Raw genomic sequence first — 57,671 nt, 5'->3', positions numbered from 1 at the left:
GAGATTCGAACCGTTCGCGTCTGCCTGGAAGGACCAGTATTTCCCTTACAGAAAGTGATGATGCAACCATGAGTACACTTGAGCAAAAATCAGCCAATCAGGGCTGCCATTTACGAGTAAACATCGGGGGATTGGAACTCAAAAATCCCATTATGCCAGCTTCAGGTGCTTTTGGGGAAAGTATGGAAAAAGTGTTGGATTTCAACCACCTGGGAGCAGTGTTACCTAAAAGTATTACCAAATATCCGCGCAAAGGAAATGATACTCCCCGGGTTTGTGAAGTACCGGCGGGGATGATTAATTCCATCGGTATCCAAAGTAAGGGGCTACAGTATTACTTGAAAAATATTGTACCTTATTATCAACAATACGATACACCATTAATTGCCAGCATTTCAGCAGACTCTGTAGAGGAATTTGTGGAAATGGCTGATATTTTGGGGAACAATCCAGGGGTGGATGCCTTGGAACTAAACATTTCCTGCCCTAATTTAAAAGGGGATGGCCTGGCCTTTGGCATGGATGCTGATGTGACGTATGAATTAACGAAAAAAGTGAGAGGGATTACGGATGTTCCCCTATTCAACAAACTAACACCGAATGTGACACGTATTCAGGATATTGCTCTCGCTTCCGAAGAAGGAGGAGCCGATGCTCTTACCGTTGTCAATACGTTTTTGGCCATGTCTATCAATGTGCATACTTGGAAGCCCGAGCTTGGAAATGTTATGGGCGGCATATCAGGTCCTGGCGTAAAACCGATTATCGTGCGCATGATTTATCAAGTTTACCAGGCGTCAAAGTTGCCGATTATCGGTTGTGGCGGAGTGATGAACGGAGAAGACGCCATCGAAATGATGTTAGCTGGAGCTAGCGCAGTGCAGGTAGGCACAGCAAGTTTTATCAAACCTGCAGCCATGTTAGATGTTCTGGAAGAAATCAAATCTTATATGCAACAATACGGAATTAATGACATTTACGATATAATAGGTAAAGTTCACTTCAATCAATACGAGGAGGGATAATGTGCATTGGGATCATATTATTAAAAATGGCACCATTGTGCAGGAAGAAGAGCTGTTTGAGGGAAACATTTATATTAAAGATGGAAAAATCGCCGCTATTTCTAGTACAGAATTAGCCGGTGAAACGGTTGAAGAAACAGACGCGACCGGCTTGCATGTATTCCCCGGATTTATGGATGTGCATATTCATTCTCGTGACCCGGGTGCCACGCATAAAGAAGACTTTTATCATTCCACCTGGGCCGCGGCAGCCGGAGGGCTGACAACCGTTTTCGAGATGCCGAATACGAATCCTCCTGTCAATCATGTAGAAAACTTTCATAAACAAGTAGAAAACCTACAGCCGAAAGCGCATGTTGACTTTGCATTATGGGCGATCTGTCTGGGTCATCTGAATATAAATGAGATCCAATCTTTACATGAAGCAGGGGCGGTCGCTTTTAAATTTTTCTGGGGTTACGCGGTCCATAAAAAAACCTACCAATTGATGTATAACTATAAGCCGGAAATGGAGGATGTCATCCCTCCATTTCAAGATGGAGAGGTATACGATATGTTCCAGGAAGTGGCCAAAACCGGCAAGCCTTTTGCTATTCATGCCGAAAACAATGAATTGATTCAACATTTGACGCAGAAAGTAGAAGAAAGCGGCAGAAGGGACTATGGGGCGTTACTGCAAGGAAGACCTAATTTGGCGGAAGCAACGACGATTCAAACCGGTATTTCTTTCGCCAAAGACGCTGGTACAAGGCTACATGTGCTTCATGTTAGTACCGAAGAAGGTGTGGAGCTAATACGTCAGGCCCAACAAGAAGGCTATCCAATCACATCGGAAACTTGTCCCCACTTTTTATATTTGAGCAATAAAGATTTTGAAAAAATCGGACCTCATATGAAAGTTTATCCACCAGTGAAATATGAGAAGGATCAGAATGGGTTGTGGAAAGGGATTGCAGATGGCGTCGTTTCAGTCGCCTGTTCGGATCATGCTCCCCATACTGAAGAAGAAAAAGACGGGGATTTATGGTCCATTCCTGCCGGGATGTGCGGGGTAGAGACATTAGCTCCTTTGATGATTCATGCTGTCAGTGAAGGAAGAATTACTCCATATGAACTTGGTAAACTTCTCTCCAGCCAACCGGCCAGGTTGTTTGGCATCTATCCACAGAAAGGTTCATTGCAAATAGGAACAGACGCTGATTTGACCCTTGTAGATTTTAAACGCCAGAAGACCATTCATAAGCATGAATTGCATAGTAAGAGTAAAGTGACCCCATACGACGGATTTCAATTGCAGGGGGCCCCTGTGGCTACTATTGTCAGAGGAACGACCATGATGAAAGACGGGGCTGTCACCGAAGAACCTGCAGGGCGAGTAGTAAAGCCTTAGGTAAGATTTAGTCAGGAGGAGTGACATTGACAGACATGAGCAAAAAGAGTGTCACAGAAACCATTCAAGAACATCGCTCCATACGAAAATTTACTTCAACACCCATTGAGGATGATATTTTGCAAGATTTGTTTACATCCGCCCAATGGGCCCCTTCTTCCCATAATGTGCAAGCTTACAGTATCATCGTTGTCAAAAGGCCAACCTCTAAACAAAAGTTGGCTGAATGTTGCGGAGGGCAGAGATGGGTCAAAGAGTGTCCTGTATTTCTTGTTTTTTGTGCGGATTTTTATCGCCTGGAAATGACGACGGAAATGCATGGCACATCTTTTGAAATCGATGAAGCAGAAAACCTGGTTGTTGGTACCGTGGATACTGCTCTCGCTGCTCAGAATGTGTTTTTGACAGCGAAATCTTACGGTCTTGGGGGAGTCATGATCGGGGGGGTTCGCAATCATCCTGGACAAGTCGCTGATTTGTTGAATCTTCCGGAGTTAACCATCCCAATTATGGGCATGTGTCTTGGTTATCCGGATCAACATCCATGGCAAAAACCACGTTTACCTCAGGAAACGGTTGTTCATTATGAGTCTTATCATACAGGCCGATTGAAGAAGCATCTCCAAGATTATGAACAGATTTCAGCTGACTATTATACGCGCAGGACACAAGGCCGGAAAACGATTGGCTGGACAAAACAAATGGCGGAATATTTAAGTGAGCCGAGAAGAGAAGAACTGTCCTATTTTATAAAAAATCAGGGGATTCAAATCAAATAAAACGGTATCAGAGTGTAAATAGGAGGGGAATCCAATTAGTGAGAATATGACATTTATTGCTACGGGTGATAGCTTTATTAGCCGGCCATTACCAGCGAAAGGGAATGTTGGATTCAATGAGCTAACTGCTTTATTTGGACAATCAGAAGTGAAATTTACAAACTTGGAAACGACGATACATGAGAAAGAAGGATATCCCTCCGCCGTTAGTGGCGGAACATGGGCTATGGCTTCTCCACAAGTTTTGAACGACTTAAAAACATATGGATTCAATATGATGAATTGGGCTACAAACCATACATTAGATTATTCTCATGGTGGACTTATGGCAACAAAAAAGTATTTGGAAAAGCAAGAGCTTGTTCATGCAGGAGCAGGCCTTAATATGGCAGAGGCATGTGCTCCAAAATATTTAGAAACATCACAGGGTAGAGTAGCGCTTATTGCCGCTACTTCCACTTTTCACACATCTTGGGTGGCTGGAGATCAAAGACCAGATATGCCAGGACGGCCCGGGATTAACCCTTTACATTATAAAAGTAAATATATTGTTACTCAAGAGAAAATGGATCAATTAAGATCAATTGCAGAAGTAACGGAAATAAATTCGGAACGTGAACTTGCTATTAAAGAAGGTTTTGAAATAGAAAGTGAAGAAAAAAACACATTCAAATTTGGGGACTATTTGTTCAAAGTAGGGCAGGAAGAGGGGAAAGAAACCGTACCACAGGAAATGGATATGCAACGTATTAGAAAATCTGTTTTAGAAGCCAAACGTCAGGCAGACTATGTACTGATTAGTATTCATTCTCATGAAATGAAAGGGATGGACAAGAGTCAGCCTGCAGATTTTTTGATAAATTTTTCCCGTAAGTGCATTGACTGGGGAGCTCACGCGGTAATCGGTCATGGCCCTCACATTTTAAGAGGAATTGAAATATATAAGAATCGCCCTATTTTTTATAGCTTAGGGAACTTTATTTTTCAGAATGAAACGATATCTCATCTTCCTGCAGATTTTTACGAAAAGTACGATTTAGATGATACTCATAATGTAGCTGATGCTTTGGATAAACGAAGCAAAGAAGGCACTATTGGCCTGGGAACAAATCCAAATATATGGGAATCCGTGATTCCTATTTGGAAAATGAAGGGCGGTAAATTGGTAGAGCTTAAGTTATACCCAATTGAATTGGGATATGGGCTTCCTAGGTACAAAAAAGGGTGGCCATCATTAAGTCATAATGAAAGAATTTTAGAAAAGCTGAATGATTTAAGCTATCCATTCGGGACGACTATACACATTGAAAACGGAATGGGAAGGATATATTGATTAGAGGTTATGTACCCCTTGTACAGCAAATTAGAAGCTATTTTAATTGTTTTAATAGAGGCTTGTTGGCGTTTCACTTCCTTTACCCGGTAAAATTCAGCTCTTTTAATGAGTACGGTGGACGGTTTTTACCACTAGCGCGGTCTTTTCTACCACCATTTGCAGAGGAATGTACCACTCATTGCGTATTCCTTTACCACATTTGAAAAGATGGATTGAACACCAAGGGTTAAAGACAACTGTGCCATTTATAGAGCTACTAATGACATAAAAGAAATCTACCTATGACATAGCTGAGCCACTCTAAAATCTGAAATAAGTGCCTTATGTTTTCTCTAAATAGGGGTCGCTGAACAACCTAGCGTTCAATCAAGCAATCTCGGGCTGCCTTTTGAATATTGAACGCCTCGATCCAAATACATGAAAAAAATAAAAAAAGAATGCTCCCGAAGGGCTTTCGAGAGATTCATGACGAGCACTTGAAGGGAAATCACCGTTTCACTGGTGTTTCGAAGGCATGCTCGAATAAGACCGAGGCCATAGGTGCGCTTGCCTTCACCGAATTTTCCTTCGATGGCATTTCGTTCTGCGGCATCCTGCTTCTCGATCTGCTTTTGCTCTTTGGATTTTTGTTTGGAAGGGCGTCCCAGCTTCGGACCCGTAAGGCGTATCCCGCGTTCCTTGCAGCACTTTCGATTTTCTCGTGTGAGATAAATCTTGTCCGCCAAAACAGCATCGGGGTAGACACCCTTGCGTTGCACATAGGCTTCTACCGCACCTGGAAGATCAGTGGCTTCGTGATACGCATCCCACTGCAAGTTGTCGAGAAACGCCCATCCGTCTACCAGACTCATGGACAACTTGGCGCCGAACTCCACGTTCATATGGGCTTTTCCACGAACAATTGGCCGAACATGGGGTTGATGAATGCTAACGCCCCGGTCTTCAATGCGATTGGTCTTCGTTTCAAACATCTGTCTTTGTTGGCGGTACAATTCCTGAATGACAAGAAGTTCACGGTACTGTTTGCGGCTTAGGCGTTCGATCCCGGATTGACGGGACAGCTCTTCCAGGTGGTTGAGGTCTCTTTTCACGTAACCCAGCTGCTTGCGAATCGCTTTCCGTACCTTTTTGCGTTTCGGGCTTTTCTGCTTAGCAATGGACAGGTATGACTGTCGGGCTTGATTCCGATAGGTTCGTGGCTTCTTCTGTGTTCCGCGAAACGGTTCGTGCAACGCGTCAATCATCGCTTCCAACTTTTCACGGGCTTCATTCAAAAGTTTCAAGTCCGTTGGGTATGTGATATCTGCAGGCGCGCACGTCGCATCGATTAAGAGCTTACCTTGATGTGTCTCTGAGACGTCTTTCTTCTCCTCTTTTTCTTCAGAGGGCGCAGGAGACGAAGGCGTTTCGTGATGATCATCATCGTCATCGCCACTATCTTTTTGAGATTGCTGGTTTTCCACGATCCACGCATTGACTTGATCGATCATCTCACGGGAAATACGTTTGCGAAAGTGCGTCATGGAAGAACCGTCGAAGGGCGCTGTTTCCGTGAATTCAGGCAGACCTAGGAAGTATTGAAGATACGGATTCTCGGTGATCTGTTCGACGGTTTCGCGATCACTCGTGTCTAGTTTTTCCTTGATAATCAAAGCACCCAGAGCCATTCGGACCGAATACGCTTGGTTCCCTTGGGTCAGGTCTTTCAGGGTTTCCATATAGGCTTCTTCTACTTTCCACCAAGGGATCATGCTTGCCAGTACAACCCAACGGTTATCCGGGTTCAGTTTGCCTCCGAACGGTAGAAAAAAGTCATAGGGTAAAAGCATTTGCTGTTCCGAATGGTGATACATGATTTCGTCCTCCAGGTGCAAGGTTTCTTCGTCTCTTTGTAGACTTTCCTGTGTAATTTACTTCGACAAAAATAGCGAAAATCCTTGTTAATAAGGGAAATTTTATTTATTCAGCAGCACCTAAATAAAAGCGCATGCCAAACAAGCCATCACTGGAAGAACATCGGCTTTCTGATACAAATCCGGGTTGTAAGGTTCTTTCTTCTTGAGAATATGGTAAATGGCTGTTAATAACATTCGTGCGATGGCTATAATGGCACGCTTGTGACCGCGACGCTTTTTGAGTCTCAAATAGCGGTTTCGAATTTCTGGATGTTTATCGCTTTTGACCACAGCGGTCGCACATTGCACTAAAAGGGGCTTGATATAGCCCCCTGCTCTCGACACTCTGACTGACTTTTTCTTGCCGGCACTTTCGTTATTTGTCGGGTTAACCCTGACCAGGAACATAAATGCTTAGCTGTCGGGAACACGTCCATATCAATACCTATTTCAGAAACCACGGCAATGGCTAAAAAGATGTTTTTAAAGGACAGAACAGTTAAGATCAAGTTGATTTCTTCTGTGTAGGGCTTGGCAAGGGAACGGACCAGTTCCTCAAGGTCAGATTTTCGTGCGTTAAGGTTTTCATAATGTTTCTTGATAACAGCCAATTTGCCTGATTGTTCTGGTGTAATGAAACTAAAAATGGCAAGTTTCAGTTCTGGAATTTTATGATCCATGGAGCCGTGAATCAGAGGCTCAATGTCAAAATTGGTGTCCGTTGGATCTTCCAACAGCTTGCCAATGATATTCATGGAACTTTTTCCAAAGGTATCAGACACCACATTTCCAAGCTGGATGTTCGAAACCGTAAGGCTGTTTTGAAATCGATTCTTCTCACTTGACGTGAAATTTGTGAGTTTAAACCGATAACGCATCAAGTCACGAAGCTGTCGAATCGCGAGTGGAGGCATGAAACTTCCGGGTACAAGATCGTGTTTGAATAAATCGGCGATCCATTTGGCATCCTTTTTATCCGTTTTCTTGCCTTTGATAGCTCTGACTTATTTCGGATGATCCAAGGTAATGTTGCAGGAATGTTCCAAGACATTGAACACGGGGATCCAGTACTTTCCGGTCGATTCCATGCAGACATCCTTGCAATGGTATTCACAAAGACACTGTGACAGCTCTTTCAACCCTTTGGTATAGGTTGAAAAGCGATGGCGTTTGTAAGTCGTGACGCCTTTGTCAGTAGAAGCAATACAAGCAACAACAAAGGTTTTGTGGTTTGCTTTTCCTCAAGCAACAGAACTTGCTCTCTGAAGAGAGAGAAGTTCCGGCGCCTTACGCTACTCGCTCAACATGCAGTGGACACGCTCGGTGGGGGAAACGGGGTTTTACTAGCGAATCATGGCGTTGTGGCCGTAGGAGTACCCTGGAAGATGCTTACCGACGAGCAAAGGTGATTGAGGCAGTCGCCGAACTGGTTTACGGGACCTTTACTTTAAAAAGTGTTCATCCATAAAGCCATTCAGATTTAGATGATGTATTAGAAAGCTTTAAAACGTACATTAGTGACCAATGATAGATTTATGTAAGCGCCGGTGAAAAATGAGGCACGGAGCATGATACTCCTGGCCTCATTCATGCTGTTTGGTGTATCAATCCTTCCGTCACTCTTAGATTGTTAATCCAAATTCACCCAAACACTCTTAACTTCGGTATAATTATCCAAAGCGTAAGACCCCATTTCGCGGCCGAAACCGGATTGTTTGTACCCACCGAACGGCATGGCAGGATCGGTGTTGTTATAGCAATTGACCCATACCGTGCCTGTTTTTAGACGGTTGGCAATGTAGTGGGCGTTTTTGAGGTTCTCCGTCCAGACACCGGCGGCTAAACCAAACTCACTGTTATTGGCTCGGTTAATCAGTTCATCGATATCATCATAGGGCATGGCAACGACCACAGGTCCAAAGATTTCTTCTCGGGCGATCGTCATTTCATCGCTGACATCGGTGAAGACGGTGGGTTCGACGAAGAATCCGTTCCCATCGTAAGGGGCGCCTGATGTTTTCTTCGCGCCTTCGGATTCACCTGTTTCAATGTAGGATCGAACACGGTCTTGTTGTTGCTTGGAAACGAGAGGCCCCATTTCCGTATCAGCGTTCAAACCGTTTCCAAGCTTGACGTTGCCGGCGTAATCGGACAGATCACTCACGACATTATCGAACGATTGCTTCGGTATGAATACCCGGGATCCGGCGCAACAAACTTCTCCCTGGTTGGCCATGATTCCTCCGAACACCCCGGGGGTTGCTTTTGACAGGTCTGCATCAGGAAGAACGATGTTTGGGGATTTCCCGCCTAATTCAAGGGTCACTCGTTTTAACGTGTCCGTCGCTTGCCTCATAATGTGTTTTCCGACGGGGACGGACCCTGTAAAAGCAATTTTGTCCACGTCCGGATGTTGAACGAGCGCTTCTCCGGCTTTTTTTCCAAAACCGGAAACAATGTTTACGACCCCGTCAGGAACACCTGCTTCCTGGATGAGCTTCCCGAGATAAAGAGCGGAAAGCGGGGTTTGCTCAGCCGGTTTCAAAACGACCGTACACCCGGTGGCCAGCGCGGGTGCGATTTTCCATGCCGCCATCATCAGCGGAAAGTTCCATGGAATGATTTGCCCGACAACGCCAACGGGTTCATGACGCGTATAGGTTAACAAAGAATCGGAAACCGGGATATTTTGCCCGCTGTTTTTCGTAGCCCATCCTGAAAAGTAGCGAAATTGACCGATAGCGTTCGGAATATCGTTTCCACGCATATCCCCAATGGGCTTGCCATTGTCAAGGGTATCAAGTTGGGCTAACACTTCTGTATTTTCTTCGATTAAATTAGCGATCTTGTAAATGATATGGGCACGATCCGCAGCGCTCATCTTCTTCCAAGGGTTGCCATCTTCAAACGCCTTTTTGGCCGCTGTTACCGCGTCGTCAATGTCGGCTTCTCCCGCTTCCCAGAGATGGGCAAGCACTTCACCATTCGCAGGATTTAGCGTTTCAAACGTTTCTCCGGCCCGTGATTTCACCCATCGACCGTCAATGAGCATTTTCCGTGTTTCTTTTAAAAATGATTGAACTTCAGGTAATAATTCAGGGGTTTCCACAGCAGACATGATAACTCCTCCTCGTAAATTAAGCTTTGCCGGCTAAAAACACTTCGTTTGGAGCTACATACGAATACCCTAACTCCTCGGCTACAGCTTTATGGGTGACGTAGCCGCCTGACACATTTAATCCGGATTGCAATGCGTTGTTTTGTTCAATGGCTGATTGAACGCCAAGGTTAGCAACCTGAGTGACATAGGGGAGTGTCACATTCGTTAAGGCGATCGTTGCAGTTCGCGGGACAGCTCCCGGAATATTGGCGACCGCATAGTGGACGACATCGTGTTTGACAAACACAGGGTCTTCATGCGTGGTGATCCGATCACCCGTCTCAAAAATGCCGCCTTGGTCAATGGCTACATCGAGCACGACAGATCCCGGGGTCATCGCTTTGATCATTTCTTCAGTGACCAGCGTAGGAGCTTTTGCGCCGGGAATAAGTACGGCGCCAATAACAAGCGCTGAATCTTTGACTGCTTCTGCAATATTTACGGGATTGGAGATTAGGGTTTGCACCTCGTTGCCGAATAGATCATCCAACTCCCGAAGACGCTCAGGGTTTACATCGATAATCGTCACACTTGCACCAAGACCGATGGCAATTTTAGCAGCATTGACACCGGACGTTCCTCCACCAATGATCGTGACTTTGCTGCGGGTAACACCCGGCACGCCACTTAAGAGAATGCCTTTTCCTCCATATGTTTTCTCTAAAAATTGCGCCCCAAGCTGTGCCGCCATGCGACCGGCGACCTCGCTCATCGGTGTGAGTAAGGGGAGCTTGCCTTCTACTTCCACCGTTTCAAAAGCTAAAGCATTTACACCGTTTTCCACTAAGGCTTTTGTGACTTCGGCCTCCGCAGCCAGGTGGAGATAAGTGAATAAAATGAGGTCTCGGTGAAAATATTGAAATTCCGATACTTGCGGCTCTTTGACTTTCACGACCATCTCGACTTGGGTCCAAACATCTTTTGGATGATCCAAAACGTCTGCCCCGGATTCACCATACTCCGCATCCGTAAAACCGCTTCCTGCACCAGCGTTTGTTTCCACAAAGACCTGATGCCCTTCGTTTACCAAGGATTGAACACCCGCCGGTGTTAAACCAACTCTGTTTTCTCCTGCTTTTATTTCCTTTGGCACACCTATAATCATGTGTCAAACCTCCCTTTAATTTCCCGACCTGTGCGGCTGGGAAATGTCACTTTAAATAATTCAAGCTCAAGCGTTTTCCCATTTTTTATGCACCGCGGTTAAAGCATCGTCCAAGATATCAATCAGTTCCTGAATTTCTTTTTTTGTAATGATGAGCGGTGGTGCAATGGCGACCGTATTCATGCCATCTTCAAAGTCAAACTTACGTAAAATAAGATTCCGTTCCCTGCAAGCTTTCACGAAAGTTTCCGCTGCTTTTACATCATTTTCAAAGAGTTGATCGGCTTCAGGATCTTTCATGAGGTCAAAACCTGCCAAAAGACCGATGGCACGGGATTTTGTCATACACTTATGCTTTTCCTGCAATGTATGAAGCCCTTTTTGCAGTTCTTTTTCCATTTCTGTAACATGATCCACGATTCCTTCACGTTCGATGATTTCCAGATTTTTAAGAGCAACGGCACAACCCGTCGGATGGCCGCTATAAGTGAAACCGTGGGCGAGCATTTGATCATATTGGGCGATCGCTTCTTTCACTTTTGCTCTCATGATGACGCCGCCAAGAGGGAAGTAACCGCTGGTAACCCCTTTGGCAAAGCTGATCATGTCAGGGGTAACATTCCAGTGTTCAACGGCGAAGTTTTTCCCGGTACGTCCAAATCCGCAAATCACTTCATCGGCAATCATTAACACGTTTTGCTCATCGCATAAGTTTCGTACTGCCTGTAGATAGCCATCCGGTGGCAAATGCACGCCTCCTGCTCCTTGGACCGGCTCGAGAATTACAGCGGCCACATTGTCAGCACCTTCTTGCTCAATAAGCCCGCGAATACTCTTTTCAAAATCGGAGGAAGTGCGGTCGCCTTGTTCTGCAGCTGTCAAATGCGCTTTCGCGTTGATTATGTGCGGGTCGCCGGAGCCGGAGAATTCGCGGAAAGCTTCAATGCCTGTGGCGCGTTGCGCGGAGACAGTGACGCCATGATACCCGCGCTTCAATGAGATAATAATCTTTTTTGATTCAAACCCCTGTAATTGCCAATAAAACCGGGAAAGTTTAAAGGCAGTGTCATTGGATTCGGACCCTCCAGAAGTGAAAAATACCCCATCCAAGTCACCCGGTGCATATTCAGTGATTTTGTCAGCAAGACGAATCGCCGGTTCATTGCTGTTCCCATAAAATTGCGAGCCATAGGCGAATTCGTTCATCTGCTCATACGCGGCGGTGGCCAGTTCGCTTTGTCCATGACCGAGGTTGACATTCCATAACATGGAAACCCCGTCAATGTAAGTGCCACCATCCATGTCTGTGACACGTATCCCATCGCCCTTGGAGTAAATCATACTTGGACCTTCATCGGCATTCTGTTTCGGCACCGATTGCGGGTGAATGATTTTTTCACGGTCAATGTCCTTCAATTGTTGATAGCTGAGCTTCTTAGTCATTAAAATCACCTCATTCAAATAGTAGTATCCAATTTTAGCAAAGTCTGCAAAAGCACTCGGGCCCCTTTTTCGATGTCGTCGTCATGCGTAAACTCGTCCTCATTATGGCTAATGCCTCGCTCGCTCGGGAGGAAAATCATACCTGTTTCACCCATCGAATGCATATACTTTGAGTCATGCCCAGCCCCGCTATACAAAGACAAAGAGGGGAGATCAAGTTCATCTGCCGACGTTTTAATGGCATTCCGTATGGTTGGACTGAATTCAATCGTATCACTATTCCAGAGTGAATGAATGATCACTTCTGTTCCATGGATAAATGACGTTGAACTTAACTGCTCTTTCAATCGTTGGAGTGCATGTTGCCTGATTTCGTTGTCCTCATGACGAATATCGATCGAAAAATCCACCCTCCCCGGTACGACGTTTGCGGTGTTTGGCGACACATCAAGTCGACCCACGGTCGTTTTAAGTCCTTTTATTTCTTGCGTGAGTTCTTTGATTTTCCCTATCATTTGTCCCGCACAAACGAGGGCATCAGTGCGGTCGTCCATCGGTGTAGACCCAGCATGGTTGCTCTTTCCTTCAACAGAAACGTTCACCCAAGTCATGCCTTGAATACCTTCGACAACGCCGAGCGATTTTCCTTTGTTGGAAAGAACAGGTCCTTGTTCAATGTGAAGTTCGATATAAGCGCTTATTTCTTCAAGACGATTGGACGTTTCCCCTACGTAATCGATGTCTTTTAAGGCCTCAGAAAAAGTAATTCCGTCTCTATCTTGAATATTGTAGATAAAGTCTTTGGAGAAGTTACCCGTTACCCCGCCGGAACCTAGCATCGGTGGTGAGAACCTGGCACCTTCTTCGTTGGTGAAATTGACGATTTCAACAGGATACTCCGTTTCGATGTGATACTCATTTAATACACGAATCACTTCAAGGGCGGTAAGAACGCCGAGCACACCATCATATCTCCCTCCTTGAGGTTGAGAATCAAGATGTGATCCCATGACGATAGGAGGTGCTTCTTTTAGACGCCCCTCCCGTCTTCCATAGATATTGCCAAAATCATCGATACGGACATCAAGTCCTTCGTTCTCAAGCCATTGTGTGAATAAATGCCTTACTTGTCGATCTTCCTCGGTTAACGCGAGCCGATGTAACCCATGGTTCGCGGTTGACCCAATAGAAGAGCTTTCTGCAATCGTGCTTAAAAGTCGTTTTGTATTAATCTGCAAAGTTGGTGAATGCATGCTCCTACCTCCCTGCCCATTTTAATATGCAAATTGTATGCCAACTTATTTTTGTAAGATCTTTTGACAAAAATCATGTTATAATAATAGATATGAACCAAAATAGACTCGGTTGAATCGAAAACAATTCAATTAGCGAGGGAGGGTGTGCTGTGAATACAACGTTTTATCTGGACCCGCGCTTCCAGCAAATGTTCAACTGCTTAGATGACGGTATATTTATTGCTGATCATAGCGGCAAGGCTTTATGGCTTAATGAAACAAGCACGAAACAAATCGGCGCTTCAGCAGAGCAAATCATCGGAAGGAATGTAACAGAATTAGAGGGTATGAAAATGTTTACCCCTTCTGTGACCAATATCGTTCTCCAGAAGCGGGAAACGGTTAGTCAAATGCAGACATCGAGAAATCGCCAATTATTGGCTACAGGGTATCTGTTGAAGATCGAAGATGAAGATATCGAGTACGTACTTGTTCATGTCAAAGATATCACCGAGACGGTCCGTTCATCATTGAAATTGGAAAAAGCCGAAGCGGTTATTAAACAATATGTTGAGGAATTACGCCAAGCAAAATCACAACGAATAGAAACGAATGAAAAGAGCCAGCAGTTAATAGGAAAAGGAAAAAAACATCAAGAAGTGCTTGATTTGATGGAACGTGTCTCAACCGTGGATGCAACCTTACTCATTTTAGGGGAAACCGGGGTTGGAAAAAGCATTGTAGCAAAGAACATTCACGATAAAAGCGAACGAGCCCGTCACCCGTTCGTGCAGATTAATTGCTCAGCCATCCCCGCCTCTCTCTTAGAGTCCGAGCTCTTCGGATACAAAAAAGGAGCGTTTACAGGTGCCGATCACAAAGGAAAAACAGGTATGGTTCAGGAAGCAAAGGGTGGAACGCTTCTTCTGGATGAAATCGGGGACTTGCCCTTTGATCTACAACCTAAATTGTTGCAACTCCTGCAAGAGAAAACATATACACCAATCGGTGGAACAAAGGCGGAGCAAGCAGACATCCGTATTATTGCTGCCACAAACAGCGATTTGTCGACAATGGTCGCTGATAAACAATTTAGGGAAGATTTGTATTACAGATTGAATGTTCTCTCCATTCAAGTACCTCCACTACGCGAGCGGGAAGAAGATATTCAATCTTTTGTCCATCATTACATGGATCACTACAATACGAAATATAAAAGAAACTGTGTGATGACCAATGAAGTGCTTGATATTCTTCAAGACTATGAATGGCCGGGTAACGTTCGGGAACTTGAGAATATCATGGAGCGACTCGTGATCACGGCTAAATCGGATGTTATTTTAAAAGAGGATCTTCCTGAAAAACTGGTCATGACTCATAAAAAACCAGGCTCTTCGTTTTCGATTCACGGTGCGCAATCGCTTACCGAGCATTTAGAAAATGTGGAAAAAGAAGCCATTACTGAGGCTATTAATGAGTATGGCTCCACAAGAAAAGCCGCCGATGCACTGGGAATCACCCAATCAGCCTTTATGCGGCGAGTGAGAAAGTATGAGATTACGCTGAGCAAATAAATGGGTGCCTGTTTAATGGGAAATTCAGGAGCATTAGGTGAATCATTTTCGAATCGACGAATCAATAACGATTCAAATATGAAAGGGTGACGATTGTCGTTACCCCATTTTTTTGTCTTGGATATTAGACCGTGCAAGGCTTACAAGCTTTTCTATAACTTTGGCACGTATATTGCATCAAATAATACAAATGCAAATGATCTAAAGCGCTTACATTATTTTCAAGGAGGTACACTGAAAATGAATCATTCACCTAGAGAAGATGGTTACAGGATGCCCGGTGAATTTGAACCCCATGATGGCACTTGGCTGCTCTGGCCCATTCGCCCTGACACATGGCATTCGGGTGCAAAGCCGGCACAACGAGTATTCACAAATGTTGCCGAAGCGATTTCAAAATTTGAACCGGTGACTGTTTGTGTGCCGGGTGAGCAGTACGAGCATGCACGAGCTACTTTATCACCTAATATTCGTGTGATTGAAATGTCATCGAACGATGCCTGGATGAGAGATATCGGACCGACATTCTTAACGAATGATGCGGGTCAATTAAGCGGGGTAGATTTCCACTTTAATGCTTGGGGAGGACTTAAAGGAGGTCTGTACTTCCCTTGGGACCAGGATATGCTCGTTAGACAGAAGGTGCTGGAAATCGAGGGCGTGCCACGCTACGAGGCAACGGATCTGACGCTTGAAGGGGGAGCGATTGCAGTCGATGGGGAAGGCACATTAATTACAACGAAAGAGTGTCTCTTAAACCCCAACCGCAACCCTGATTGGGCTCAGGTGCAGGTAGAAGAACGATTAAAAGAGACTTTGAACATTAAAAAAGTGATCTGGTTGGATCAAGGCATGGTAGGCGATGAAACTGATGGTCACATTGATGAAGTCCTTTGCTATATCCGTCCGGGTGAAGTGGCGATGAGCTGGACTGACGATCAAAATCACCCGCAGTATTCGGTATTGAAAAAATGCAAGGAGCAATTGCAACAAGCGACCGATGCTGCCGGAAGAGCGTTGACCATTCATGAAGTATCCATTCCGGAACAGCCCGTTTTACAACCGGAAGAAAGTCAACAACTTGACCAGACAGAGGACAGCTATGAGCGTAAAGCCGGGGAAACGTTCGTTGCCACTTACGTGAATGGCTACTTATGCAACGGTGCCGTTATATTACCCGCATTTGATGACCCGCAAGACCAGGTGGCGGTTAAACAGTTTCAACGCTTGTTCCCGGATAGAGAAATTGTTCCGGTGTGTTCGAGGGAACTATCCCTTGGTGGTGGGAATATCCACTGCATTACGCAACAGCAACCAAAACCTTATTCAGGGTGAAAGGTAGTAATTTTAATGTAAAAGAAGGGAAATAAAATGGCAAAAGTTATTAAAAACAGCACGCCAAAAAAAGATGGTTTTAGAATTCCGGGAGAATTTGAACCGCATAAAGGGTCCATTATTATTTGGCCGGAAAAAGGATTTGCTTTTAGAAATGGCGGGAAACCTGCCCAAGAAGTATGTGTGATTGTTGCTAATACGATTGCTGAGTATGAAGAAATAACAGTTATCTGCTCTGCATCGCAATATGAAAATGCAAGAGCAAGATTATCAGATGACGTTCGTGTTGTTGAAATGTCAACCAATGAAGCATGGGTTCAAGACAAAGGTGCCTTTTACCTTGTTAATGATAAAGGTGAAATGAGAGGAGTTCAGTTTGATTTTAACGCGTATGGAGGATTGGAAGAAGGGCTCTATTTTCCATGGGACCTGGATAAGCAATTTTCACGAAAACTATTTGAACTTGACCATATAGATTCATATGACGCTAGACATTTTATTCTGGAGGGCGGAGCAACGCAAGTAGACGGAGAAGGTACAATTATTTTGACAGAAGAATGTAATCTCAACCCCAATCGAAATGGAGATATGACGAAAGAAGAAGTGGAAAGAAATTGTAAAGAATACCTTGGTCTGGACAAGGTGATATGGATTAAGAGGGGGATGCTATATGATGAGACAGGAGGTCATATAGACGATATTTGTTTCTTTGTTCGACCTGGGGTGATTGCGCTTTCATGGACGGATGATGTTAATCATCCACAGTATCCAGTATTCAAAGAAGCTTATGATATCTTAAACCAAGAGACAGACGCAAAGGGAAGGAAGTTTGAAATTCACAAAATAAATATACCGGAAATTATTTATATAACAGAAGAGGAAAACAAAGGATTTGATATTGTTGGGGACGCAGCCCCTCGTGAAGCCAATCAGCCATTAGCAGTGACATATATTAATGGCATTTTCGTTAATGGTGCATTCCTGGTGCCATTGTTTAATGATACACGAGATCAGGAAGCGATAAAAAAATATCAAGAAATAATGCCAGACAGGAAAGTCATTGGTCTTCCAACAAAAGAATGGTCTTTAAGTGGCGGTAATATTCACTGCATGACATTGGCACAACCAAGACCTTAAACTATAAAGGGGGAAGAAACATGAATTCACAGGGTCAATTACAGAGATCATTAAAATTGTGGCATGTGGTCAGTATTGGAATTGCATATATGGCTCCTTTTGCAGTTTTTGATACATTCGGGATTGTTACTGAGATTACGACTGGGCACGTACCAACAGCCTATATTTTAGTATTTGCAGCCATTTTATTTACTGCCTTCAGCTACAGTAAAATGGTACGGCTCTACCCGATTGCAGGGTCTGTATACACTTATACTCAACGTACAATGAATTCTCATCTAGGCTTTATCGTCGGTTGGTCAACATTTATGGCGTATTTGGCATTACCTATGATCAATGCACTATTAGCTAGGGTATACCTATCTCCGGCATTTCCCGATGTACCTACATGGGTATGGCCTGTATTAACGATAATTGTTATTACTGTGTTCACATCAATTGGTTTAAAAATTTCAGCTTCAATGAACGGGTTACTCGTTGTATACCAATTTTTAATCGGTTTTATGTTTATCATATTAACGATCATCAGCATAACAAATGTCCAGCCAGACCGATTGATGAGTATAGATCCGATTTTGTCATCTAACATCGAAATTTCAGCATTATTTGCCGGAGCGGCGATACTTGCCCTTTCTTTCATCGGATTCGATGCAATTACCATGCTTTCCGAGGAAACGATCGAGCCAAAGAAAACGATTCCGAAAGGCATTTTTCTCGTTGTCTTTATTGGATTCACTTTCTTTTTTACCGTCACGTACTTTATGCAGTCATTGTTTCCCAGTGTTTCACAATTTGACGATATAGAAAGTGCATCACCGCTGATAGCACAATTCATTGGTGGCGATCTATTTTTAACAGTATTTGTATCAGGAGCTCTAGCATCTGTCCTTTCTGCTGGTGTTGCTGCACAAATGAGTGCATCCAGGTTATTGTATGCTATGGGTCGTGATGGGGTATTACCGAAAAAGTTTTTTGGCTATGTACATCCTAAGTTTAAAACCCCAATTTTTAATATTGTTCTAATCGGTGTGATATCTCTATCTTCGCTGTTAATTGACTTGGAAACAGCGGCATCATTAATTAACTTCGGGGCATTCACTGCCTTTACCTTTGTTAATTTATGCGTCATTGTTCACTATCTACGTACAAGAGAAAAAGGATCAAGCAAATCGATCTTTAGCTATATTATATCTCCGCTTATTGGAATGGGGTTTGTTCTCTATCTGTGGGTTAGTCTAGAGTTATTTACTTTATATGTGGGGATCATTTGGGTGCTGATCGGGTTTGGATACTTGTTGTATGTAACGAACATGTTTAATAAACAACCGCCTCACATAGATTTTGATGAATTGGAGGGGTGATGGGATTGTGAGTTTCACTTTACCTATTGACACTATCTGAGGTAACCTTTTATCGGGCTTGCACGTGTAAATGCATGATAAATAATTGATTACAAGGGAAGTGAAAACTCACACGGTCACTTTTTTCCGCTGCCACGAAATATCCGTGTCCTCGGATTGGCTATATAAACAAGCCGAATCAAGTGATGACGATAAAGAAGTCCAAGCCCTTTAAATAGGGACTTGGGCTTTAAAACATAAACGACCTCGGCCACACACCTTCATTTATTACTCTCTCTCAACCGCCCGACTCAAAATCAATCGCTGCCCTTTATCCGGAAATATCTTCCCCGGATTCATGATGTTGTTCGGGTCCCAGCTTTGCTTAATCCGCTTCATCATATCCACGCCAACGGGACCCAACTCTTTTTCCAGAAAAGGGGATTTCATCGTGCCTATGCCATGTTCTCCGGATAGGGTGCCGCCCAGTTCCAACGCAGACTGGAAAATTTCCTCGATCGCCTGTTTAACCCGTTCGATTTCTTCCGGGTCGCGGTCATCACATAAAATGTTTGGATGCAGATTGCCGTCCCCCGCGTGTCCAAAGACGACGAGTAAAAGATCATATTTTTCACGGATCTCTGCCAGTCGAGCCATCATCGCGGGGATTTGACTGCGGGGGACAGTGGCGTCTTCAGATGCTCTGGTCGGTTTGATGTTTGCCGTGGCGGGGGATACCAATCTCCGCGCTTTCCACATGTTTAAAGCATCTTCTTTCGTCTGGGGCTGGGAGATATTGGTTCCGCCAAGCTCTTTCATGATTTTGCTTACGGCCTCTGCTTCCTCTTGGACAGCAGTCGGATGGCCATCTAATTCGACTAAAACAATAGCTTCAACGTTCGTGGGGAGGCCTAAGGGCTCGTATTTTTCAACGGCTTGTGCGCAAGCCTGATCAATAAATTCCATTTTTGCGGGGAGGATGCCGGAGGTGAGTGTTTTTGAAACGGCTTGTCCTGCTACCTCCATCGTTGAAAAGGCAGCCATAACCGTTTGCGCCGCGGCGGGTTTTGGAATCAGTTTTAACGTCGCGCCGGTGATCATCCCGAGAATGCCTTCCGAGCCCACCATAAGTTTGGTGAGATCCAGCCCGGTGACATTTTTAATGGTGTGCCCGCCGGTATGCATGATTTCCCCTTCCGGGGTGACGACTTCAAGCCCGAGCACATAATCCTTGGTGACGCCATACTTCAAGCCGCGCGGACCTCCGGCATTTTCAGCGAGGTTTCCGCCAATGGTAGAGATGTTGGAGCTGCTCGGGTCCGGGGGATACATGAGGCCGTGTTTTTCTGCTTCCGCGTGTATCTCGGAGGTCAGGGTCCCCGGGGAGACACGCGCGACCAAATCGTTGGGGAAAACTTCTACCGAAGCCGGCCACTGCGTCATATCGAGGGTAATCCCGCCGTGGACAGGGAGATCGCCGCCGCTCAAACCCGTCCCCAGGCCTCTCGGGGTTACCGAAACTTTGTATTCGTTGGCGATCTTCAACACTTCACTGACTGCTTCGGTATTCGTGACATAGACGACGGCTTCCGGAAAAAACTCACCAAAAGCAGCATCATAACTATAGGTGTCGAGATCAGAACGCGAGCTTATCATTTTTTCGCCCATTTTTGCCTGTAATGCTTCTATCCACCCGGTTTCCATAAAAAATTCCTCCTATCCGTGTATAAGGGAACGGGGGTTATGCACGACCATCTGTCGGATGTCCGCTTCAGAGATTTTTTCATGCAAAAGCTCCATGATAAACGTCTCCAAAGCTTCAACCACCGGCCTATTGTGCGCCTGCCCATAATCGGTGACCAATGCACAATGGTCAGCGCCAATCGCCTCAATCGAACGAGCCATATCGTTGATGGTGAGATCCTGAAAATCAGGGCCGCAGGCGAGATAACACTTTTCAATGATACACCCTTGCGTGGCCAGTTGTTTTTGCTGTTCGAGGGTAAGCGGAGCGATCCCAAGGTCGGCATGCTGGATTAAGATTCGCTTTACTCCTTGACGCTTCGCCTCTTCAACGAGCATCATCACCTCTTCACCTGCTAGATGTCCGGTGGCTAACACGGCATCTTTACGCGCGATCAATGCCAATACGTTTTTCACTTCATCTTTAATGATCCCGTTTTCGGTTACGGTTAAACCGTCATAAGCATCATCCAGTGCTTCTTCGCTATTGAAAATATTTGTTTTACTGTGTTGAGCAAAATAGCGTTGATGTTGGGCGGCTGAAAGGGTGGGCATCCAAATCACGCTTGCTCCCATGCGTAGGGCCATATCAACAGCATGGCTGGAAATACCTCCTGTAAATAAATTACAGACGAGGCCGCCAGCAAGGGTCAGAGACGGATATTTTTCCTGCAGTAGTGTCGCTCGGTCATGGGTCGCCCCTTCATGGGCTTTCAACACGATGCCGTTCATGCCTGCCTGATAGACATCTTCTACTAACGCCCAGTCTGTTTGCCGTCTGGGAAAAATACTGGGGGAAGAGTGGGCATGCAGTTCGATCGCTCCTTCAAGTAATCGGTGCCAATTTTTTGCCATTATACCGTTTCCTTTCGAATCGGGGAGGCGCTTTTTTCGAAAGCTTCCTGAAAAAAAGCAAATAAATGCGTACAAAGAGCCTTAAATTCAGGGTGGTCGCTATACATAAAGTCGTTATGCTTACCTTTAACGGTGAAAAGACTTTTGGGCGCAGCAGCGCTTTCATAAAGGGCGAGCGCTTCTTCATACGGGTGGAGGAGATTGTCTTCTCCATGTCCGACAAACAACGGTCGCGGTGCCAATTCTTTAACGACCCTTTCCACATTTAAATCGATAATCGATTCTGTAAACTGCAACGTCGTCTGTTGCCCAAAGCCGTAAACGGACGCCAGCTCTTTTTCTACATATTCTTTTGTGGCTGGATCTAACGGGTAATGAATGAAAGGGTCGGCGAGCTGCGACTCCCCTTGAAAGACGCGGTGAACGCGATCGGCCTTTACCGTTTCGAGAATTTGTACCCATTCTTTATAGGAATGAATCGATTTAAGCCACCGTTCGCCGTGGTAAAATCCGTTCAAGGCAGCCGTGGCAGAGATATTTGTATTGTTCGCGGCCGTGAGAATCACGTTTGCCGCGCCCATCCCCCAGCCAATCAACCCGATGCTGTTTTGGTCGACTTCTTCCTGAAATTGCAAAAAGGTGATCGCGTTGTGAATATCCTCGACTTGTTGCTCAATTAACACTTTCCCGTATTCGCCTTCGCTATCGGCAAACCCACGGTAGTCAAATCCCAAACAAATATACCCGACTTCAGTCATTTTTTTCGCAAACATCTTCGGATAAAACTCATTAAATCCCTGGTACCCGGAGTTAGGGATAATCGCGGGTCTGGTTTCATTTGTGCCAATGTCATCGGGATAATAGAGCGTTCCTTGTAACTTGGAACCTTCACTGTAAAAATAAATATTCTTTTCGATCATCATTGCTCTCTCCTGTCATTGTAAATATATTGAGCAAGCTTGAGTTTTTGCATTTTCCAGATGTTTAATCATCGCTTGCCGGGCATTTTCAGGTTCTTTTTTTTCGACCGCCGCGTAAATGTCTTCATGTTCTTGCAGGACTTGCTGTCTTTTTTCTTTCCAGCCTAAGTTTTTAGCTAAAGAAAACTTTACTGCTTTGTCGTATAAATTCGAGATACTCGCCATGGTTTGGATTAAAACCGGATTATGCGAAGCCTCGACAATCACTTTATGAAAATGAATATCTTCCTCGTGCCCGATTTTTTCTTCCGACTGGGTGTCTCGAATGTGAACGAGGGCCTGTTGAATGTTCTCGAGGTCTGCAGGGGCTCTGCGTTTAGCCGCAAAGTACGCAGCCCCGGATTCAATGATCATGCGTGTTTCCAGCAGATCGACGACCTCGAGAGGATCCATGAATTCAAAGCGTGTTTCTTCCATTAAATCGGAAGCGGATATGGGTTGAATGACACTTCCCCCTCCCTGGGTGGATGTGATCAACCCACTGGCTTCCAGGACACTGAGGGCTTCGCGGATCGGTGTCCGGCTCACCCCGAAAAGTTCGGTAAAATAACTTTCAGTCGGGAGTTTATCCCCCGGTTTAAGTTCGTGATCGTCAATCATTTTTTTAATGTGATCAAACACTTGCATCGAAACTTTTTTGCGTTCGATTTTCATCATCATTCCCCTCGTTTTATGAAGATTTTCGCCGTTCTTTCACTGTTGATTCCTGTACGAGCCAACCTGATTTGGTTGCTACTCCTAACAGTATGGCTGCCACGCCGAGGAGGACCAGAACGTAAACGAATCCATAACCTGTCATCAATAACAGCGGGCCGAACGTAATGATGAGCACTTCAAACGGCACCATCCCGACATAACCCAGGGCGTAATCATCAAGGGTCGTGGCCTGATTCTTCGGGTCGACGACTTTAAGAAGCGCAATGCCCATCGCGACCGTTCCTGTGCTCCATCCCCAGCCAAAGATGCCATTTTCGAACCAATGCTGGTGAAAAACACGCGGGGAGATGAAATGAAAAATCAAATACGCCCAAATGACCCCAAAGATAAACAAGGCAATGAGCGGAACGAGATAATCCGCCACAATAGCTAAATTAATAGATGCAATGCCGAAGGCTACCGTTAAATCCGTGGCGGTTCCACTGATTCGATTGATGGTCGGTTTATCAACGTAACTGTTTGCTTTTGCTTTGCTCAAGATCATTTGCATGATGAGTCCGACGATAAAGGCCAGGCTCAGCAATGGGACGCTCACTTGCGGAAAAAGGGCCTGCAAGCTCTCTTGCAAATAATAACTGATCACAACGACAACGCCGATAATCGCTAAATGAAAGAAAAGCGGATCAACCGTATTTGGAGAAACCGTCCCTTTTCCTGTTGATTCCCGGTCTTCCTTTTTCACCAAGCCGGTTCTTAAGTCTTCTGGAAGGTCTTTAAAATCAGAAATAAATGTTGTTTGATTTTTCTTTGCATTCCGCTTGACGATGAAAAGCCCACCGACGATCGCACAAAGCAAACCAATCGTTGCAGACGTATAGCCAAGAGCAGTAGCCTCTTCCCAACCCATATTGGTCAGTGCTTCTCCGATAGCGGCAGCAGTTCCGTGACCTCCCAGAAATCCGGCACCGAGTATAAGGCCAAACCCTTCAGGCACGTCCCAAATATGCATGAGAACCAATAAAGTAATCATCGCTCCGCCGCCCCACATCAGGAACGTCAAAAACATAGAATATAACCACATATTCCGTACACGATGAAATGTTTTTTTCCAATTTACTTGAGCAGCTCCAATGGGAATCGCCCCAAAAATGACCGCGATTAATATCGTCGGATAATCAGCAATGGAATCAGAGAATGGCAACCAATCAAAACCGTTGGGACCAAGTGCTAACCCAATAAAACCGGCAATCATGCTCGCCGGGATAAAGAACTTTTGAATAAACCTGAATCTGGCTCGAAGCATAACACCGATCAGCAGTAAAGCTGAAATCAAACCGAGATCAATGGTTAAATCGAAAATAGACAAGAAAAAGACCTCCCTTCATTTGAAAGCGATATCAAAATTTGTATTACAAGTATACAACATAATAACTCTTCATTGTAAACCCTTTCTTAAACATTTATTGGGAAGGAAATTTTCCCATCAGTTGGAATATGCGAATTTGCTCAACGGGAATAGCCGTGTTAAGTTATAAAATACATCTATGAAAATAAGAAAGTAAGCGGGGAAAAACATGGAGTATATTGCGACGTTTGATATCGGCACATCCAGCATCAAGGGCGTTCTCATTGGCAAGGATGGATCATTGCAGTATCCCGAGACGCGTCCAATTGAGACGGATTATAGGGAAGATGGACGTGTAGAACAAGATCCCGGGCAATGGTGGGAGAAAGTATGTCAAATAACTGTTTCCTGGTGGGAAAGTGGTATAAGCCCGCAACATGTGAAAGCGATTGTGATGAGTGGACAGATGCAGGATTGTATTCCGATCGATGCCGATGGCCAGCCGGTGCGTCCGGCCATCCTTTACGCTGATAACCGTGCGGAAGAACAAGCTGAACATATTGCGTATGACATTCCCGATTTGTCCCTGACAACCGGTAATCATTTTGATGGCTCCATGATTTTTCCAAAGATAAAGTGGCTGCAGGAAATAGAACGTCACGCGTATGAGCGGACGGAGACCATATGTGTGAGTGCCAAAGATTATGTGATTTTTCAGCTGACGCAAGAAACAGTTGCCGACCCTGTCACCGGAGCGACGACGGGAATGATGGATTTGCACCGCAAGGAATGGGTGACTAAATGGGTGGAAGACCAAGGCCTCGATTCGCAAAAACTCCCGCCTCTATTCGATCCTAGCACGAAGGTTGGCGAAGTCGTTGAAAAGAGCGCGAAGAAAAGTGGCTTTGTCCGGGGAACGCCTGTATTATGTGGATCCGGTGATGCCGGGGCCACTACCATGGGCGCCGGGATCATCGACCAAGGGGATAAATATGTCTATCTCGGTTCAACCGGTTGGGTGGCCTATGTGACCGATAGGATTACAGAGCAAGCAGACGGTATTTTTCATTTGAGGGACCTCTCTCAAGAGCAATACATTGCCATAGCGCCAATGCTAAATGTAGGCAATGCACATCTTTGGGCAGTTGACCTCTTTGGTGAGGGTGAGGAAAAGGATTACATAGGCTTCGAACATGCCGTTCAATCTACGGCACCCGGCGCTGCAGATGTCTTATTTTTACCGTATCTTAAAGGTGAGCGCTTTCCGATCCAGGACATGTCTGCTTCGGGATGTTTTATGAACATGAGGGAGACGACAACGAAAGCGCATTTAAGCCGGGCCGTGTTGGAAGGGGTGTCCATGTCGATACGGCAGACGATTGAGACGCTGATCGGCGAGGATGCGGTGGATACGCCACTGATTCTGATTGGCGGAGGGACACAGAGTGAATCATGGTGTCAGATTTTAGCCGATATGTGTCAGAATGTTGTACGTGTGCCTGAACACCCCGAATATTTACCGTCATTAGGGGTGGCTGCCGCAGGTTTTGTTTACTTGCACTGGTCGGCCGATTATCAGGGTTTTCATCAGCATTTCATGCAGCACTTGCCAATGAAAACATACTATCCTTCCCCTGATGTGAAGGCGACTTATGAGCGGTTATATCAAAAATTTAAGAGTTTGTATCCAATCATCAGAGATTGGTCAGAAGGAGAGAGATTTTCGTGACGACAGCAGATGCCGTTGTGATCGGCGGCGGGGTGATAGGAACTTCGATTGCCTATCGTTTAGCCGAAGAAAAGCGAAAAGTCATTTTAATCGAAAAGGGAGAAATAGGCTCGAAAACATCTGGATCTTGCGATAAGGCTATCTTTCTCCAATCCAAAAAGCCGGGATTTCCAAGTGAACTGGCAAAAGCCAGCCGAGACATCTATGAAAATCTTGAAGCTGAGCTGGGCGTCCCCTTTGAATTTAAGCGAGGGGGTGGAATGATTGTCGTTCAATCTGAAAAATATCTGCCCTTCATAAAGGATTTTGTAGAAAAGCAAAAACAAGCCGGCATCGATATTCAGCTTTTAGACCAAAAAGAAGCAACAGATCGCCAACCCAGTTTATCGGAAAACATTATAGGTTCCACATACAGCAAAGAGGACGCGGAAGTCAATCCGTTGTTATTAAGCCAGGCGTTTGCTGATGCTGCGAGACGAAAAGGGGTTGAGATTCGTACGCATACAGAGGTTGTAGACATAGCCATTGAAAATGGAAAAGTAGTAGGGGTCCAAACAGCCAAAGAGTACATTCCTACAGAAATTGTGGTGAACGCTGCTGGTCCCTTTGCTCCTCACATAGATGACATGGCAGGGGTGAATATCCCTATTCAACCACGTCGCGGGGCGATTCTTATTTCGGAAAAAGTAACCCCTGTCGTCAAAGGAAACATTTTATGTTCACAATATATTGCTGCGAAACACCTAACAGAGGAAGCGCCTGCTTTTGGCATCGGACTCTCCCTAGGGCAAACAGATGATGGGAACTTACTCATCGGCGCCAGCAGAGAATTTAAAGGTTTCAATCAGTCCATAGAATCGGAAGTGCTCCCCGCGATTGCCAAACATGCGACGAGCATCGTTCCGAGTCTGGGAAACATTCGGATCATTCGCTCTATGGTAGGTTTTCGTCCATACACGGGTGACGGGTTGCCGATTATCGACGAAGCTCGGGACGCAGAAGGGTTTATCATAGCAGCAGGACACGAAGGGGATGGGATCGCCTTGGCCCCGATCACTGGACTGCTGGTCCGTGATTTGCTAGATCGAAAAGGTGTTTATCAATCTTTTCTGGAAAAATTGAAGCTTAATCGCTTTAAGTAAAAATGAAATGGGGGGTTCAGATGCTCGATATTATCATTCCATTGCTCATCCTGTTCGCGATTATATTAATCCCACAAATTCCTAAAATTGGGGGAGAAGTACGGCTTGCGTTACTCCTTGCCGCGCTTGCTGCCGCGATAATGGGGGGATTAACACCTGTAGAAATCGGAGTTGCCTTGATAGATGGGGTCGATCAGCTCGCTTGGGTGATCATGTTGTCAATTACGGGGAGCATTTATGCCGAGACGCAAGTGAAATTGGGTGCGATGCAAACGACGATGCTTAGCTTGCGTTCGATTTTCGGCAAATCTTCGTTAGGGTTAGTTGCAGCTGTATTGATCGCATTAACATTTGCCGGTTCACTTCTTGGGGATGCTATTGCCGCATCCGCGGTCATAGGCTTTCTCGTCATTCGCTCGTTGGCGGATTTGAATATCAAGCCGGAACAAATCGGGATGATTATTTTGGTGGGGGCTTCCTTAGGTTCGCTCATGCCACCGATTACGCAAGGCGTTATTTTGTCTACTTCCTTGATTGACATAGATCCAACACCGGTGATTGTCACTAGCATTTTCACCGTTACAGGGGGCCTTTTGTTTGCGATACTGGATGCCAGTCGGTTTGTGCGGGGAAAGCGGTTGCCGGAACATCTCTTGCCCAATCAATCCTTTTTTACGATAATCAAAGAAAGATGGAAAACGTTGGTGCCACTTATCGTGTTGGCGTTTATTGTCGTTCTTGATACAGGATTTGATGTTAACATATTCACTGTTTGGGAACCGATGGGACAATGGGTGGCTTATCTTGAAACGTTACCCATACTGAATGGTATTGTATTTCCAATTGTATTGGCGATCATGATAGGGGCAATTGTTAGCTTTTTCTATGCGAGTGTACGAAAAGAAACTGGAACAGTATTCAAACGAGGATTGAAAAACATAAGCAAGACGGTACAAATTCAATTGGCTGCTGGGTTTATGGTTGGAATATTTTCTGCAACTGGCGTGATCGATCGCGTATCAGAACTCATGGAAGGATTACAGGCGACGGCTCTTAAGCTGGGGGGAACCGTGAGCATGTTGTTGGTAGGTATGCTGACGGGTTCGCAAACGACCGCACAGACGATAACGGTTCCTTTTCTTGCTCCCGCCTTGGAGAATCTTAATGTGGATCCCATGAATATCGCTCTTGGTGCCGCTCATATATCCGCAGGCGGGCAGAACCTTCCTCCCGTAGGGTTAACCGCTTTTGTAGTGGCCGGACTTATTGGAGGTATATTAAGCAAAAAGGTAGACCCTGTAAAAGTGATGCTCCTGGCGGTACCGGCATCGTTGTACCTAACGTCTGTAGGAGTGATCGCCTGGCTTATATAATTTAAAGGTGGAAATGATACATGATCGGAATATTAATGCTTGATACAAGTTTTCATAGGCCAAAAGGGGATATCGGAAATCCGGAGACGTTTTCGTTTCCGGTCCTTTATAAGACAGTAAATGGAGCTACCGTTGCTCGTGTGATGGATTCTGGGGACGACGCACTGATTGATCTTTTTGTGAAAGCTGGCAAAGAACTTGAAAACGAGGGTGCCAAAGCCATAACAACAAGCTGTGGTTTTCTGGCTATCTTTCAAAAGGAGCTCCAACGAGCACTAGCGGTTCCTTTCTTTTCATCCAGTTTGTTGCAAATTCCATTTGCAAACCGTGTCACAGGAGGCGCGGTAGGGGTATTGACCGCTAAGAGATTGAGTTTAACAACCCAACATTTTAAAAGCGTCGATGTGCATCATCACCCGGTGGTTATTGAAGGGATGGATGATCAGCCTGCCTTCACCTCCGCGATTGTCAATCAAACGGAAGCCTTGAATGTGAATGCTGTCACGAAGGAAATAAAACAAGTGACTACGCGTCTACTCGAAAACCATCCGGAATTAAGTGCGATTGTTTTGGAATGCACCAACATGCCACCATATAAGAATACAGTACAAGGCATTGCCGATCTTCCCATTTTTGATATAACTACCTTGATGAACTATATGTACGATGCCATGGGGGTGCCGTGAATTCAAGATGTCATGATCTGTCGATGTGAAGAAGTCTATTACCGTGAGATAATGAAGGCCATAGAACAAGGAAGTGCAACGTCCAAAGAAATAAAACTGCAAACACGGGCAGGCATGGGAATTTGCCAGGGAAGAACGTGTCGGCCGCTCATCGAGCAGATGGTGTCCATACACGCAAACGAAGAGATACCGGATTCAAGCCGTCTGACGCATAACAACCCTATCCGCCCGATCACCTTAACCGATTTAGCGAACAACACGAAGAGGGATGAATGATGAGAATAACCGATCACCCGGTATTGGGACCATTAGAGAAAAAAGAAGTAACCATCCAATTTAATGGTGTCGATTACATTGGGCTTGAAAATGAATCGATCGCGGCGACGCTCCTCGCCAACGGCATTCGAACGTTGCGATATTCGGAAAAAGAAAAGGAACCACGAGGCATCTATTGCGGCATCGGCCATTGCTATGAATGCCGGGTAACCGTAAACGGGGAAAGAAGTGTACGTGCCTGTATCACTCCTGTAGAAGAGCAAATGATTGTTGAGTCACAAGGGTTCCAGTCATGAAGTATGATCTTATCATTGTCGGCTCCGGCCCGGCTGGATTGAGTGCTGGCATAGAAGCGGCAAAACATGGCGCGAAAGTGATGATTGTTGATGAGAACCCCTTTGTCGGCGGCAAATTAATCGGCCAATTGCATGAAGAGCCTAAAAACGGTTGGTGGATTGGAAAACAGGTGGCAGAATCTCTCGCTGAAGAAGCAAAAGCGCTCGGTGTTGTATTTTTGCAGGAAAGAGAAGTATGGGGAATTTTCCCGAAGTGGACCGTTAAGTTGAATCAGGGAGAGGAATTACATGCGTCATTTGTATTGATCGCTACCGGAGCTGCTGAAAAGGCCATTCCCATAGCGGGCTGGACTTTGCCGGGCGTGATGGCGATCGGAGCGGCACAAGTCATGAATAACTATCATCGAGTTCAGCCCGGAAAAAAAGTCGCGATTGTAGGAATCGATCCATTAGCTTTAACGGTCGCCCATGAGATGAAAATGGGAGGAGTAGATGTCGTTGGACTCTTTCTCCCGCCAAGTAATGATTTTTCACAGGAGAAATCCAGACCGAAAGAGATGATTTCTGACTTAGCGATGATGTCTCATCTAGCGCCGAATGTTATGTTGAAAATAGCGGGGAGGATGGCTCGAAATAGATTTGTAAGGAACATAGGTGCTCATTTATACCCTGTGCAAGGCGTAAAGGTATGGGATATCCCCTTATCTTTAAGAAAAAATATAAGGGAAATCAATGGAGATCAGCAAGTAGAAAGCATAACGGTAGACCAGATTGATGCTCACGGTGATGTACAAACGAATCGCCGGCAAACGATAGAAGTCGATTGCGTTTGCATTTCGGGAGGGCTGTATCCTGTATCGGAACTCCCTGCTGCGATTGGTTGCGCTTCTGCCTACATCGAAGAATTAGGCGGACATGTCCCTTTACACGGGGAGGATTTGCAGACAACCCAAGACGGGATTTATGTCGCGGGGAACATAACCGGCATTGAAGGTGCCAACATTGCGATGGCTCAAGGTGAATTAGTAGGTTTTTTGGTAAGTAAGAGAGCGGGGTTCATCAAAGATTACGATGAAAAAGAGATGATTCAATACAAGGAAAAAATCAAGGAAGCAAGAGAAACATCCACGATAAAATTTATGCGAAACATTGACCAGGGCCGAGAAAAAGTGGAAAGACGGTGGCGTGATCCGAATACTTAGAGTGAACCGTTATTACCAGCGAAGACGTACATAATCGGTTGATTTTCTTTCAATCCACCTCACCTGCTCCACGTACGGTTTCTATATATCCATTAGGATAATGTCTTACGATGGTTTGTCTCTCCGGATCATAATATACGATGGACGTACCATTCACTTTTGCATCTAACAGTGCACGTTCTCCTGTCATACGAACGACTTTTTCCAAACGATCAATATCCATATCCAGACCTGGCATGTCAGAACGCCTCCCTTTTCGCTCAGCAAGTACGAACTTCTGTTAATTCAGTTTACCATTGTGAGTGGTTACCGACAATTTATCTGTTGAAACATATTACTGGCTTCCTTCACCGCAATCCATCAACTTTCAGCTCCTCATCATGTAGAATGGGGAGAGGGAGGGGTTTTGATGCCAGTAAATAAAGAAACCGGCTATATTCATGGACTTGAGGACAAAGAACGCCATTACGGGAGCTTAGTGCCGCCCATTTATCAATCAAGTACGTTTACATTTCCGGACGCGGAAAGCGGAGCGGCTCGTTTTGCCGGAAATGAAAGCGGATACATGTATAGTCGCTTGGGAAACCCGACGGTCCAGGCATTTGAAGAGCGGATGGCTGAGGCTGAAGGCGGAGAGAAGGCGCTGGCGTTTGCTTCCGGGATGGCCGCTGTCTCCGCCGTTTTAACGTCTCTACTACGAAGCGGGGATCATGTGCTTGTGTCCAAAGGTGTGTATGGCTGTACATTCGGGCTTTTATCGTGGCTGTCCGATCGTTTTCAAGTCAATGCCGACTACATTTCCATGGAAAATAAATCGGACCTCGAAGAACATCTCCAGTCGACGACAAAAGTCATTTATGTGGAAACGCCCATCAATCCAACGATGAAAATGACAGACTTTTCGCTTATTACGCAATTTGCGCAGGAACATAATCTGACGGTTGTCGTGGACAATACCTTCGCGTCCCCTTATCTGCAGCGTCCGCTCGAGCATAACGCTGATGTCGTCGTTCACAGTGCCACAAAATATTTGGGCGGTCATGGCGATGTGATTGCCGGAGTGGCGATTGGGAGCTTCGATTTTATGGAAGCGGTGCGTAAGAATGCGCAAAAAGATATGGGCGGTGTTCTCGGGTCTTTTGAAGCCTGGTTATTGTTAAGGGGGATGAAGACCCTTGCCGTGCGTATGGACCGGCACTGCGCCAATGCGAAAGTGATCGCTGAAAAATTGAAAAAACATCCAGAAATCGAATCTATTTTCTTCCCGGGTGACGCCGACTTTAAACAATACGAATTGGCGGCAAAACAGATGGATCAGCCCGGAGGAATGATCAGCTTTACCCTTAAAGGCGGAAAAGAAGCGGCATTTAACATGATGAACCGACTGAAAATGATCGCAATCGCGGTCAGCCTCGGCGACGCGGAGACATTGATTCAACACCCGACATCGATGACTCACGCCGTGATACCTGAAGCTGAACGTGAATTTATGGAGATCGGCGACAATATGCTTCGTTTATCGATAGGGCTTGAGCATCACGAAGATATTTGGCGTGATTTGGAACAGGCATTGGCAGAGGAGTAAACGTGGAAAAGGCGTTGGCGGCAGCCGGCGTCTTTTTCTGTAGTGATCACACAAAAATCAGAAAATCCTTGCTATAATTGAGTAAACCGCTAGGTGCAACGGTAGATATTGGAGATAAATATCTGGATGAATCTTATGTAGAAAAAATGTTGGGGGTGTTGAAAATGACCCGTATTGTTGAAAGAATTTATAAGGACGGCAGGGAAGAAGGAAAGGAAGAGGGCAAGCAAGAGGATATTCTCACTTATTTGGAAACCCGATTTGGATTGGATTGGATTCGATGGATATTCAAAATAAAGTGAAGGGCATTACGGACATTGATGTGTTAAACAAGTTGATTGCGAAACTGTACAAAGCTGAAACTGAGCAGCAAGCCGTTAAAGTGATTGATGAATTCAGATGATGACCGGCGGGATCCTGTGGAGCGTTCACAGGATTCTTTTTTTGCAGATAAGAAACCATCATGGCGGCTGAGCATACCGCCACCATCTATCATGAAAACAACTGATTTAGCGCAAAAAGTATAAAGTGACATATGTTGGTTATACTGATTGGTTTGCGCTGCTCCAATAATGGTTGTTTTTATACAAAAGTATAACTTTCTTATCATGCATAAGTGCAACTAAGGCTTTCGCCAGGCTTGGCGATAAGCCAAGTTTTCTTTACAACAATAGCGGTCAATACATCAAGGTAAAGTCAAAGTAAAACGATTTTTAAGGGAAATAAAAATCGCCTTTCTAAGACGAGCCTGAGGGAGATCACATCGCTCTCTCGACAACGTGATTCTTGGTCCCTCTCGGAGCGAGATGCCCTGCCTTTGGGGTATAACAACGCGCTTCTTGTCCCTCTCGGAGCGAGATGCCCTGCCTTTGGGGTATAACAACACGCTTCTTGTCCCTCTCGGAGTGAGATACACTGCCTTTGGGGTATAACAACGCGATTCAAGTGTCATAAAGATCGGAGCGATCTCCGTTCCCTCGGATATCCGCGAATATATTTGGACTTTGACGGAACCGCGGTCAATACATACTTTTACTTGACCAGTGACAAACTATGAACCGACAAATAAGGAGGAATGTAGCGTGGAGCAAAACCAAAACTTAGGTAGCATGATGTCCAGTAACGTTATTTTTGTTGACCCGAGCCAGTCTATCCAGGAAGCAGCGGCCATGATGGAGCAACATAATATAGGTTCGTTGCCGGTTGTCCAAAATGGAGAATTGCTGGGTATTCTGACAGATCGAGATATTACCCTGCGTTCAACGGCTCACGGCAAAGATGGGCACACACACTGTTCCGAATGCATGTCACCTGACGCTGTCTCAGGCAGGACCGATATGGACGTCCATGAAGCCGCGACGATTATGGGAGAAAATCAAGTCAGACGGTTGCCGATTGTGGAGAATGGGCAAGTCGTCGGTGTGGTGGCCCTCGGAGATTTTGCATTGAACGAGATCTATGCAAACGAAGCTGAACAGGCATTAGCCAAAATTTCAGTTAGGCCGATATAACCATCAAGAAGCCAGGAAAGTGAATGTTGCTTTTCCTGGTTTTTGCTATAGGGACAGAACTGAGCGATTGAAAACGGCATGAAATTCCCCTGCACCATACAAGCCCACTCCTGCATAGAATGTAAGAGTTGATTCCAGGAGGGGTGCTCCATGTCGGGGATTTTCACAGCGTTCGCGTATTTATTCAAGGAAATCATGCTGTTCGTCTCCTATGTCAAAAATCAGGCGTTTCCGCAGCCGTTATCCAAAGAAGATGAAAAGTTGTATCTGGAACGCATGAAGGATGGAGATGAACACGCCAGAAATATGCTTATTGAACATAATTTACGTCTCGTTGCTCATATTGTGAAAAAATTTGAAAATACCAATGAGGAGACCGAAGATTTGATTTCCATTGGAACGATTGGACTGATCAAAGGCATTGAAAGTTATTCTCCCAATAAGGGGACGAAGCTTGCAACATATGCAGCCCGATGTGTCGAAAATGAAATATTGATGTATTTGCGCTCCTTAAAAAAAGTAAGTAAAGATGTTTCCATGTATGAGCCGATCGGTGCGGACAAAGAGGGGAATGAACTCAGTTTAATCGAGGTCCTGCAGGATGACGACCCCGATATCGCGGATGCTTTGCATCTAAAAATGGAAAAACGCCAGATCTATGAGTGTATTCACGTGTTATCGGAGCGGGAACGCGAAGTGATCGTGGCCCGGTTTGGCCTCGGAGAAGACGAAGAGCGGACACAGAGAGAGATTGCGAGGGATTTGGGGATCTCCAGGAGTTATGTATCGCGAATCGAAAAGCGTGCGCTCCTGAAGCTGTTTCAGGCTTTCTATAAGCGGCAAAAAGGCGAGAGTGTATAGTGGCCTTGTGATAAGAAATATACTTTCCTATCTGCCAAGAAAAACCTCCTGCCCGGAGGTTTTTCTACGTGTTTATGTTTAGTTGACAGCGTCTTTGAGCTGCTTGCCTGGGCGAAATGCCGGATTTTTTGTCGCCGGGATTTCGATTTCATCACCGGTTTGCGGGTTGCGTCCTTTGCGGGAAGCGCGTTCGCGAACTTCGAAGCTGCCAAAGCCGACGAGTTGAACTTTCTCCCCTTTTGTCAACGTTTCGGTAATGTTGTCAAATACCGAGTCTACAGCTTTCGAGGCTTCTTTTTTGGAAAGGTCGGCATGCTCGGCAACAGAGTTGATCAAATCTGTCTTATTCATGTAAAAACTCCCTTTCATTACTGATATGGTAGTATTGGCGTGTACATAACAAATTTACTCATGAAACCCTTGCTGTGTCAAGTGTTCTGGCGATAATTAAGTAAAATGATTCGATAAAATCCATTATTGACCGCAAAAAGGATTTTTAACCAGCCCTGTCAGCATGCCTGTTTGCGGCTTTCGTCATGGTCGCTCGACTTTTTCGTTTTCGCGCTCGGGCTCAAGATGTTCCGGGTAACTTTCCTGGAGTTCATCGTGTTTGGTCCGGCCCCATAATTCGACGCCATTACGATGGGCGGAGCGAGAGATAATCATCGCAGCCACCGGGGCGGTCAGAAAGACAAAAGCGATCGTCAAAAGCAGTTGTAAGCTAAAAATTCCTTCCCCCAAAAAGTATGTGAAGGTGCCCAGGATGAGTAATACGACACCGAGCGTGGCGCTTTTTGTCGCGGCATGCATGCGACTGTATATATCAGGCAGGCGCATGATCCCGAGGGAGCCAATCAAGCTCAGGAAACTGCCGAGGAGGACGAAGATGCTAATGAGAATCTCGATCAATGACAACACCCCTTTCCAAAAACTTTGCCAGTGCTACGGAGCTGACAAAAGCTAGAATACCCAACACCAATACGACTTCAGCGAAAGCATTTGTCGATTGCAAAATCATGATAATACCAATAAAACCGATGAGATTTAACCCGAAGGAGTCAAGGGCGACGACGCGATCCCATAATGTTGGCCCTTTTAAAGCTCTCCATACACACAGAGCCAAAGAAATGGAAAAAATGATCAATCCCACTTGCATGATCGCTTCAAACATTACTTTGTCACCTCCTGAATGGCTCGTTCAAAATTGTTGCGCACGTCGTCAATCACTTCCTGCGTACTGTTCATATGGATACTATGAATATAAAGGGTACGACCATCCTGAGAGTAATCCATCGTCATCGTGCCGGGTGTAAGGGTGATACACATGGAAAGAATCGTGATTTCCCAATCGGTTTTCAGGTCGGTTCGGAGGGCGATGATCCCGGGTGTAACGTTCAACTTCGGGCTCAGGACGATGCGAATCATATCAAGATTTGCGACCACGAGTTCTTTAATAAAGATAACAATCAGTTTGATGATCGCCCAGACCCGCCGCATGTAAAAGGTTTCATTTAAGGACCCGCGCAGAAAATAGACAACACCGAGGCCAATCACGTAGCCAATCACGAAATTGACGCTCGTATATTCACCTTGGAGAGCCATCCAGAAAATGGCGATGACGATATTTAACAGAATTTGAAAAGCCATAGCCTCTACTCCTCCAGCACAGATTCAATATAGATGGAAGGGTCAAGCAGTTCGTGAGCCATATCCAGGAAGTAAGAAAAGATTGGCTCTGCAGCCAGTCCCATTGCTATCGTGGTGACAACGAATGGAGAGATAGCAACGAGTAAGTCCCTCGTTTTTATTTTGGCTTGACTGGCCGAATGTTTTTGCCTTCCCCAAAACGAATAGGAAAAAATCTTCATCATCGAAAATAAGGTTAAGAGCCCAACGATTAACGAAACAGCAACGACAACGTAGTGGCCTTCACTCAAGCCAGGCACGATTAACGTAAACTTGCCGAAAAATCCGGCTAACGGCGGAATACCCGCCAGAGACATGGCAGTCACGAAGAACAGCCAGGAAAAAGCAGGGTGCGTTTTCAAGAGTCCCCCCATTTGTTTAATATCCGTCGTACCGGTAATTTTTTCGGCTACGCCGGAAAATAAGAATAGACCAGCCTTTACTATACTGTGATGAACCATGAAATAAATCGCACCGGCTAACGCGAGAGGTGTGAAAATCCCTAGTCCCATTACCATGTATCCTACCTGGCTCACACTGTGATAGGCAAGAATGCTTTTGAAATCATACTTGGCAACAGCCCCCAATACACCGACAAGCATCGTTAAACCGGCCAAAATCAGTATGATGTTATGTGTAAAAGAGATTTCATGATTGAAAATAACGGTAAATACCCGAATGATCGCGTAAATACCAATCTTCGTAAGCAATCCGACGAACAGGGCTGAAACCACTGCCGGAGGGCCAGTGTATGACCGGGGTAGCCAAAAATACAGCGGAAAGAGGGCTCCCTTCATCGCAAATACAAAAAGCAGCACAATCGCAACCACGTTAAGAACGCCTTCCTGCCCAAGTTCTTCGACTCGCAACCCGATATGGGCAATGTTCATGGTTCCCGTCGTCGCATATATATAGGCAACGCCGACGACAAAGAACATCGAAGCAAAGACGTTCATCGCGAGATATTTAAAAGATTCCCGTAACTGAAAAGCCGTACTGCCGTGAACAATCAGGATGTAGGAAGCAATAAGCGTCACTTCAAAAAATACAAAGAGGTTAAATAGATCCCCGGTTAAAAATGTACCGTTCACACCGGCAATAAGGAAAAAATAAAACGGGTAAAAATAAAAGCGTTCACGATTCGGGTGAATCGTGCGAAACGCGAAGAACAAACAAAAAATGCCCACCACTGACGAAAGAAGGATCATAACCGTCGCGAACATGTCAGCGACAAGCGGAATCCCAAATGGCATCGGCCAGTCGCCGAGGGCAATGACTTGAATGCCATTCTGATAAACATCGATAGACAACCATATGGAGACGAAGAGAATGGCTGTCATCGTGATGACGCTTATGAATCGTTGTATCTTTTGACTTTTTGCAAAGAAGACGAGTAACGCGCCAATTATTGCAGGTATAACTATTGGCAGGATAATAAGATTATTCATCTGGGGAACCCCTTAACTGTTCTAGATCATCTGTTTGATACACTTTATACGTTCGATAGGCTATCGCAATCGTAAAAGCAGTAATCCCAAAACTAATCACAATCGCGGTGAGAATGAGCGCCTGGGGAAGCGGGTCGCTAAAAGCTGTCTCCGGGCGATCAAGTAGCGGCGGAGCACCGGTTTTTAATCCTGCCATCGTCAATAGCAATAAATGGGATCCATGAGCCAGCATATTTAAGCCAATGACCACGCTCAGTAAACTACGCGCCATGATCAGATAAGTGCCTACCATAAAAGATACACCGACGACAATCGACATGAGTAACTCCATTATTCATCCCCCGCAATCGTTACTATAATGACAAGAGCAGAGGCGGCAACACCCAGGTAAATACCTACATCAAACAGGACCGCCGTTGCCAATTCAAATTCACCGATCCAGGGAAGGGTGAAATAATCGAAATACTGCGTGAGATATGGATCGGCAAAAAGGATGCCGAGAAATCCGGTGCCAAAAGCAATAAGAAGTCCAGCAGGAATTAAATAGACATAGTTAATGGGCAGCATTTCATCGATTTTGCGTTTGTCAAACGTTAAATACAGCAATAACACGGAGCAAGCGGTCATTAAACCGCCGATAAACCCTCCTCCGGGATCGTCATGGCCGGCAAAGAAAAGGTAAATCGAGAAGGTTAGGATGAGAAAAGCGACGATACGTGTAACATGAATGAACAGCAGGTTGTTTGTTTTCCATTTCATATATCATCCCCCTCCTTCATTTTCAAACGGATTAAAGCAACGACCGCAAGCGCCGCGACCCCTAATACGAGTACTTCCAGCACCGTATCCAGAGCCCGGAAATCAACAAGGACGACGTTAACCATATTGTAGCCACCCGCGAGATCGGCAGAGTTTTCAATGTAGTAATCTGAGACAGGTGAAAAGTCATGCCCTTGCCCGTAGGAAAATGCGCTTAAGGCGATCAGTGTGACCATTAAACCAACACCGAATGAAAGCAAGGCATTCGACCATTTAAATGAGGCTTTCATCTTTTCTTTTCTGAACTCGGGCAAATGGTAAAAGGCGAGCATGAAAAGAATGACAAGGACCGTCTCGATTAAAAGCTGCGTGAGCGCAAGGTCGGGGGCTCGAAAGTTCACGAAAAAGAGAGCGATCAGAAACCCGACGAAACCCAGCACGACGATGGCAGCGACGCGTTGTTGAATAAACGGCAAAGCAAGCATGGAGATGACTAAAAGGCCAACAAGCACGACTTCATAAGTGCTGATTTCACTGATGTTCTGCGTATCGATGACAAAGGCGTCATACCGGATCATCGTCCAGATCGTTATAATTAAAAAGAAGGCAGAAACAAAAGTTAAGTAGTCACGCAACCTTCCTGTCATCTGGACGTTGGTAATCAGCCTTGAACCCTTGAGAAGTCCAGTAATCCCGGAATCATACACCGGGGAAAACGGGTCTGTCGTCTTGTTGTAAATCGACAGTTTTCGCCATTTACCCATAGCCAAATATAGCAGACTGCCAAAACCGACGACACCGATCGTCATGAACAACTCAAGGTCAAATCCGTGCCAATGTTCAATGTCAACGGTAAACGCTTCCGCATCGGTTGGCAAGCCTTGCAGGATCGCAGCCATCGACGGCTCGATGATGGACTGGGAAAGAAGGTTCGGGAATATACCAACGATGACCACGACCAAGCCGAGGACGGCAGGACTAATGAGCATGCCGATGGGTGCTTCGTGCACCTTTTTGGCAAAGCGCTCGGGCTCAAACGGCCCGGCAAATGTTTTAAAGAAAAAGATACAGCAATAGACAAACGTAAACACACTGGCGAGCCATCCGATGACCGGAAAGAGCATGCCGGCGGTCTCCATATTGAAGATACCATATTCGGTGGCGTCCGTGATCGCCATGAAAAAGTGTTCTTTACTGAGAAAGCCGTTTAAAGGGGGGATCCCGGCCATCGATGCCGCACCGATTAAGGAAATCGTGGCGGTCGCCGGCATCACCAGCATTAAGCCCCCGAGAGCGCGAATATCGCGGGTGCCCGTTTCATGGTCGACGATCCCCGCCGTCATAAACAGACTGCCCTTAAAGCTGGCATGGTTAAATAAATGAAAAACAGCAGCCAAAATAGCGACCGTATACAATTCATTGGCGTCGTCGAAATAGAGCGCCGCCGAACCGAGGCCGAGCAAACACATGACCATCCCCAATTGACTCACCGTAGAGTAAGCGAGCAGTCCTTTCAGGTCTTTCTGGCGAATGGCTGAGAGCGATCCCCACAGCAATGTAAGCAAACCGCCGCCGGCAATGATCCAGAACCATTCCGGAGCTCCTCCGAATAACGGGGTAAAACGTGCGACAAGATAAATGCCGGCCTTGACCATCGTAGCGGAGTGCAAATAAGCACTAACCGGTGTCGGCGCTTCCATGGCATCCGGTAACCAGATATGAAAAGGGAATTGCGCCGATTTTGTAAAGGCGCCCAACAAAATTAGAATAATTGTCGGCAAAAACAGCGGATGGTCGATGACGCCGCCGGCTTGTCCGATCATTTCCTGAATGCTGAACGTTCCGGTCATGACATAAAGCAGGGCAAACCCTGCCAACATGGCGAAACCGCCTAGAACGGTAATATTCAACGATTTCAGTGCGCCATTGATGGAAGCATCCCGGTGATACCAGTAGCTGATCAAGAGTGTGGAAGAGATACTCGTCAATTCCCAGAAAACATAGAGCACGATGACGTTATCCGAAAGAACCACGCCCAGCATCGCGCCCATAAACATTAATAAATGCACATAGAAGTTGGTGAGGTCCTCGTATTTTTTGTCGAGATAATAGATGGAATAAAGAACAACAAGAGCGCCGATCCCGGTAATCAGGAGGGCGAACAGCAAGCTCCAGCCGTCGATGAATGCGGAAAAATTGATCCCTAAAGACGGGACCCAGGGAACGGTCTCCATAAACGTTTCGCCATCGGCTACCGGATTTATGTATGGCAGAAAAAAGACAAACAAAACCGATGGTACGATCAAAATAAACCAACCCGTATGGACGGGTCGTATGTACTTATAAAGCATGGGTACGATGATGGCAAATAGAAAGGGGATGAGGATCGCCCAGTGCAAAAAGCTCATTATGTCTATCCCTCCTCGTTCGACAGTGAATATGAAAAATCGTGCATTCGTTAAGAATTATAACGTATTAGCGTTAAAGCTGCATGACACAAAAATTGATTACGCTTTCTTTTTTTTATTATAATTAAATAAGTAGAGATCGCTTAAAAGAATCGTAAATTAGTCAATAAGAACTAGTTTTTAAGCCCTTTTTATCTAGAGTTCCCTTAACTTAGGCTGTCATTCATACGTGAGTAAACAGAAAAGACGCTGATATATTAATCAGCGCCTTCACAATACAAGGGGGATCGATATGTAAATGATTTAATTGGCAAGTGACTCGGTCACTGTTAGGGCACGTCGTTCCATTTCTGATTGGATGACGGCTATAAAATCATCACTCAAATTCAAGGACAAAGCTCTTTCGTATGCTTCTATGAGCATTTCATCGGAAAGGTTACGCATATCCGGCCCGCGAAAAGCGCGGTCCACCTCCTTGGGAGTCATGTTACTGGCAAATTCTATCTATACTTTATCATGGAAAGTGTTTGTGGAACAAGAGTTCGTTTATCCACAGATTCTCGTGGATAAGTTGTGCATATGTGCTTTAAATGATTGTTTAACCTCGGAGATAAAGGAGAGAATGAAGTGGATAAATTTATCCACAATATTGTCGATAAAAAATTTGTCGATAAGTCTTTACGTTTTTTTTGCATAAAATGGTGCAACCAGGTCTTGATTGAAAAAAAGCGCAATCATCGGTATACTTTCCCTTTAGCAAGATTGTTCGAGAGAAAGTGACCCGAGGGAGGGGGATCATGTTAGCTTCGATGATGCCGGATCAATTTGCCGAAAGCATATACGAGATCGACCGGGATGAGTTACGGGAAAAAGGCATTAAGGGCGTGATTACAGACCTTGATAACACGCTCGTTGCCTGGGATCGAATGGATGCAACCCCGGAGCTGTTACGTTGGTTGGAAGAACTCCAGAACGAAGGATTAAAAATAACGATCGTCTCCAATAACAAAAAGAAGCGTGTGCGTACGTTCTCAGAACCGACAGGAGTCTCATTTATTCATTCCGCAAAAAAACCGCTGAAGCGGGCCTTTCGCCGGGCAACAAGGGAAATGGGTCTGCAGACAGATGAAGTGGCGGTCATCGGGGATCAAATCCTTACCGATGTGCTCGGAGGTAACCGGGGAGGATTTTATACGATTCTTGTCGTTCCCGTGGCTGAAACCGATGGGTGGGCCACCAAGGTGAATCGTAAAATCGAACAGCGTGTCATGCGCAAACTGAATCAGAACAAAGTCATTGGAGGCGAACGATCGAATGAGTGAAGAAACGATCATCTGCTCGGGGTGCGGCGTCCCCATCCAAACATCCGATGCGTCGCAAACGGGCTATGCCCCTCCGGCTGCCCTTGACCGCGCGGTCATTGTATGTCAGCGCTGTTTTCGTTTAAAACATTATAATGAGAAACCTGATATTCCCCTGCAAGCTGAGGATTTCCGGCGGATGTTGCAAACGATCGGGCGTACCGACGCGTTGATTGTTTTACTCGTAGATCTCTTTGACGTTGAAGGCAGCTGGCTCCTGGAGCGGGATGTGTTAAAAAATAACACCTTGTTGCTCGTCGGCAATAAACGTGATTTATTGCCGAAGTCCGTAAATGAACGCAAACTGAAAACGTGGCTTAAAAAAGATGCTTTGCAAAGAGGCTGGACACCGTCGGATGTGTTACTGATGAATGCGTTTAAGAGTGAGGATGTGAAACATGTCGCAGCAGAGATGGACGAGCTCAGGCAGGCAAAAGATGTCTATATCGTCGGAAGTACGAATGTAGGGAAATCGACGTTCATTAATCAGCTCATCAAGCTCTTCGAGGGGGATGATGAGCAGCTGATTACGACCTCGACATTTCCGGGTACGACCCTGGCTTTCATTGACCTCCCGTTGGATGATGGCCGCAAACTTTATGACACGCCCGGCGTGATCAATCCCAGACAGATGCTGGCGAGGCTTCCCCAACGGGAAATGGCCGCGCTGCAACCGAAGAAAGAAATCAAGCCGATCGTGCATCAACTGAATCCGGAACAAACCCTGTTTTTCGGCGGGTTGGCGCGCATGGATTTTGTCAGTGGCGAAGCCAATCATTTCGTCTGTTATTTTCCGCCGGCTTTTAAGCCTCATCGCACGAAGCTCGTCAACGCCGACGAATTATATGAAAAGCATGCCGGCGAAACATTGTTATCGCCGCCGGAAAAAGCGTCTCTGACAGACATTCCTCCTTTCAAGCGACAGTCTTTTCATATTCAACAGGATAAAACCGATATCGTTATTCCCGGTTTAGGATGGATTACAGTCGGGAATGCAGGGGCTAAAATTGATATATACGCACCGGAACATGTTGAAGTGATTACAAGAGAGGCGATTATTTAACGATGGAAAACTACGCAGTGATCGGCCATCCAATCGGACATTCCAAATCTCCAATGATTCATAACCGCCATTTTGACGTTGTCGGCAGAGAAGCGATTTATACAAGATACGATGTGAAACCAGAGAATCTGGAAACGGCGATTGCGGCCTTGCAGACGTTGGGAGTCAGCGGTTTTAATGTGACCGTTCCCCATAAAGTCAATATCCTCCCGTTACTGGATGCCGTTGACGATGAAGCGTTGGTGATCGGCGCCGTCAATACGGTGGTTAATCGCGGGGGCAAGTGGCACGGGTACAATACTGATGGCCAGGGTTATTTGAACGGTTTACGGGAGATGACCGGCGATGCCCTCGGAGATATGAGCGTTTTAGTCATTGGCGCGGGTGGAGCCGCGCGGGCAGTGACGACCGTTCTGGCTAAACACGGGGTTAAGCGGCTGGCTCTCAGCAATCGCACCCCTTCGCGCGCTTTTGATTTACAGGCGAATATCGCCCGTTTTCGAGAGATCGATGTGATTGAACGCTCAGAGGCTATCCGCGGACTTTCAGCCTTTGATCTCATTATCAATACGACGTCATTAGGCATGCGCGAGGGAGATTCATTGCCCATGGAGATCGAGGAGATGAAAACAGACGTATATCTGAGTGATCTCATCTATAACCCTCTGGAAACGCGCTGGCTTCAATACGGAAAGCCAAAAGCAAGGGCTTTGCAAAATGGCCTTCCCATGTTCATAGAACAAGCCGCCCTGGCCTATGAAATCTGGACAGACAGGCGAGCAGATCGCGCCTTTATGTCCCGAATGATCCGCGAGGAGATGGAGACAAATGAAACTAACCAATAAACAACAAAAATTTCTGCGAGCGGAAGCACAAACGCTCAAACCGATTTTTCAGGTAGGCAAAAACGGCGTCAATCCCAACCTTGTCACACAGGTTCGTGACGCTCTGGAAGCGCGGGAATTAATCAAGATATCGATTTTGCAAAACTGCCCGGAAGATACGTCCGTCGTCGCGCAAAAATTATCCGAACGAAGCCAGTCTACACTCGTCCAGGTCATCGGCTTTACGATCGTTTTATTCAAGCCGGCAAAGAAAGATTCACATTATTCGCTGCCATAGACGGAGGAGGTTCATATGGGGAGGAAAATAGGGATTTTAGGAGGGACGTTTGATCCGCCGCATCTGGCACACTTACTGATCGCCCAGGAATCCATGGATGCATGTCAGCTTGATGAAGTCTGGTTTATACCGACGAGCACCCCTCCACACAAACAAAATGAGGATATGGCCACCGCGGATGATCGGGTGGAAATGACCCGGCTGGCGATTGCCGATAAAGTGACATTTCAGTTGTGCACGCTCGAATTAAACCGGAAAGGCCCGTCGTATACGTTGGATACGATCGACATTTTACAGCAAAAATATCCGGGGTACGAATTTTATTTTATCGTCGGGGGTGACATGGCTGCCAGTTTGCACACGTGGAACAAGATCGACGAATTGAGGAAACGACTCACGTTTGTCGTGACGTCACGGCCCCATTATTCGCTGGAAACCCCGTTTGAAGACGAACTGGTGAAAGTGGATGTCCCGGAAATGGAGATTTCCTCTTCGGATATCCGGGAACGGGTACACAAACAAGAGAGTATCCGTTACCTCGTGCCTGAAGCGGTTCGAGCCTACATCGAGGAGAATCGTTTATATGTCTCATAATCATTTTCAAAAAAAAGTGCAGCAAGTATTGCCAAAGGAACGCTATCAACACACCCTCGGTGTGATGCGCACAGCCGTTTCTTTAGCGAAAAGATACGGGGTAGATGAAGAAAAAGCAGAACTGGCCGCGCTGTTGCATGATTATGGCAAACCCTTTTCGAAACATCACCTCATCGACGTCCTGCAGCGGGAAGAACCGGATGAAAATTTTTCTGAATACGGAGGCGTATTGTTGCACGCGCCTGCGGGAGCGTATATGATTCGCGATGAATTTGGCATTGCGGACGGGGAAATTTTTTCATCCATTTACTGGCATACAACCGGACGGCCGGGGATGAGTTTATTTGAAAAAATTATCTTTTTGGCCGACTATACGGAACCGGGACGTTCTTTTCCGGGAATTGAGGATGTTCGTAAGCTTTCCGAGGTAGACTTGGATGCGGCCTTGCTGGCCGCGTACACGAATACGATCCAGCATTTGGCTTCAGGCCAGCGCTTGATTCATCCCATGACACTTGCGGCTTACAATGATGCCATTATGCAAAAAAATGAAAGAGGTGCTTGAATGACGTATCAAACACTGGAAACGATGGTAAAAGTGGCCGATGATAAGCGTGCCCAGAATATTGTGGCTCTGGACATGCAGGGGATATCCATCCTCGCCGATTATTTTGTCATCTGCCATGGCGCTTCGGTGCAACAAGTGCAGTCGATTGCCGAAGAGATTAAAAAAGAAGCCCAGAAAAAAGAGATCGATGTTAAACGCATGGAAGGGTATGAAGAAGGCAAGTGGGTCCTGCTTGACCTCGGCAACGTCGTCATCCACATTTTTCATGAAGACGACCGCCAATACTATAACCTCGAGAAATTATGGGGAGAGGCCCCGGTTATCTCTCTGGATCACGTGTTGACTTAACTGATGGTGTATGTAAACGGAGCCAGGATGTATGACGCGTTGATGGGAGATGCCCCTTACGAGCAGTGGCTGACATGGACAACAAAGTACCTGGATGAACGAGAGGCGGACATACCGTCGATCGCGGACGTTGGCTGTGGCACGGGCACGTTGATGTCCATGCTGCTCTCCCGGGGATACGACGTGCAGGGGGTTGATGTTTCGCCGGAAATGCTCGCGATCGCCGACGAAAAGATCCGCACTCAAAACGGCATCTCCCCTCGTTTGCGTGCCCAGCATATGTCTTTTCTGGAGTTGGATCAACCTGTAGACGTCATCATCGTTTATTGTGATGCACTCAATTACCTCCAGGATGAAACAGAGGTGCAGCAGGCTTTTCATGCCTTTTATAAATCCCTGAAACCTGGTGGCAGCCTGTTATTCGACGTTCATTCGTTGTATAAAGTCGAACAGCAGTATCCGGGCTTTACTTACGGCGACGCGGCAGATGAACTCGCTTTGATCTGGAACAGTTTTGCAGGTGAAGACGTGCCGGGAACCGTTGAACATGAGCTCACGTTTTTTGAACGCCGGGCGGACGGGAAGTTTGCTCGCTATGATGAACTTCACCGGCAGCGGACGTTCTCTATGGCACAATATACTGACTGGCTAGAGAGAGCGGGCTTTGCCAAGCCGGAAATAACGGCTGATTTTACACGTTTTGCGCCACAAACAGAGAGCGAGCGCATTTTCTTCGCGGCGGCAAAAAAAGCTTGACTTTTGCCGCCGTTGTGATATCTTTATTTTAACCGATCAGCGAATGCTTTTCGCAGCATTTTTTGGTCCTCGGCGAATTTTTCATGTGTCGCTGTAAAGAGCTCATCAAAGACCCCTTCGGTTTGTTTTAACACCTCAATCCCCACGCCTGTGACCCCGCCGGGTACTTTCACTTTTTCCTGCAATGTCTCCAGACTGTACAATCGCTCCGAGAATAAACGTCCCAAACCTATCATCATTTCCTCTGCCAACCGTTCTGCTTGTTCTTTCGTCAGATCAGTTTTTCGCACCGCGGATGTCGTCATTTCCTCCAGTAAATACCCAAAAAAAGCCGGACCACAGCTTACGATATCGGAACTGACACGGATCGTTTCTTCCGACACGATTTGCGGCACGCTAAATTGGCTCATCCAGTCTTCGAACCACGCCTGTGCTTGTGGTGACCAGCCGTCGCCGTAGGTGATCAAAGAGGCCCCCGTATGACTTCGGTTGGTAATGCTCGGTACCGCGCGTACCACTTTGCAGGGAACGACACTTTCCAGTTGTGCAAGTGTCACCGGGCTCGTAATGGAAACGACGATGTCTTCGCTGTCGATACAAGACTGAATCGCGTCCAGAATGGTTGGAAACTGCGCGGGGCGGACACAGACAAAAATCAGGCGACACCTGCGGGCTACGCGTGTGGCGTTAGGCATGACATTGACACTTGTATATTGGTAACGGATGGCTTCGGCTTTTTGCAAATCGCGGTTGGTCAAGCAAAGCTTCTCCTCGGGGACGGCACCGGAAGTGATAAATGTTTCCGCAAGCATCGTCCCCATGTTCCCCGTTCCGATGATCCCGACGTCCATGAAAAATCCCTCCAGCCCTTATATAGAGTCCTCTTACTGTTGTATGCGAGCCCGGCAAGTACCATAACCGTGACAAAAGGGGGAGTGTTTTATATGAATCAACGCTACCTTACATATGGTGGCATCATCCTCGGTATCATCATCACCGTTTTCGGCGGTATGTGGTTAGTTTCCCCTTCGGCGAATGTCGATGAGGAACCCCTCGGGGAGGATGATCTTTTATTCGAGGAAGGAGAGCCCGTCGAGGAGGAGGTCGAAACAGAACCAGGGGACGAAGAAGCGACGGAGGACGTTTTTGTCGATGTTAAAGGTGAAGTCATCGATCCGGGGATATATGCACTGGATCCGGACCGGAGGATCGATGACGCCATTCATGAGGCGGGCGGATTAACGGAAGAGGCTAATCAAAACGGGGTGAATTTTGCAAAAAAACTCGAGGATGAAATGGTCGTCTATGTGCCACATGAAGATGAGGAAGACCAAGATATATGGGAAGAAGGAACAGAAAACGCCGGCAGTGAAGAGAGTGGTGAAAATGTGAATATTAACGCTGCTGATGAAGCCGCGTTGCAACAATTATCAGGGGTGGGCCCGGTCACTGCGGAAGCGATCGTGCAATATCGGGAAGAAAACGGCAATTTTGAGCAACCAGGTGATATACAAAATGTGAGCGGCATTGGAGAAAAGACCTTTGAAAAACTGGAAGATTCTATTGAAGTGAATTAGTCGAATATCGCCCGGGCAGGCTCGAACAGCGAGGAAAAACCGGTCTCAGGGGGGGATGGGTGAACGCTCAGTTGGCCCCCGAGAAGAAAATTCAGCCCAAGGGGATAACCGCGCTCGTTGGGTGTGAATCGAGGTGGGATGGCGTAAAAAGTATCCCAACCGATTTCTCACATCCCACATCCCATCTCTCACATCTAGTACATTGACTTTTTTTGCAACGTTTCGTACGATAAATAAAACCAAAGTATTTCAATCTGAATATTTAAGGATGTGAGCGAATGAGCGAGCAGTGGAAATTGGAAACGAGTGCCATTCATGCCGGACAGGAAGTTGACCCGACAACGAAAGCACGGGCTGTGCCGATTTATCAGACGACGTCGTATGGATTTGATGACCCGGATCACGCGGCGAATTTATTTTCGTTAGCCGAACCGGGAAATATTTATAACCGCATCATGAACCCGACCAACGATGTGCTCGAAAAACGCCTCGCGGCCATGGAAGGCGGGGTGGGCGCGCTGGCCACTGCGAGCGGGAGTGCCGCCCTCTATCTTGCGATCCTGAATATCTGCCGTACCGGGGATGAAATCGTCTCCTCCAGTTCGCTTTACGGCGGCACGAATAATTTGTTTGCCCACACTTTGCCTGATATCGGCATCCACGTCCACTTTGTAGAATCCGATGATCCGGAAGCGTTTAGAGCGGCGATCACCGACAAGACAAAGCTCGTTTTTGCCGAAGTGATCGGCAATCCCGAGGGGAATGTGCTTGATACAAGGGCCGTTGCCGATGTCGCTCATGAAGCGCGTATTCCCCTGATGGTCGATGCGACGCTCGCGACCCCGATTCTCAATCGCCCCATCGATCATGGTGCCGATATTGTCGTTCATTCCGCGACGAAATTTATCGGCGGACACGGGACAACCATGGGTGGAGTCATCGTGGACAGCGGTCAATTCGATTGGTCAGCCGGCGACTTTCCAATGTTAACAGAACCGGACCCGAGCTATCACGGACTGGTCCTTACCGAAGCCGTCGGTGAATTGGCTTTTATTATGCGGGCACGCATCCGCTTGATGCGCGACATTGGCCCTGCGCTCTCGCCGACGAATGCCTTTCATCTGCTGCAAGGCCTGGAAACCCTGCATTTACGGATGGAAAGACATAGCGAGAACGCCCAGAAAGTCGCGGAATATCTCGAAAATCACCCAAGCGTGGAATGGGTGAATTATGCCGGATTGCCTTCTCATCCCAGTTATGAGCTTGGGCAAACATATTTTCCGAAAGGACAAGGGGCGATTTTAACCTTCGGTGTCAAGGGAGGATATGAAGCCGGAAAATCTTTTATTGAAAAGGTGAACCTTCATTCCCACGTCGCCAATGTCGGGGATGCCAAATCCCTCGTCATTCATCCGGGGAGCACCACCCATCAACAACTCACCGAGGAAGAACAAAGAAGAGCAGGCGTTTCCCCCGAACTTGTCCGCTTATCCGTAGGCATTGAACACGTCGATGACATCATCGCGGATATTGAACAAGCGTTGGAATAGAGGAGGTCAAAGAGCTCTCTACACACGACTTTGACGACCCAACGCCATTCGCCATAACGCGTTAGGCCGTCAAAAGCCCATGCTGACGACCCAACGCCATTCGCTATAACGCGTTAGGTCGTCAAAAGCCCATGCTGACGACCCAACACCATTCGCCATAACGTGTTAGGTCGTCAAAAGCCCATGCTGACGACCCAACGCCATTCGCCATAACGCGTTAGTTCGTCAAAAGCCCATAATAACGACCCAACGACTGCCCCTATAACACGTTAGAGCACTATTAACCGTTTTTCACTATCTTTTTCCCACCTCCCACCTCTCACCTCCAGAAAGGGTGATCGATCCCTTGCGCGGTCAATCTTTTCTTTGGGCGGTGGCGGCATGCTTTGGTGTCGCCGCTGCCCTTTCTCCTCATCAAGGCTTGATCATCAGCAGCGCGTTTATAGTTTTCGGTTATCTAAGTTTTAAAAATCGATCGTTTTTTACGCTGCTCACCCTCGTGTTTGTCGGCGTGTGCACATTTATATGGGCATACGTTTACGACGAACAAAATGATACGGTGCTTTCGGAACATGTACATACGATTCAGGGGCGGGTAGACAATGTGCCCGAGCTGGACGGGGATCGTATTTCCTTTTTCCTGCAATTGCCAGAGCATAACGAGCGTGTGCAAGTCTCCGCGCGTGTTACTGAAGAGGACGCACTTGCCGCGTTTCAGCAATTAAACCCCGGACACGAATGCACGATCGCGGGAGAGATCAGCACGCCAAGCTCGGCTCGGAATTTTAACGCTTTTGATTATCAAAACTATTTATATGAACAAGGGGTTCACTGGACGCTTCAGCATGTGCACGGAGAAGACGAAATGAGCTGTCGGGAAGCGGACGGCACGTGGCTGACGAGCCTCAAACAATGGCGGCATACCGGGATTCGGTATATCGAAGACGTTTTTCCTCCCGAGCTTCAGGGATTGGCAGCCGCCTTGCTTTTCGGGGAACGCTCCCATATGGAAGCCGATACGCTGGAAGCGTACCAGGATTTGGGGATTATTCATTTGCTCGCGATTTCAGGCTTGCACGTGGGGATTGTGAGTGGCTTTCTCTTTTTGCTGTTCGTGCGTTCAGGCATTAGTCGTGAGCGGGTTTGCGAGCTTCTGCTTTTGCTGTTACCGGTATACGCCCTGTTGGCAGGGGCAGCTCCTTCCGTTTTAAGAGCGGTGCTTATGACGTGTTTTGTGTTATTGTGTTTTCGTTTTCGTATTCAACTGCAGCCGATCGATGGCATCAGCCTTGCTTTTCTCGTTTTGCTCATGCATGATCCTTATCTACTTTTTCACGTCGGCTTTCAGCTTTCTTTTACGATTTCATTTGCGCTCATCGCTTCCGCGGCTATTTTCCGACAGGCAAAGCGTCGTATTCATCAGTTTATGCTCGTATCTATGCTCGCCCAGGTGATTTCATTTCCGCTGATTGTCTATCATTTCCATACATATTCCCTCGTCAGTTTACCTCTTAATATCATCTACGTTCCCATCGTTTCCCTCATCATTTTACCGATGGTCTGGATTTTATTTTTCCTTTCGATGCTGACTACCTTTTTGGCTTCCTTTTGGTTTTTTCTATTGGAAAATATCGTCGCTTTTCTGCACGGATTTTTTACATTTCTGCATCAAAATGGCGGAATGATCGCTGTGTTTGGCCGACCGTCCGGTGTTTGGGTGATCGCGATGTTTGTGATCATAATCGTAGCGTTGATTTTATTTGAAAAGAGACGAAAAACTGTCATCTTTGCCATTAGTCTGTTTGTGGCTACGGCGATTTTTCAATACGTGCAACCGTATGTGGACGGACAATTGCGGGTGACTTTTATCGATGTCGGACAGGGAGACAGTATCTTAATCGAATTGCCTTATAGACAAGCTGTTTATCTGATCGATGGCGGAGGTACGGTCATGTTTCCGCGCGAGGACTGGCAGGAACGGGAGCAACAACCCGACCCGGGGAGGCAGACGGTCGTGCCTTATTTGCAGTCGCTCGGCATCCGGCATGTGGATAAAGTGATCGTCACGCACGGAGACTATGATCATTACGGCGGTCTTTTTGCCGTGACCGAACAGATGGATGTGGGCACGCTTTTATATCCACGTGTAGAAGTCGACGGCCCAGCCGTAGAGGCTTTTCTTTTGCACGCGCGGGAGCAAGGGGCGGAGCTGGCGTTCGTTCATGAAGGTATGCACTGGTCTGTAGGCGCGTATACTTTTCAGATTTTACATCCGACTCGTCATGGGGACGGACAGACGGATAATGACGATTCGATTGTCATTGACGCAAATATGTATGACACGCGCTGGTTATTCACCGGAGACCTGGAAGCGGAGGGAGAACAACGGTTGGTCAGGGAGTATCCGCACTTGAGGGCGGATGTTTTAAAAGCGGGGCATCACGGCAGTCAAACGTCGACGACACAAGCGTTTGTAGAACATCTAGAGCCAACGGCGGCGGTGATCTCGGCAGGGAAGGACAACCGCTATAACCACCCGCATCCTGACGTTATCAGTAATCTCGAGGAAGCGGACGTGCACATTTATCGAACGGATCTTCAGGGAGCGATACGGTTCGTGTACCAAGACACGGGTTGGAAGGTGGAAAGAAAAGTGTCCGAATAAAAAAAACCAAGGCATAAACGCCTTGGTTTTCTTTACGCGATCGCTTCGATAACGACCGCCAGAATGAGTATGGTTGCAAAAAACCCAAAGGAAGCGACAAATCCGACCGCTCCATCAAGAAAATCGTTACGCTTGCTCTGCACATCCTTTTCGAATTCATTACTCAACGGTGACCCTCCTTGTCCTTCGTCCAGTATAAGACATGCACGAAAAAAAATCTACATTTTCTTCGCGATTTATTCCCTCTGTTGATTGTTAAGAGTTGTCACCCATAAATGCCAGCGGCATAGGATAAAATAACGATTACAGGCACTAATATCGTTGGTGCGCGGATTCCTAGGCCTTCGTACCAACGTTTATTATAAAATAAAGGCGGCGCACGCGCATGCGCTGCCTTTTGTGCTGGATATTTAGGTGCATAAGTGCAACTAAGGCTTTCGCCATGCTTGGCGAAAAGCCAAGTTTTCTTTAGGATAAGGAGAAGGGATATGAAATATACATACGAAAAGAGGCGTGTGTGTCATGAGCGCGTATTTGCAAACGAAAAAAAATATTCAATCCGGTCATTTTTCATCTGTTTATTTTTTTTACGGTACGGAAAGGTACATCGTTGACGATTTGATTCATGAGATCAAAAAGCATGCCCTGGCAGAAGAGGACAGAACGGTGAACTTCGCGCGCTTCGATATGAGGGAAGTGCCTGTCCAGGAAGGGCTTGAAGAAGCTGAGACAGTGACGTTTTTCGGTTCCGGCCGCGTCATCGTCCTTTCGCACGCCCGTTTTCTGACAGGTGCCCGGGATAAGGATATGCCGGCGCATGACTTGAAAAAACTGGAGGCTTTTCTGGCGGAGCCTTCGCCGGATGATATTGTGATTTTCACGGTCGAGGCCGAAAAGGTGGACGAGCGCAAAAAAGTCGTCAAAAAATTAAAAGCCGCGGGGGAAACGGTGGAAGCAGCCCCGTTAACAGGGGAAAAATTACAGCGCTGGGTAACGGAACAAGCCCGCGGGCAAAACGTGACACTAAGCGCTGAAGCGCTCGAAACTTTGCTGGCAAAATCCCCCGGCGACTTATTAATATTGGAGAAAGAAATACAAAAATGTGCGCAATATGTCAATTTTAGCGGTGAAATTACAGCCTCTGACGTAGAAGTGCTCGTACCGAGAAGTTTGGAAGACAATATCTTTCAGCTTATCGATGCGGTGAGTGAGAATCAGACCGGGAAAGCCCTGCAATTATTCGACGATCTCTTGCGAACCGGCGAAGAACCGATCAAAATCATCGTCCTGATCGGCCGCCAGTTTCGTATGATGGGTATGGCCAGGGAGATGAGCAAACGGGGTTACAACCAACAAAAAATGGCTTCGCAATTAGGAGTCCCTCCATTCGTAGCCAAACGTTTGCGCGCGAAAGCCCAATCCGTGCAGGAGGAAGCGATTGCACGTGCCCTTTCATTCATCGCGGAAACGGATTACAAAATGAAGCAAGGAACGATGGAAAAAAAGAGCGGCGTAGCACTCTTAATCGCTCGCCTTCCGCGCGTGCTGGCGGGGTGAGGGGCGCTTCAAATAAAGAAAACTTGGCTTATCGCCAAGCCTGGCGAAAGCCTTAGTTGCACTTATGCATGATAAGAAAGTGGTTTATACTTTCTTACCTGCTAAAAAAAACGACTCGGCGGGAGTCGTTCTGTGCAACTGGTTTAGCTTGCCGTTGCCTGCGCTTGATTCAATTTCCGTTCCAATTGCGACTTTTTACGGGCAGCGGTATTTTTGTGAATGAGTCCCTTTTGTGCCGCTTTGTCCAACTTTTGTTCAGCCAGAACAAAAACGTTTTTTGCGCCTTCGATATCGTCAGCTTCAACCTTTTTGTCGAATTCTTTAATCGCTGTGCGCATGGACGATTTGAACGCCTGATTTTTGACGCGTTGCTCTTCACTCTTACGCGCACGTTTTTTTGCTTGTTTAATATTAGGCAAATCTTTCACCTCCCGAAAGTTCGATTGCAATGATATTGACAAAGTGGATTGTATCAAATACACGGATCCCTTGCAAGGTGACGTTTTTGTATATTTTATATTCGATAGAAAAAAATATATAAAAACACCCTGAAGGGAAGATGAGATAAATGGACGAGCAACGGTTTCAACCCCGCAGTGACCTCGCGGTGGAAGATGAGAATGTGCTGCCGAATCAGGACAAAACCGGCATTGATGTGCAAGAACGGGAAGTTGATGATATTACGATTGTCCATGTTGATATTGACGAGCAGGGCGCCGAGTACAGCGGGAGGCTTCCGGGGAAGTATTTAACGCTGGAAACGCTTGGTATCCGGGAAAAAGATACGAATATGCAAGCGCGGCTTATCCGTATCCTGAGCGAAGAATTGATATCGTTTTTGCAAGCTTCCGGGGTGGATGAAAACAGCAGCGGCCTCGTTATTGGTCTGGGAAATCGTGACGTCACCCCCGATGCCCTCGGCCCCAAAGCCGTGGAACAGTTGGTGGTGACTCGGCATTTGTTTGAACTCGGCCGTATTCAGAACGAAGACGGATATCGGGATATATCAGCCATTTCCCCCGGCGTAATGGGGGTGACGGGAATTGAAACGAGCGAAATTCTCCACGGTATCGTCGAAAAGACGAATCCGGATTTCGTCATTGCCATCGATGCTTTGGCTGCCCGCTCCATCGAGCGGGTGAACGCTACGATTCAAATTTCCGATACAGGCATTCATCCCGGTTCCGGTGTGCAAAATGCGCGCAAACAGCTGAATGAAAAAGAACTCGGCGTCCCCGTGATCGCGATTGGCATTCCGACGGTGGTCGATGCCGTATCGATTACGAGTGATACAATCGATTTTCTTTTTAAGCATTTCGGCCGTGAAGTCAAAGACCGAAAAAAACCGGCAAACGCCCTAACCCCAGCAGGAATGACTTTCGGTGAACGAAAAAAACTTAACGAGGAAGACTTGCCGGATGAACAGGACCGACAAAAATATTTTGGCATCGTCGGGACATTGGAAGATGAAGATAAACGCAAACTCATTCAAGAGGTGCTCTCGCCTCTCGGCCATAACCTCATGGTCACGCCTAAAGAAGTCGATACGTTTATGGAAGACATGGCGAATGTGATTGCCGAGGCCTTGAACATTACCTTTCATAAAGCCGTGACGATAGATTCCAGCGGGCATTATACCCGCTGAAAAATCGGTTGTTCTAGTAAAAGAGATGTCTCATAGAATGGTAGCGTAAGGAGGGACATGCCCTTGCGCAGACCAAAGAGCCAGGCCGGAGTTTACTCGCTGTCGAAAGCGAAAGTCCAGTCAACCGTAATGGGGCTTATCGCCTTTATCGTCATGACTTTTCTTATCATCGCCATGTTAACGACGGCTGAGAATCATAGTCGGTTTGCGTCTTCAGCCCTCAATGACTGGACGGCGCAAATGCAAAGCGATTGGTTCGTTCATCTACTTGGAGCGGAAAACCGTTATTATTTAGACGCGATGCATGACCCCTCCCCGCCCAGTTTGACAACTGCGGCCTTTGAGATTGCCACGAATATGAATCTTGAGGATCCACGCACATTTTTAGGGCGTGAAATTCCCGGTTTTTCCGGCTTTGACGACACCCTCGTCATCGCAGGGCAGGGCACTGATTTTACAAATATGTCCATCGAATCGGGACCTCCGGCCGAGGAACATCTCGATGAACTTCCGGAAACGGACGAAGAGGCGAGCGATGCCGTAGAGGATGATCCCCCTGAGATCGATGATGAGGAACCGATCATTCACCTTTTGCATTCCCACAGTCGCGAATCCTTTTTGCCGGAAATTGAAGGAGGGGACCCGAATCATCCCGAGACGAACATCGTTCAAGTCGGCCAATACTTCGCCGATCAACTCCGGGAGCATGGGTTGCCCGTGGAAGTGTCCGAACATGACATTCAGGCGAAGTTAAACGAACGCGACTGGGATTACAGTCAGTCCTATGATATGTCCCGCGAGATCCTTGTTGAAGATATGGAAGAAAACGATGAGCTGGCGTTTTTCTTTGATCTGCACCGTGACTCGGTAGCACGGGAACATACCACGGCGACAATCAACGATGACGTCTATGCACGAACCTTCTTTGTCATCGGGGAAGACCACCCGGACTATGAACAGAATCTCGCGATGGCCGAAGACTTGCATAATCGCCTGGAAGAGCAGTGGCCCGGTTTAAGTCGTGGGGTCATCACCCGCGGAGGCGCCGGGGTCAATGGCGTTTACAATCAGGATTTGTCTCCGAACGCTATGCTCATTGAATTCGGCGGCGTCGATAATACGTTTGAAGAAGTATACCGCAGCGCTGATGCCATGGCTGAGGTTTTACAGGAATATATTCATGAAGAAATGGAAGAGGAAGAATGATGGAGGGGGATCAACAATGCGAATGAAATACGCGTTTTTTAGCTTGCTGACAGCTCTTGTCATGTTTTTAACAGGCGTACTCTCCGGTCATTATTATGCTTATCATCAATGGGGGCAATTACACCAGGAAGAAGGGGAAACGATAGCCTTTGTTACAGACGAAGACCCGGCAGAAGAGGGAGTGGAAAATGATCTCAGGGAGAGACAGGAGGATGTAAAAGAAAGCGGCAGTACGAATTTTTTCTCACAACTCGGACAAACGCTTGGTGGTAATGGAAGTGGGAGGTGAGAAGTGAGAGAGGGATCAGAAGCGTGATGTGATCCCTCAAAAGGTGTTGGATTCGGCCCGAGAGGGATCAGAAG

At 46.5% G+C, this 57,671-nt stretch carries 60 protein-coding genes and 1 pseudogene (1 of these 61 only partly in view); 35 read left to right on the top strand and 26 right to left on the bottom strand.

Annotated features, from left to right (window positions below):
* The 5 genes in view from BLS58_RS02160 to BLS58_RS02140 are tightly spaced (at most 35 nt apart) and all read left to right on the top strand, a layout consistent with a single transcriptional unit that may run on beyond the window.
* Positions 1-72, top strand: the final stretch of a protein-coding gene (locus BLS58_RS02160) for a dihydroorotate dehydrogenase electron transfer subunit (protein WP_245723024.1). The gene continues 717 nt to the left of window position 1, outside the view; the window shows 72 of its 789 coding nt (coding positions 718-789); the start codon falls outside the window, past its left edge; its stop codon occupies positions 70-72.
* A complete protein-coding gene (locus BLS58_RS02155) occupies positions 69-1,025 on the top strand; it encodes a dihydroorotate dehydrogenase (RefSeq protein ID WP_090395897.1) in 957 nt (318 codons plus the stop codon). The genes BLS58_RS02160 and BLS58_RS02155 overlap by 4 nt, the downstream gene beginning before the upstream one ends.
* A 1-nt stretch (position 1,026) precedes the next feature.
* The gene (locus tag BLS58_RS02150; RefSeq protein WP_090395896.1) at positions 1,027-2,415 is read left to right on the top strand and encodes a dihydroorotase; all 1,389 of its coding nucleotides are present in this window, start codon (positions 1,027-1,029) and stop codon (positions 2,413-2,415) included.
* 35 nt (positions 2,416-2,450) lie between these two features.
* A complete protein-coding gene (nfsA, locus tag BLS58_RS02145) occupies positions 2,451-3,194 on the top strand; it encodes an oxygen-insensitive NADPH nitroreductase (protein ID WP_090395936.1) in 744 nt (247 codons plus the stop codon).
* Positions 3,195-3,228: 34 nt separating this feature from the next.
* The gene (locus BLS58_RS02140) at positions 3,229-4,527 is read left to right on the top strand and encodes a CapA family protein (protein WP_090395895.1); all 1,299 of its coding nucleotides are present in this window, start codon (positions 3,229-3,231) and stop codon (positions 4,525-4,527) included.
* A gap of 365 nt (positions 4,528-4,892) precedes the next feature.
* On the opposite strand, the gene BLS58_RS02135 is transcribed toward BLS58_RS02140, so the two are convergent.
* The 8 genes and pseudogenes from BLS58_RS02135 to BLS58_RS02105 form a co-directional block, all read right to left on the bottom strand.
* Complete coding sequence (locus tag BLS58_RS02135) at positions 4,893-6,383, bottom strand: IS5 family transposase (RefSeq protein ID WP_245723023.1); 1,491 nt, start codon at positions 6,381-6,383, stop codon at positions 4,893-4,895.
* Between the two features lie 120 nt (positions 6,384-6,503).
* On the bottom strand, positions 6,504-6,833 hold the full coding sequence (locus BLS58_RS17895; protein ID WP_245723022.1) for a transposase: 330 nt from the start codon (positions 6,831-6,833) through the stop codon (positions 6,504-6,506).
* On the bottom strand, positions 6,734-7,180 hold the full coding sequence (locus BLS58_RS17890) for a hypothetical protein (RefSeq protein ID WP_245723029.1): 447 nt from the start codon (positions 7,178-7,180) through the stop codon (positions 6,734-6,736). Before BLS58_RS17890 ends, BLS58_RS17895 begins: the two co-directional genes overlap by 100 nt.
* 114 nt (positions 7,181-7,294) lie before the next feature.
* Positions 7,295-7,381, bottom strand: a pseudogene (locus BLS58_RS17885) (hypothetical protein); the annotation flags it as partial.
* A 674-nt stretch (positions 7,382-8,055) separates the two neighbouring features.
* A complete protein-coding gene (locus BLS58_RS02120; RefSeq protein WP_090395893.1) occupies positions 8,056-9,543 on the bottom strand; it encodes an aldehyde dehydrogenase family protein in 1,488 nt (495 codons plus the stop codon).
* Between the two features lie 19 nt (positions 9,544-9,562).
* A complete protein-coding gene (ald, locus tag BLS58_RS02115; RefSeq protein ID WP_090395892.1) occupies positions 9,563-10,690 on the bottom strand; it encodes an alanine dehydrogenase in 1,128 nt (375 codons plus the stop codon).
* A 66-nt stretch (positions 10,691-10,756) separates the two neighbouring features.
* Positions 10,757-12,133, bottom strand: coding sequence for an aminotransferase family protein (locus tag BLS58_RS02110; protein WP_090395891.1), 1,377 nt, complete (start codon positions 12,131-12,133; stop codon positions 10,757-10,759).
* Between the two features lie 14 nt (positions 12,134-12,147).
* Positions 12,148-13,386 carry a Zn-dependent hydrolase gene (locus BLS58_RS02105; protein ID WP_090395890.1) on the bottom strand — a complete coding sequence of 413 codons (1,239 nt, stop codon included), beginning with the start codon at positions 13,384-13,386 and terminating at the stop codon, positions 12,148-12,150.
* 152 nt (positions 13,387-13,538) lie between these two features.
* On the opposite strand from BLS58_RS02105, the gene BLS58_RS02100 reads away from it, so the two are divergent.
* The 4 genes from BLS58_RS02100 to BLS58_RS02085 all read left to right on the top strand — a co-directional run bounded on the left by BLS58_RS02100 (position 13,539) and on the right by BLS58_RS02085 (position 18,775).
* The gene (locus tag BLS58_RS02100) at positions 13,539-14,942 is read left to right on the top strand and encodes a sigma-54 interaction domain-containing protein (RefSeq protein WP_245723021.1); all 1,404 of its coding nucleotides are present in this window, start codon (positions 13,539-13,541) and stop codon (positions 14,940-14,942) included.
* A gap of 240 nt (positions 14,943-15,182) precedes the next feature.
* A complete protein-coding gene (aguA, locus tag BLS58_RS02095) occupies positions 15,183-16,277 on the top strand; it encodes an agmatine deiminase (protein WP_090395889.1) in 1,095 nt (364 codons plus the stop codon).
* A gap of 36 nt (positions 16,278-16,313) precedes the next feature.
* Positions 16,314-17,414, top strand: a complete 1,101-nt coding sequence (gene aguA / locus BLS58_RS02090; protein WP_090395888.1) for an agmatine deiminase — start codon at positions 16,314-16,316, stop codon at positions 17,412-17,414.
* A 20-nt stretch (positions 17,415-17,434) separates the two neighbouring features.
* Positions 17,435-18,775 (top strand): APC family permease, encoded by a 1,341-nt coding sequence (locus BLS58_RS02085; RefSeq protein ID WP_090395887.1) that lies wholly within the window; start codon positions 17,435-17,437, stop codon positions 18,773-18,775.
* A gap of 267 nt (positions 18,776-19,042) precedes the next feature.
* Here the strand turns inward: BLS58_RS02085 and BLS58_RS02080 are convergent, their stop codons facing one another.
* The 5 genes from BLS58_RS02080 to BLS58_RS02060 are packed head-to-tail and all read right to left on the bottom strand — an operon-like array spanning position 19,043 to position 24,355.
* Entirely contained in the window at positions 19,043-20,458 is a 1,416-nt protein-coding gene (locus BLS58_RS02080) for an FAD-binding oxidoreductase (RefSeq protein WP_090395886.1), read from the bottom strand.
* A 12-nt stretch (positions 20,459-20,470) separates the two neighbouring features.
* Complete coding sequence (locus BLS58_RS02075) at positions 20,471-21,352, bottom strand: DUF6282 family protein (RefSeq protein WP_090395885.1); 882 nt, start codon at positions 21,350-21,352, stop codon at positions 20,471-20,473.
* On the bottom strand, positions 21,352-22,272 hold the full coding sequence (locus BLS58_RS02070) for an alpha/beta hydrolase (protein WP_090395884.1): 921 nt from the start codon (positions 22,270-22,272) through the stop codon (positions 21,352-21,354). Before BLS58_RS02070 ends, BLS58_RS02075 begins: the two co-directional genes overlap by 1 nt.
* 15 nt (positions 22,273-22,287) lie before the next feature.
* The gene (locus BLS58_RS02065; protein WP_218126118.1) at positions 22,288-22,986 is read right to left on the bottom strand and encodes a FadR/GntR family transcriptional regulator; all 699 of its coding nucleotides are present in this window, start codon (positions 22,984-22,986) and stop codon (positions 22,288-22,290) included.
* Positions 22,987-23,002: 16 nt separating this feature from the next.
* Entirely contained in the window at positions 23,003-24,355 is a 1,353-nt protein-coding gene (locus BLS58_RS02060) for a sodium/glutamate symporter (RefSeq protein WP_090395882.1), read from the bottom strand.
* A 208-nt stretch (positions 24,356-24,563) separates the two neighbouring features.
* Between BLS58_RS02060 and BLS58_RS02055 the strand changes: the two genes are divergently transcribed.
* The 7 genes from BLS58_RS02055 to BLS58_RS02025 are packed head-to-tail and all read left to right on the top strand — an operon-like array spanning position 24,564 to position 31,038.
* Positions 24,564-26,063, top strand: coding sequence for a xylulokinase (locus BLS58_RS02055; RefSeq protein ID WP_090395881.1), 1,500 nt, complete (start codon positions 24,564-24,566; stop codon positions 26,061-26,063).
* A complete protein-coding gene (locus BLS58_RS02050) occupies positions 26,060-27,205 on the top strand; it encodes an NAD(P)/FAD-dependent oxidoreductase (RefSeq protein WP_176764555.1) in 1,146 nt (381 codons plus the stop codon). Before BLS58_RS02055 ends, BLS58_RS02050 begins: the two co-directional genes overlap by 4 nt.
* Positions 27,206-27,225: 20 nt before the next feature.
* Positions 27,226-28,578 carry a TRAP transporter large permease subunit gene (locus BLS58_RS02045; protein ID WP_090395879.1) on the top strand — a complete coding sequence of 451 codons (1,353 nt, stop codon included), beginning with the start codon at positions 27,226-27,228 and terminating at the stop codon, positions 28,576-28,578.
* 20 nt (positions 28,579-28,598) lie between these two features.
* Complete coding sequence (locus tag BLS58_RS02040; protein ID WP_090395878.1) at positions 28,599-29,264, top strand: aspartate/glutamate racemase family protein; 666 nt, start codon at positions 28,599-28,601, stop codon at positions 29,262-29,264.
* A gap of 12 nt (positions 29,265-29,276) precedes the next feature.
* A complete protein-coding gene (locus BLS58_RS02035; protein ID WP_090395877.1) occupies positions 29,277-29,540 on the top strand; it encodes a (2Fe-2S)-binding protein in 264 nt (87 codons plus the stop codon).
* A complete protein-coding gene (locus BLS58_RS02030; protein ID WP_090395876.1) occupies positions 29,537-29,836 on the top strand; it encodes a (2Fe-2S)-binding protein in 300 nt (99 codons plus the stop codon). The genes BLS58_RS02035 and BLS58_RS02030 overlap by 4 nt, the downstream gene beginning before the upstream one ends.
* Entirely contained in the window at positions 29,833-31,038 is a 1,206-nt protein-coding gene (locus BLS58_RS02025) for an NAD(P)/FAD-dependent oxidoreductase (protein ID WP_090395875.1), read from the top strand. The genes BLS58_RS02030 and BLS58_RS02025 overlap by 4 nt, the downstream gene beginning before the upstream one ends.
* 49 nt (positions 31,039-31,087) lie before the next feature.
* On the opposite strand, the gene BLS58_RS02020 is transcribed toward BLS58_RS02025, so the two are convergent.
* Positions 31,088-31,276: a hypothetical protein gene (locus tag BLS58_RS02020; RefSeq protein WP_090395874.1), complete on the bottom strand. Its 189-nt coding sequence runs from the start codon at positions 31,274-31,276 to the stop codon at positions 31,088-31,090.
* A 171-nt stretch (positions 31,277-31,447) separates the two neighbouring features.
* On the opposite strand from BLS58_RS02020, the gene megL reads away from it, so the two are divergent.
* The 4 genes from megL (at position 31,448) to sigK (ending at position 34,995) form a co-directional block, all read left to right on the top strand.
* A complete protein-coding gene (megL, locus tag BLS58_RS02015; protein ID WP_090395873.1) occupies positions 31,448-32,623 on the top strand; it encodes a methionine gamma-lyase in 1,176 nt (391 codons plus the stop codon).
* Positions 32,624-32,903: 280 nt separating this feature from the next.
* The gene (locus tag BLS58_RS18125) at positions 32,904-33,026 is read left to right on the top strand and encodes a hypothetical protein (protein WP_281240983.1); all 123 of its coding nucleotides are present in this window, start codon (positions 32,904-32,906) and stop codon (positions 33,024-33,026) included.
* A 706-nt stretch (positions 33,027-33,732) separates the two neighbouring features.
* Entirely contained in the window at positions 33,733-34,134 is a 402-nt protein-coding gene (locus BLS58_RS02010) for a CBS domain-containing protein (RefSeq protein ID WP_090395934.1), read from the top strand.
* A gap of 150 nt (positions 34,135-34,284) precedes the next feature.
* Complete coding sequence (gene sigK, locus BLS58_RS02005; protein WP_090395872.1) at positions 34,285-34,995, top strand: RNA polymerase sporulation sigma factor SigK; 711 nt, start codon at positions 34,285-34,287, stop codon at positions 34,993-34,995.
* Positions 34,996-35,073: 78 nt separating this feature from the next.
* Here the strand turns inward: sigK and BLS58_RS02000 are convergent, their stop codons facing one another.
* The 9 genes from BLS58_RS02000 to BLS58_RS01960 all read right to left on the bottom strand — a co-directional run bounded on the left by BLS58_RS02000 (position 35,074) and on the right by BLS58_RS01960 (position 41,782).
* Positions 35,074-35,346: an HU family DNA-binding protein gene (locus BLS58_RS02000; protein WP_090395871.1), complete on the bottom strand. Its 273-nt coding sequence runs from the start codon at positions 35,344-35,346 to the stop codon at positions 35,074-35,076.
* Positions 35,347-35,529: 183 nt separating this feature from the next.
* Entirely contained in the window at positions 35,530-35,913 is a 384-nt protein-coding gene (mnhG, locus tag BLS58_RS01995; RefSeq protein WP_342705364.1) for a monovalent cation/H(+) antiporter subunit G, read from the bottom strand.
* Positions 35,885-36,166, bottom strand: coding sequence for a Na(+)/H(+) antiporter subunit F1 (locus tag BLS58_RS01990; protein WP_090395869.1), 282 nt, complete (start codon positions 36,164-36,166; stop codon positions 35,885-35,887). The genes mnhG and BLS58_RS01990 overlap by 29 nt, the downstream gene beginning before the upstream one ends.
* Entirely contained in the window at positions 36,166-36,642 is a 477-nt protein-coding gene (locus BLS58_RS01985) for a Na+/H+ antiporter subunit E (protein ID WP_090395868.1), read from the bottom strand. The genes BLS58_RS01990 and BLS58_RS01985 overlap by 1 nt, the downstream gene beginning before the upstream one ends.
* A 5-nt stretch (positions 36,643-36,647) precedes the next feature.
* A complete protein-coding gene (locus BLS58_RS01980; protein WP_090395867.1) occupies positions 36,648-38,129 on the bottom strand; it encodes a Na+/H+ antiporter subunit D in 1,482 nt (493 codons plus the stop codon).
* Entirely contained in the window at positions 38,122-38,460 is a 339-nt protein-coding gene (locus BLS58_RS01975) for a Na(+)/H(+) antiporter subunit C (RefSeq protein WP_090395866.1), read from the bottom strand. The genes BLS58_RS01980 and BLS58_RS01975 overlap by 8 nt, the downstream gene beginning before the upstream one ends.
* Entirely contained in the window at positions 38,460-38,888 is a 429-nt protein-coding gene (locus tag BLS58_RS01970; protein WP_090395865.1) for a Na(+)/H(+) antiporter subunit B, read from the bottom strand. The genes BLS58_RS01975 and BLS58_RS01970 overlap by 1 nt, the downstream gene beginning before the upstream one ends.
* A complete protein-coding gene (locus BLS58_RS01965) occupies positions 38,885-41,296 on the bottom strand; it encodes a Na+/H+ antiporter subunit A (protein ID WP_090395864.1) in 2,412 nt (803 codons plus the stop codon). Before BLS58_RS01965 ends, BLS58_RS01970 begins: the two co-directional genes overlap by 4 nt.
* Positions 41,297-41,599: 303 nt before the next feature.
* Positions 41,600-41,782, bottom strand: coding sequence for a sporulation histidine kinase inhibitor Sda (locus BLS58_RS01960; protein WP_425433658.1), 183 nt, complete (start codon positions 41,780-41,782; stop codon positions 41,600-41,602).
* A gap of 311 nt (positions 41,783-42,093) precedes the next feature.
* Here BLS58_RS01960 and BLS58_RS01955 point away from each other — a divergent pair, with 311 nt between their 5' ends.
* The 8 genes from BLS58_RS01955 to BLS58_RS01920 are packed head-to-tail and all read left to right on the top strand — an operon-like array spanning position 42,094 to position 47,108.
* A complete protein-coding gene (locus tag BLS58_RS01955) occupies positions 42,094-42,618 on the top strand; it encodes a YqeG family HAD IIIA-type phosphatase (RefSeq protein ID WP_090395862.1) in 525 nt (174 codons plus the stop codon).
* On the top strand, positions 42,611-43,720 hold the full coding sequence (gene yqeH, locus BLS58_RS01950) for a ribosome biogenesis GTPase YqeH (protein WP_090395861.1): 1,110 nt from the start codon (positions 42,611-42,613) through the stop codon (positions 43,718-43,720). The genes BLS58_RS01955 and yqeH overlap by 8 nt, the downstream gene beginning before the upstream one ends.
* A gap of 2 nt (positions 43,721-43,722) precedes the next feature.
* Positions 43,723-44,565 (top strand): shikimate dehydrogenase, encoded by an 843-nt coding sequence (gene aroE, locus BLS58_RS01945; RefSeq protein ID WP_090395860.1) that lies wholly within the window; start codon positions 43,723-43,725, stop codon positions 44,563-44,565.
* Positions 44,549-44,842: a ribosome assembly RNA-binding protein YhbY gene (gene yhbY / locus BLS58_RS01940; protein WP_090395859.1), complete on the top strand. Its 294-nt coding sequence runs from the start codon at positions 44,549-44,551 to the stop codon at positions 44,840-44,842. Before aroE ends, yhbY begins: the two co-directional genes overlap by 17 nt.
* A 15-nt stretch (positions 44,843-44,857) precedes the next feature.
* Positions 44,858-45,436 (top strand): nicotinate-nucleotide adenylyltransferase, encoded by a 579-nt coding sequence (locus tag BLS58_RS01935; protein ID WP_090395858.1) that lies wholly within the window; start codon positions 44,858-44,860, stop codon positions 45,434-45,436.
* Entirely contained in the window at positions 45,426-46,001 is a 576-nt protein-coding gene (yqeK, locus tag BLS58_RS01930) for a bis(5'-nucleosyl)-tetraphosphatase (symmetrical) YqeK (RefSeq protein WP_090395857.1), read from the top strand. The genes BLS58_RS01935 and yqeK overlap by 11 nt, the downstream gene beginning before the upstream one ends.
* A complete protein-coding gene (gene rsfS, locus BLS58_RS01925) occupies positions 46,002-46,352 on the top strand; it encodes a ribosome silencing factor (RefSeq protein WP_090395856.1) in 351 nt (116 codons plus the stop codon). It abuts the gene before it with no gap.
* A gap of 42 nt (positions 46,353-46,394) precedes the next feature.
* Positions 46,395-47,108 carry a class I SAM-dependent methyltransferase gene (locus BLS58_RS01920; protein ID WP_245723028.1) on the top strand — a complete coding sequence of 238 codons (714 nt, stop codon included), beginning with the start codon at positions 46,395-46,397 and terminating at the stop codon, positions 47,106-47,108.
* A gap of 23 nt (positions 47,109-47,131) precedes the next feature.
* Here BLS58_RS01920 and comER read toward each other — a convergent pair whose 3' ends face one another.
* Positions 47,132-47,959, bottom strand: a complete 828-nt coding sequence (gene comER / locus BLS58_RS01915; protein ID WP_090395854.1) for a late competence protein ComER — start codon at positions 47,957-47,959, stop codon at positions 47,132-47,134.
* 93 nt (positions 47,960-48,052) lie between these two features.
* On the opposite strand from comER, the gene BLS58_RS01910 reads away from it, so the two are divergent.
* The 3 genes from BLS58_RS01910 (at position 48,053) to BLS58_RS01900 (ending at position 52,900) form a co-directional block, all read left to right on the top strand.
* A complete protein-coding gene (locus tag BLS58_RS01910) occupies positions 48,053-48,685 on the top strand; it encodes a helix-hairpin-helix domain-containing protein (protein WP_090395853.1) in 633 nt (210 codons plus the stop codon).
* Positions 48,686-48,963: 278 nt separating this feature from the next.
* A complete protein-coding gene (locus BLS58_RS01905; RefSeq protein ID WP_090395852.1) occupies positions 48,964-50,235 on the top strand; it encodes a homocysteine synthase in 1,272 nt (423 codons plus the stop codon).
* Between the two features lie 346 nt (positions 50,236-50,581).
* Positions 50,582-52,900 carry a DNA internalization-related competence protein ComEC/Rec2 gene (locus BLS58_RS01900; RefSeq protein ID WP_176764551.1) on the top strand — a complete coding sequence of 773 codons (2,319 nt, stop codon included), beginning with the start codon at positions 50,582-50,584 and terminating at the stop codon, positions 52,898-52,900.
* Positions 52,901-52,932: 32 nt separating this feature from the next.
* On the opposite strand, the gene BLS58_RS01895 is transcribed toward BLS58_RS01900, so the two are convergent.
* A complete protein-coding gene (locus BLS58_RS01895; RefSeq protein ID WP_090395850.1) occupies positions 52,933-53,067 on the bottom strand; it encodes a YqzM family protein in 135 nt (44 codons plus the stop codon).
* Positions 53,068-53,422: 355 nt separating this feature from the next.
* On the opposite strand from BLS58_RS01895, the gene holA reads away from it, so the two are divergent.
* Positions 53,423-54,457, top strand: coding sequence for a DNA polymerase III subunit delta (holA, locus tag BLS58_RS01890; protein WP_090395849.1), 1,035 nt, complete (start codon positions 53,423-53,425; stop codon positions 54,455-54,457).
* 143 nt (positions 54,458-54,600) lie between these two features.
* On the opposite strand, the gene rpsT is transcribed toward holA, so the two are convergent.
* Positions 54,601-54,876 carry a 30S ribosomal protein S20 gene (rpsT, locus tag BLS58_RS01885; protein WP_090395848.1) on the bottom strand — a complete coding sequence of 92 codons (276 nt, stop codon included), beginning with the start codon at positions 54,874-54,876 and terminating at the stop codon, positions 54,601-54,603.
* Between the two features lie 149 nt (positions 54,877-55,025).
* Between rpsT and gpr the strand changes: the two genes are divergently transcribed.
* The 3 genes from gpr to BLS58_RS01870 all read left to right on the top strand — a co-directional run bounded on the left by gpr (position 55,026) and on the right by BLS58_RS01870 (position 57,597).
* A complete protein-coding gene (gpr, locus tag BLS58_RS01880) occupies positions 55,026-56,102 on the top strand; it encodes a GPR endopeptidase (RefSeq protein ID WP_090395847.1) in 1,077 nt (358 codons plus the stop codon).
* 63 nt (positions 56,103-56,165) lie between these two features.
* The gene (gene spoIIP / locus BLS58_RS01875) at positions 56,166-57,308 is read left to right on the top strand and encodes a stage II sporulation protein P (protein ID WP_176764550.1); all 1,143 of its coding nucleotides are present in this window, start codon (positions 56,166-56,168) and stop codon (positions 57,306-57,308) included.
* Positions 57,309-57,324: 16 nt separating this feature from the next.
* Positions 57,325-57,597 (top strand): hypothetical protein, encoded by a 273-nt coding sequence (locus tag BLS58_RS01870; RefSeq protein ID WP_090395845.1) that lies wholly within the window; start codon positions 57,325-57,327, stop codon positions 57,595-57,597.
* Positions 57,598-57,671 lie beyond the last annotated feature (74 nt).

Source organism: Natribacillus halophilus, from assembly GCF_900100185.1.
GTDB classification, from domain to species: domain Bacteria; phylum Bacillota; class Bacilli; order Bacillales; family Marinococcaceae; genus Natribacillus; species Natribacillus halophilus.
This window is presented reverse-complemented; position numbering and strand designations above follow the sequence as displayed.

What these genes read in the sequence shown, in the direction of transcription:
- BLS58_RS02155 (WP_090395897.1), top strand. Translation starts at nt 69, where the DNA reads ATGAGTACACTTGAGCAAAAATCAGCCAATCAGGGCTGCCATTTACGA.
- nfsA (WP_090395936.1), top strand. Translation starts at nt 2,451, where the DNA reads ATGAGCAAAAAGAGTGTCACAGAAACCATTCAAGAACATCGCTCCATA.
- BLS58_RS02135 (WP_245723023.1), bottom strand. Translation starts at nt 6,383, where the DNA reads ATGTATCACCATTCGGAACAGCAAATGCTTTTACCCTATGACTTTTTT.
- BLS58_RS17895 (WP_245723022.1), bottom strand. Translation starts at nt 6,833, where the DNA reads ATGTTCCTGGTCAGGGTTAACCCGACAAATAACGAAAGTGCCGGCAAG.
- BLS58_RS17890 (WP_245723029.1), bottom strand. Translation starts at nt 7,180, where the DNA reads ATGAATATCATTGGCAAGCTGTTGGAAGATCCAACGGACACCAATTTT.
- BLS58_RS02120 (WP_090395893.1), bottom strand. Translation starts at nt 9,543, where the DNA reads ATGTCTGCTGTGGAAACCCCTGAATTATTACCTGAAGTTCAATCATTT.
- ald (WP_090395892.1), bottom strand. Translation starts at nt 10,690, where the DNA reads ATGATTATAGGTGTGCCAAAGGAAATAAAAGCAGGAGAAAACAGAGTT.
- BLS58_RS02110 (WP_090395891.1), bottom strand. Translation starts at nt 12,133, where the DNA reads ATGACTAAGAAGCTCAGCTATCAACAATTGAAGGACATTGACCGTGAA.
- BLS58_RS02105 (WP_090395890.1), bottom strand. Translation starts at nt 13,386, where the DNA reads ATGCATTCACCAACTTTGCAGATTAATACAAAACGACTTTTAAGCACG.
- aguA (WP_090395889.1), top strand. Translation starts at nt 15,183, where the DNA reads ATGAATCATTCACCTAGAGAAGATGGTTACAGGATGCCCGGTGAATTT.
- aguA (WP_090395888.1), top strand. Translation starts at nt 16,314, where the DNA reads ATGGCAAAAGTTATTAAAAACAGCACGCCAAAAAAAGATGGTTTTAGA.
- BLS58_RS02085 (WP_090395887.1), top strand. Translation starts at nt 17,435, where the DNA reads ATGAATTCACAGGGTCAATTACAGAGATCATTAAAATTGTGGCATGTG.
- BLS58_RS02080 (WP_090395886.1), bottom strand. Translation starts at nt 20,458, where the DNA reads ATGGAAACCGGGTGGATAGAAGCATTACAGGCAAAAATGGGCGAAAAA.
- BLS58_RS02075 (WP_090395885.1), bottom strand. Translation starts at nt 21,352, where the DNA reads ATGGCAAAAAATTGGCACCGATTACTTGAAGGAGCGATCGAACTGCAT.
- BLS58_RS02070 (WP_090395884.1), bottom strand. Translation starts at nt 22,272, where the DNA reads ATGATCGAAAAGAATATTTATTTTTACAGTGAAGGTTCCAAGTTACAA.
- BLS58_RS02065 (WP_218126118.1), bottom strand. Translation starts at nt 22,986, where the DNA reads ATGAAAATCGAACGCAAAAAAGTTTCGATGCAAGTGTTTGATCACATT.
- BLS58_RS02055 (WP_090395881.1), top strand. Translation starts at nt 24,564, where the DNA reads ATGGAGTATATTGCGACGTTTGATATCGGCACATCCAGCATCAAGGGC.
- BLS58_RS02045 (WP_090395879.1), top strand. Translation starts at nt 27,226, where the DNA reads ATGCTCGATATTATCATTCCATTGCTCATCCTGTTCGCGATTATATTA.
- BLS58_RS02040 (WP_090395878.1), top strand. Translation starts at nt 28,599, where the DNA reads ATGATCGGAATATTAATGCTTGATACAAGTTTTCATAGGCCAAAAGGG.
- BLS58_RS02035 (WP_090395877.1), top strand. Translation starts at nt 29,277, where the DNA reads ATGATCTGTCGATGTGAAGAAGTCTATTACCGTGAGATAATGAAGGCC.
- BLS58_RS02030 (WP_090395876.1), top strand. Translation starts at nt 29,537, where the DNA reads ATGATGAGAATAACCGATCACCCGGTATTGGGACCATTAGAGAAAAAA.
- BLS58_RS02025 (WP_090395875.1), top strand. Translation starts at nt 29,833, where the DNA reads ATGAAGTATGATCTTATCATTGTCGGCTCCGGCCCGGCTGGATTGAGT.
- BLS58_RS02020 (WP_090395874.1), bottom strand. Translation starts at nt 31,276, where the DNA reads ATGCCAGGTCTGGATATGGATATTGATCGTTTGGAAAAAGTCGTTCGT.
- megL (WP_090395873.1), top strand. Translation starts at nt 31,448, where the DNA reads ATGCCAGTAAATAAAGAAACCGGCTATATTCATGGACTTGAGGACAAA.
- BLS58_RS18125 (WP_281240983.1), top strand. Translation starts at nt 32,904, where the DNA reads ATGGATATTCAAAATAAAGTGAAGGGCATTACGGACATTGATGTGTTA.
- BLS58_RS02010 (WP_090395934.1), top strand. Translation starts at nt 33,733, where the DNA reads ATGATGTCCAGTAACGTTATTTTTGTTGACCCGAGCCAGTCTATCCAG.
- sigK (WP_090395872.1), top strand. Translation starts at nt 34,285, where the DNA reads ATGTCGGGGATTTTCACAGCGTTCGCGTATTTATTCAAGGAAATCATG.
- BLS58_RS02000 (WP_090395871.1), bottom strand. Translation starts at nt 35,346, where the DNA reads ATGAATAAGACAGATTTGATCAACTCTGTTGCCGAGCATGCCGACCTT.
- BLS58_RS01990 (WP_090395869.1), bottom strand. Translation starts at nt 36,166, where the DNA reads ATGTTTGAAGCGATCATGCAAGTGGGATTGATCATTTTTTCCATTTCT.
- BLS58_RS01985 (WP_090395868.1), bottom strand. Translation starts at nt 36,642, where the DNA reads ATGGCTTTTCAAATTCTGTTAAATATCGTCATCGCCATTTTCTGGATG.
- BLS58_RS01980 (WP_090395867.1), bottom strand. Translation starts at nt 38,129, where the DNA reads ATGAATAATCTTATTATCCTGCCAATAGTTATACCTGCAATAATTGGC.
- BLS58_RS01975 (WP_090395866.1), bottom strand. Translation starts at nt 38,460, where the DNA reads ATGGAGTTACTCATGTCGATTGTCGTCGGTGTATCTTTTATGGTAGGC.
- BLS58_RS01970 (WP_090395865.1), bottom strand. Translation starts at nt 38,888, where the DNA reads ATGAAATGGAAAACAAACAACCTGCTGTTCATTCATGTTACACGTATC.
- BLS58_RS01965 (WP_090395864.1), bottom strand. Translation starts at nt 41,296, where the DNA reads ATGAGCTTTTTGCACTGGGCGATCCTCATCCCCTTTCTATTTGCCATC.
- BLS58_RS01960 (WP_425433658.1), bottom strand. Translation starts at nt 41,782, where the DNA reads ATGACTCCCAAGGAGGTGGACCGCGCTTTTCGCGGGCCGGATATGCGT.
- BLS58_RS01955 (WP_090395862.1), top strand. Translation starts at nt 42,094, where the DNA reads ATGTTAGCTTCGATGATGCCGGATCAATTTGCCGAAAGCATATACGAG.
- yqeH (WP_090395861.1), top strand. Translation starts at nt 42,611, where the DNA reads ATGAGTGAAGAAACGATCATCTGCTCGGGGTGCGGCGTCCCCATCCAA.
- aroE (WP_090395860.1), top strand. Translation starts at nt 43,723, where the DNA reads ATGGAAAACTACGCAGTGATCGGCCATCCAATCGGACATTCCAAATCT.
- yhbY (WP_090395859.1), top strand. Translation starts at nt 44,549, where the DNA reads ATGAAACTAACCAATAAACAACAAAAATTTCTGCGAGCGGAAGCACAA.
- BLS58_RS01935 (WP_090395858.1), top strand. Translation starts at nt 44,858, where the DNA reads ATGGGGAGGAAAATAGGGATTTTAGGAGGGACGTTTGATCCGCCGCAT.
- yqeK (WP_090395857.1), top strand. Translation starts at nt 45,426, where the DNA reads ATGTCTCATAATCATTTTCAAAAAAAAGTGCAGCAAGTATTGCCAAAG.
- rsfS (WP_090395856.1), top strand. Translation starts at nt 46,002, where the DNA reads ATGACGTATCAAACACTGGAAACGATGGTAAAAGTGGCCGATGATAAG.
- BLS58_RS01920 (WP_245723028.1), top strand. Translation starts at nt 46,395, where the DNA reads ATGGGAGATGCCCCTTACGAGCAGTGGCTGACATGGACAACAAAGTAC.
- comER (WP_090395854.1), bottom strand. Translation starts at nt 47,959, where the DNA reads ATGGACGTCGGGATCATCGGAACGGGGAACATGGGGACGATGCTTGCG.
- BLS58_RS01910 (WP_090395853.1), top strand. Translation starts at nt 48,053, where the DNA reads ATGAATCAACGCTACCTTACATATGGTGGCATCATCCTCGGTATCATC.
- BLS58_RS01905 (WP_090395852.1), top strand. Translation starts at nt 48,964, where the DNA reads ATGAGCGAGCAGTGGAAATTGGAAACGAGTGCCATTCATGCCGGACAG.
- holA (WP_090395849.1), top strand. Translation starts at nt 53,423, where the DNA reads ATGAGCGCGTATTTGCAAACGAAAAAAAATATTCAATCCGGTCATTTT.
- gpr (WP_090395847.1), top strand. Translation starts at nt 55,026, where the DNA reads ATGGACGAGCAACGGTTTCAACCCCGCAGTGACCTCGCGGTGGAAGAT.
- BLS58_RS01870 (WP_090395845.1), top strand. Translation starts at nt 57,325, where the DNA reads ATGCGAATGAAATACGCGTTTTTTAGCTTGCTGACAGCTCTTGTCATG.